The 57,671-nt window shown below is 59.4% G+C and carries 48 protein-coding genes and 1 pseudogene (2 of these 49 running past the window's edge); 32 read left to right on the top strand and 17 right to left on the bottom strand.

From position 1 onward, the window contains the following. Positions 1-381, top strand: partial view of a pseudouridine synthase gene (locus REH59_RS25500; protein ID WP_014861638.1) — the 3' portion only. It extends 252 nt beyond the left edge of the window; 381 of the gene's 633 nt are visible here — the last part of the coding sequence; its start codon lies beyond the left edge, outside the window; it ends in the stop codon at positions 379-381. A gap of 51 nt (positions 382-432) precedes the next feature. Here the strand turns inward: REH59_RS25500 and REH59_RS25495 are convergent, their stop codons facing one another. Together REH59_RS25495 and REH59_RS25490 are read right to left on the bottom strand one after the other, a co-directional pair. Further along, on the bottom strand, positions 433-636 hold the full coding sequence (locus REH59_RS25495; RefSeq protein WP_003249787.1) for a DUF2788 domain-containing protein: 204 nt from the start codon (positions 634-636) through the stop codon (positions 433-435). A 53-nt stretch (positions 637-689) separates the two neighbouring features. Next, positions 690-1,166, bottom strand: coding sequence for an Lrp/AsnC family transcriptional regulator (locus REH59_RS25490; protein WP_003249795.1), 477 nt, complete (start codon positions 1,164-1,166; stop codon positions 690-692). 395 nt (positions 1,167-1,561) lie between these two features. Here REH59_RS25490 and REH59_RS25485 point away from each other — a divergent pair, with 395 nt between their 5' ends. Then, complete coding sequence (locus REH59_RS25485; RefSeq protein ID WP_004576861.1) at positions 1,562-2,398, top strand: DUF6515 family protein; 837 nt, start codon at positions 1,562-1,564, stop codon at positions 2,396-2,398. 27 nt (positions 2,399-2,425) lie between these two features. Here the strand turns inward: REH59_RS25485 and REH59_RS25480 are convergent, their stop codons facing one another. Both REH59_RS25480 and REH59_RS25475 read right to left on the bottom strand, forming a co-directional pair. After that, positions 2,426-3,298: a cation diffusion facilitator family transporter gene (locus REH59_RS25480; RefSeq protein ID WP_003249799.1), complete on the bottom strand. Its 873-nt coding sequence runs from the start codon at positions 3,296-3,298 to the stop codon at positions 2,426-2,428. Between the two features lie 22 nt (positions 3,299-3,320). Further along, on the bottom strand, positions 3,321-3,740 hold the full coding sequence (locus REH59_RS25475) for a hypothetical protein (protein ID WP_003249801.1): 420 nt from the start codon (positions 3,738-3,740) through the stop codon (positions 3,321-3,323). Positions 3,741-3,855: 115 nt separating this feature from the next. Between REH59_RS25475 and hrpB the strand changes: the two genes are divergently transcribed. Further along, positions 3,856-6,384, top strand: a complete 2,529-nt coding sequence (gene hrpB / locus REH59_RS25470) for an ATP-dependent helicase HrpB (protein ID WP_014861637.1) — start codon at positions 3,856-3,858, stop codon at positions 6,382-6,384. A 69-nt stretch (positions 6,385-6,453) separates the two neighbouring features. Here hrpB and REH59_RS25465 read toward each other — a convergent pair whose 3' ends face one another. Both REH59_RS25465 and REH59_RS25460 read right to left on the bottom strand, forming a co-directional pair. Then, positions 6,454-6,972: a hypothetical protein gene (locus REH59_RS25465; protein WP_003249804.1), complete on the bottom strand. Its 519-nt coding sequence runs from the start codon at positions 6,970-6,972 to the stop codon at positions 6,454-6,456. An 86-nt stretch (positions 6,973-7,058) separates the two neighbouring features. Further along, positions 7,059-7,715 carry a YciC family protein gene (locus REH59_RS25460; protein WP_003249806.1) on the bottom strand — a complete coding sequence of 219 codons (657 nt, stop codon included), beginning with the start codon at positions 7,713-7,715 and terminating at the stop codon, positions 7,059-7,061. Between the two features lie 167 nt (positions 7,716-7,882). Here REH59_RS25460 and REH59_RS25455 point away from each other — a divergent pair, with 167 nt between their 5' ends. The 5 genes from REH59_RS25455 to REH59_RS25435 all read left to right on the top strand — a co-directional run bounded on the left by REH59_RS25455 (position 7,883) and on the right by REH59_RS25435 (position 12,350). Next, the gene (locus REH59_RS25455) at positions 7,883-8,641 is read left to right on the top strand and encodes a DUF2076 domain-containing protein (RefSeq protein WP_014861636.1); all 759 of its coding nucleotides are present in this window, start codon (positions 7,883-7,885) and stop codon (positions 8,639-8,641) included. Between the two features lie 161 nt (positions 8,642-8,802). Continuing rightward, positions 8,803-9,282 carry an NYN domain-containing protein gene (locus REH59_RS25450; RefSeq protein ID WP_003249810.1) on the top strand — a complete coding sequence of 160 codons (480 nt, stop codon included), beginning with the start codon at positions 8,803-8,805 and terminating at the stop codon, positions 9,280-9,282. A 9-nt stretch (positions 9,283-9,291) separates the two neighbouring features. Next, positions 9,292-9,903 carry a PolC-type DNA polymerase III gene (locus REH59_RS25445; RefSeq protein ID WP_014861635.1) on the top strand — a complete coding sequence of 204 codons (612 nt, stop codon included), beginning with the start codon at positions 9,292-9,294 and terminating at the stop codon, positions 9,901-9,903. Between the two features lie 139 nt (positions 9,904-10,042). Continuing rightward, positions 10,043-10,963, top strand: a complete 921-nt coding sequence (gene yedA, locus REH59_RS25440) for a drug/metabolite exporter YedA (protein WP_004576856.1) — start codon at positions 10,043-10,045, stop codon at positions 10,961-10,963. Between the two features lie 55 nt (positions 10,964-11,018). After that, positions 11,019-12,350: a DEAD/DEAH box helicase gene (locus REH59_RS25435; protein ID WP_014592486.1), complete on the top strand. Its 1,332-nt coding sequence runs from the start codon at positions 11,019-11,021 to the stop codon at positions 12,348-12,350. Positions 12,351-12,502: 152 nt separating this feature from the next. Here REH59_RS25435 and REH59_RS25430 read toward each other — a convergent pair whose 3' ends face one another. Then, on the bottom strand, positions 12,503-13,741 hold the full coding sequence (locus tag REH59_RS25430) for a TIGR03862 family flavoprotein (protein WP_019752571.1): 1,239 nt from the start codon (positions 13,739-13,741) through the stop codon (positions 12,503-12,505). Positions 13,742-13,889: 148 nt separating this feature from the next. Further along, a complete protein-coding gene (locus REH59_RS25425) occupies positions 13,890-14,804 on the bottom strand; it encodes a histone deacetylase (RefSeq protein WP_026031969.1) in 915 nt (304 codons plus the stop codon). 225 nt (positions 14,805-15,029) lie between these two features. On the opposite strand from REH59_RS25425, the gene REH59_RS25420 reads away from it, so the two are divergent. After that, complete coding sequence (locus REH59_RS25420) at positions 15,030-15,158, top strand: hypothetical protein (protein WP_014754328.1); 129 nt, start codon at positions 15,030-15,032, stop codon at positions 15,156-15,158. A 183-nt stretch (positions 15,159-15,341) separates the two neighbouring features. Here REH59_RS25420 and REH59_RS25415 read toward each other — a convergent pair whose 3' ends face one another. Next, positions 15,342-16,028: a histidine phosphatase family protein gene (locus REH59_RS25415; RefSeq protein ID WP_014859385.1), complete on the bottom strand. Its 687-nt coding sequence runs from the start codon at positions 16,026-16,028 to the stop codon at positions 15,342-15,344. Positions 16,029-16,207: 179 nt separating this feature from the next. On the opposite strand from REH59_RS25415, the gene REH59_RS25410 reads away from it, so the two are divergent. The 4 genes from REH59_RS25410 to REH59_RS25395 all read left to right on the top strand — a co-directional run bounded on the left by REH59_RS25410 (position 16,208) and on the right by REH59_RS25395 (position 19,558). Next, entirely contained in the window at positions 16,208-16,777 is a 570-nt protein-coding gene (locus REH59_RS25410) for a GNAT family N-acetyltransferase (RefSeq protein ID WP_003249850.1), read from the top strand. Between the two features lie 149 nt (positions 16,778-16,926). Then, on the top strand, positions 16,927-17,796 hold the full coding sequence (gene tesB, locus REH59_RS25405; RefSeq protein ID WP_014859384.1) for an acyl-CoA thioesterase II: 870 nt from the start codon (positions 16,927-16,929) through the stop codon (positions 17,794-17,796). Next, positions 17,793-18,383: an HAD family hydrolase gene (locus REH59_RS25400; protein ID WP_003249853.1), complete on the top strand. Its 591-nt coding sequence runs from the start codon at positions 17,793-17,795 to the stop codon at positions 18,381-18,383. Before tesB ends, REH59_RS25400 begins: the two co-directional genes overlap by 4 nt. Positions 18,384-18,547: 164 nt before the next feature. Continuing rightward, positions 18,548-19,558 (top strand): zinc-dependent alcohol dehydrogenase family protein, encoded by a 1,011-nt coding sequence (locus REH59_RS25395; protein ID WP_014859383.1) that lies wholly within the window; start codon positions 18,548-18,550, stop codon positions 19,556-19,558. 88 nt (positions 19,559-19,646) lie between these two features. Here REH59_RS25395 and REH59_RS25390 read toward each other — a convergent pair whose 3' ends face one another. After that, positions 19,647-20,348 (bottom strand): FadR/GntR family transcriptional regulator, encoded by a 702-nt coding sequence (locus REH59_RS25390; RefSeq protein ID WP_003249857.1) that lies wholly within the window; start codon positions 20,346-20,348, stop codon positions 19,647-19,649. A 259-nt stretch (positions 20,349-20,607) separates the two neighbouring features. On the opposite strand from REH59_RS25390, the gene REH59_RS25385 reads away from it, so the two are divergent. From REH59_RS25385 to REH59_RS25350, 8 genes are all read left to right on the top strand, one after another. Continuing rightward, positions 20,608-21,960: an MFS transporter gene (locus REH59_RS25385; RefSeq protein ID WP_014859381.1), complete on the top strand. Its 1,353-nt coding sequence runs from the start codon at positions 20,608-20,610 to the stop codon at positions 21,958-21,960. Positions 21,961-21,979: 19 nt separating this feature from the next. Then, positions 21,980-23,335, top strand: coding sequence for a glucarate dehydratase (gudD, locus tag REH59_RS25380; protein WP_128573569.1), 1,356 nt, complete (start codon positions 21,980-21,982; stop codon positions 23,333-23,335). A 221-nt stretch (positions 23,336-23,556) separates the two neighbouring features. Further along, positions 23,557-24,926, top strand: a protein-coding gene (locus tag REH59_RS25375) for an IS3 family transposase (protein ID WP_128573916.1) whose coding sequence is annotated in 2 segments (ribosomal slippage) — positions 23,557-24,036 and positions 24,039-24,926 — 1,368 coding nt in all. Because the reading frame shifts where the segments join, the coding sequence is not laid out codon by codon here. A 598-nt stretch (positions 24,927-25,524) separates the two neighbouring features. Next, positions 25,525-26,916, top strand: a complete 1,392-nt coding sequence (locus REH59_RS25370; protein WP_003249863.1) for an amino acid permease — start codon at positions 25,525-25,527, stop codon at positions 26,914-26,916. 361 nt (positions 26,917-27,277) lie between these two features. Beyond that, positions 27,278-27,730 (top strand): hypothetical protein, encoded by a 453-nt coding sequence (locus tag REH59_RS25365; protein ID WP_003249866.1) that lies wholly within the window; start codon positions 27,278-27,280, stop codon positions 27,728-27,730. Between the two features lie 478 nt (positions 27,731-28,208). Then, positions 28,209-28,961, top strand: a complete 753-nt coding sequence (locus tag REH59_RS25360) for a hypothetical protein (protein ID WP_014859379.1) — start codon at positions 28,209-28,211, stop codon at positions 28,959-28,961. 488 nt (positions 28,962-29,449) lie between these two features. After that, the gene (locus REH59_RS25355; protein WP_014859378.1) at positions 29,450-31,843 is read left to right on the top strand and encodes a TonB-dependent siderophore receptor; all 2,394 of its coding nucleotides are present in this window, start codon (positions 29,450-29,452) and stop codon (positions 31,841-31,843) included. Between the two features lie 161 nt (positions 31,844-32,004). Next, positions 32,005-32,742 carry a hypothetical protein gene (locus REH59_RS25350; RefSeq protein ID WP_003249871.1) on the top strand — a complete coding sequence of 246 codons (738 nt, stop codon included), beginning with the start codon at positions 32,005-32,007 and terminating at the stop codon, positions 32,740-32,742. Between the two features lie 101 nt (positions 32,743-32,843). Here the strand turns inward: REH59_RS25350 and REH59_RS25345 are convergent, their stop codons facing one another. Further along, the gene (locus tag REH59_RS25345; protein ID WP_014859377.1) at positions 32,844-33,719 is read right to left on the bottom strand and encodes a WYL domain-containing protein; all 876 of its coding nucleotides are present in this window, start codon (positions 33,717-33,719) and stop codon (positions 32,844-32,846) included. Between the two features lie 119 nt (positions 33,720-33,838). Here REH59_RS25345 and REH59_RS25340 point away from each other — a divergent pair, with 119 nt between their 5' ends. From REH59_RS25340 to REH59_RS25330, 3 genes and pseudogenes are all read left to right on the top strand, one after another. After that, the gene (locus REH59_RS25340) at positions 33,839-34,099 is read left to right on the top strand and encodes a hypothetical protein (RefSeq protein WP_014859376.1); all 261 of its coding nucleotides are present in this window, start codon (positions 33,839-33,841) and stop codon (positions 34,097-34,099) included. 304 nt (positions 34,100-34,403) lie between these two features. Beyond that, a complete protein-coding gene (locus tag REH59_RS25335) occupies positions 34,404-35,084 on the top strand; it encodes an EcsC family protein (RefSeq protein WP_003249877.1) in 681 nt (226 codons plus the stop codon). Between the two features lie 264 nt (positions 35,085-35,348). Next, a pseudogene (locus tag REH59_RS25330) lies at positions 35,349-35,687 on the top strand (Mu transposase domain-containing protein); the annotation flags it as partial. Positions 35,688-35,712: 25 nt separating this feature from the next. Here REH59_RS25330 and REH59_RS25325 read toward each other — a convergent pair. The 3 genes from REH59_RS25325 to REH59_RS25315 form a co-directional block, all read right to left on the bottom strand. Next, positions 35,713-37,416, bottom strand: coding sequence for a LeoA/HP0731 family dynamin-like GTPase (locus REH59_RS25325; RefSeq protein WP_060546508.1), 1,704 nt, complete (start codon positions 37,414-37,416; stop codon positions 35,713-35,715). Beyond that, positions 37,416-40,661 (bottom strand): DUF726 domain-containing protein, encoded by a 3,246-nt coding sequence (locus REH59_RS25320; RefSeq protein ID WP_034100798.1) that lies wholly within the window; start codon positions 40,659-40,661, stop codon positions 37,416-37,418. Before REH59_RS25320 ends, REH59_RS25325 begins: the two co-directional genes overlap by 1 nt. 1,725 nt (positions 40,662-42,386) lie before the next feature. Further along, complete coding sequence (locus REH59_RS25315; RefSeq protein WP_124084221.1) at positions 42,387-43,067, bottom strand: hypothetical protein; 681 nt, start codon at positions 43,065-43,067, stop codon at positions 42,387-42,389. Positions 43,068-43,728: 661 nt separating this feature from the next. Between REH59_RS25315 and REH59_RS25310 the strand changes: the two genes are divergently transcribed. The 3 genes from REH59_RS25310 (at position 43,729) to REH59_RS25300 (ending at position 46,005) form a co-directional block, all read left to right on the top strand. Beyond that, complete coding sequence (locus REH59_RS25310) at positions 43,729-44,589, top strand: hypothetical protein (RefSeq protein WP_124084220.1); 861 nt, start codon at positions 43,729-43,731, stop codon at positions 44,587-44,589. A gap of 78 nt (positions 44,590-44,667) precedes the next feature. After that, a complete protein-coding gene (locus REH59_RS25305; protein ID WP_082431519.1) occupies positions 44,668-44,847 on the top strand; it encodes a helix-turn-helix transcriptional regulator in 180 nt (59 codons plus the stop codon). A gap of 489 nt (positions 44,848-45,336) precedes the next feature. Then, entirely contained in the window at positions 45,337-46,005 is a 669-nt protein-coding gene (locus REH59_RS25300) for an inovirus Gp2 family protein (protein WP_060546511.1), read from the top strand. A 239-nt stretch (positions 46,006-46,244) separates the two neighbouring features. On the opposite strand, the gene REH59_RS25295 is transcribed toward REH59_RS25300, so the two are convergent. Continuing rightward, positions 46,245-46,892: a HEPN domain-containing protein gene (locus tag REH59_RS25295; protein ID WP_033968774.1), complete on the bottom strand. Its 648-nt coding sequence runs from the start codon at positions 46,890-46,892 to the stop codon at positions 46,245-46,247. A 45-nt stretch (positions 46,893-46,937) separates the two neighbouring features. Between REH59_RS25295 and REH59_RS25290 the strand changes: the two genes are divergently transcribed. The 3 genes from REH59_RS25290 to REH59_RS25280 all read left to right on the top strand — a co-directional run bounded on the left by REH59_RS25290 (position 46,938) and on the right by REH59_RS25280 (position 52,510). Beyond that, complete coding sequence (locus REH59_RS25290) at positions 46,938-48,593, top strand: hypothetical protein (RefSeq protein WP_227493133.1); 1,656 nt, start codon at positions 46,938-46,940, stop codon at positions 48,591-48,593. 65 nt (positions 48,594-48,658) lie between these two features. Beyond that, positions 48,659-52,069, top strand: a complete 3,411-nt coding sequence (locus tag REH59_RS25285) for a TM0106 family RecB-like putative nuclease (protein ID WP_060546514.1) — start codon at positions 48,659-48,661, stop codon at positions 52,067-52,069. Positions 52,070-52,297: 228 nt separating this feature from the next. Next, positions 52,298-52,510 carry a hypothetical protein gene (locus REH59_RS25280; RefSeq protein ID WP_034100785.1) on the top strand — a complete coding sequence of 71 codons (213 nt, stop codon included), beginning with the start codon at positions 52,298-52,300 and terminating at the stop codon, positions 52,508-52,510. A 195-nt stretch (positions 52,511-52,705) separates the two neighbouring features. Here the strand turns inward: REH59_RS25280 and REH59_RS25275 are convergent, their stop codons facing one another. Further along, positions 52,706-53,581 (bottom strand): WYL domain-containing protein, encoded by an 876-nt coding sequence (locus REH59_RS25275; RefSeq protein ID WP_024947249.1) that lies wholly within the window; start codon positions 53,579-53,581, stop codon positions 52,706-52,708. A gap of 119 nt (positions 53,582-53,700) precedes the next feature. Here REH59_RS25275 and REH59_RS25270 point away from each other — a divergent pair, with 119 nt between their 5' ends. Both REH59_RS25270 and REH59_RS25265 read left to right on the top strand, forming a co-directional pair. Then, positions 53,701-53,958, top strand: a complete 258-nt coding sequence (locus tag REH59_RS25270; RefSeq protein WP_024947250.1) for a hypothetical protein — start codon at positions 53,701-53,703, stop codon at positions 53,956-53,958. Positions 53,959-53,967: 9 nt separating this feature from the next. Then, the gene (locus REH59_RS25265; RefSeq protein ID WP_060546516.1) at positions 53,968-55,020 is read left to right on the top strand and encodes an ADP-ribosylglycohydrolase family protein; all 1,053 of its coding nucleotides are present in this window, start codon (positions 53,968-53,970) and stop codon (positions 55,018-55,020) included. A 332-nt stretch (positions 55,021-55,352) separates the two neighbouring features. On the opposite strand, the gene REH59_RS25255 is transcribed toward REH59_RS25265, so the two are convergent. Next, positions 55,353-57,671, bottom strand: the 3' portion of a protein-coding gene (locus REH59_RS25255; protein ID WP_060546517.1) for a dynamin family protein. Its footprint extends 27 nt past the window's final position; only the last 2,319 of its 2,346 coding nucleotides appear in the window; its start codon lies beyond the right edge, outside the window — the gene reads right to left on this strand; the stop codon is at positions 55,353-55,355.

Here is a 57,671-nt window from a genome sequence, read left to right as displayed (position 1 = left end):
GGGTTGCAGGCGCGGATTGCCGACCCGAAGCACAAGCTGGCCAAGACCTACTGGGTCCAGGTAGAAGGCGAACCGAGTGACGAGCAGTTGCAGCGTTTGCGCGATGGTGTGGCGCTGAATGATGGGCCGACCTTGCCGGCTGAGGCGCGGCGCCTGGAAGAACCCGAACTGTGGCCGCGCAACCCGCCGGTACGCTTTCGCAAGAGCGTGCCAACCAGCTGGCTGGAGCTGGTGATTCGCGAAGGGCGTAACCGCCAGGTGCGGCGCATGACGGCGGCGGTGGGGCTGCCGACCTTGCGCCTGGTGCGCGTGCGCATTGGTGACTGGGCGCTGGATGGGCTGGAGCAGGGTTGCTGGCGGGAGGTCCCTGCCAAGCTTTAGTTCAGGTCAGGGCCTGTTCGCGGGCACGCCCGCGAATGGCCCTGAAATGTTTTATACGCCTTCCAGAAACCCCACCACCACGCTTTTGATGATGAAGGCCAGCACCCCCAGGCCCAGCACGAAGAACAGGATCAGCGTCCCGAACTTACCCGCCTTGGACTTTTTTGCCAGGTCCCAGACGATGAAGCCCATGAAACCGATCAACACGGTGACCAGAATGATCATCATCCATTCTTCGAATACGGCGGGATCCATCGGTGTTCTCCAGGCGGGTTGAGCGTCCGATTATACGTCGGCTGGGTAAGCAATTAACGCAGGTGGGTCAATGGCAGCTCGGTGCTGGCCAACACCTGGTTGAGCACGAAGCTCGAACGCACGCTGGTGACGCCTTCGATACGCGTCAGGCTGCCTAGAAGCAGTTTCTGGTAGTGGTCCATGTCCGGCACCACCACTTTCAACTGATAGTCCGCATCCATGCCGGTGACCAGGCTGCATTCGAGCACCTGTGGCAGGTTGCGGATGGCGGCCTCGAATGTTTCAAAGCGTTCCGGGGTGTGGCGGTCCATGCCTATCAATACATAGGCGGTCAGGCTCAGGCCCAGCTTCTTGCGGTCGAGCAGGGCCACCTGGCGCGAAATGTAGCCGTCGTCCTCCAGTTGCTTGACCCGACGCGAGCATGGCGATGGCGACAGGCCGATGCGTTCGGCCAATTCCTGGTTGGAAATGCGCGCATCGCGCTGCAATTCGGCGAGGATGCTCAGGTCGTAGCGGTCAAGTTTGCTCATGGCATTTGCCTTTTCTGTTCGGATTGCTGCGAATTATCAATCCAGGGTGAAAAATTGCGCAAGTGCTATTTATCTGAGCAATCTTCGCAATCCTCTGTCGCAACCCGTCCGGTATCTTTATCACCAGAATCACTGCCCGGACATCAGTCCACGGCGACGCGCCCTAGGCGGGCGGTTGCGGCCAGCCATCCAACAGGATCTGCAGGCCCCCGGGCTACACACCTTCCAGAAGACGGTGTGAGGTGAGCCGGCGCCACAAGTGCCGAGCACGGACGACAATTCCTGAAGGGAGGCCCTGTGGCCTCCCTTTTTTCATGTCGGGAATTTTAATTGGCCTGTGTGGTGGGCGCGGTAGACTGGCGTTGGTTGCAGTTTTTTCTACCGAGAGGAACACCATGACGTCGCGCATCTGGCAGTTGGCAGGTGTTGGTTTGCTGGGTTTGAGCATCAGCCTTGGGGCCTTGGCTGAAGGGCCCGGCGAAGGGCCCGGTGAACGTGGCCAGCAGGTGCAAGGTGAGGGTGGGCCGGGGCGCTCGCTCAACTCGCGCGACGAAGTGCGCCAGACCCAACCGCCGCGCCAGGGGTATTACCAGGACATTCCCCGCCGCCACGGTGATGATCACCACTGGCAAGCCGGTGGCCCGGGGCAACGGCCCGGTGGCGACTGGCACGGGCGCCCGGATGGCCACGGCAATGGCTGGGGGCCTGGGCCGCAGTATCGCCCGGGGCACACGGTGGACCATTTTTCTGACCGCTACTGGAAAGTACCCTACCGGGGCGCTGATTATTTCTACTCGGGGGGGTACTGGTACCGCCCGCACGGGGGCAGTTACATCGTGGTGACCCCGCCGTACGGCGTGCGGGTCAATTACCTGCCGCCTTATGCGCGGGAAGTGTGGTTGGGTGGTGCGCTGTTCTTTCTGGTGGCCGATACCTATTACCAGTACCTGGCAGACAGCCAGGAATATGTGGTGGTCAATCCGCCGGTCGGCGTGCCGTCGCCCGTGCCGGTGGCCCCGGCAAATGGTGGGTATGACGTGGTGGCCTATCCGATGTATGGCCAGGGTCAGGAACAGCAGGAGCAGGACCGCTACCAGTGCCATCGCTGGGCGGTGAGCCAGTCAGGCTTCGACCCGGCGACGGCGACGTACGCACCGGCGGCCACTGTGCTCAGCCACTACCAGCGGGCGCTGGGGGCCTGTTTCAGTGGTCGGGGTTACAGCATCAACTGAACCCTGCAGGGGTAGGGATTAATTACCTCATACCGGGTCGGCGTGCACCATCACGTCCGCCTGTGGGTAACGCTGGCGGATCACCCGCGAGGCCTCCACGCACAAGCTGTGCGCCTCATGCAGCGGCAGTTGCCCCGGCAGCTCCAGGTGCAGTTGCACAAACCACTGGTTGCCCGACACGCGCGTGCGCAGGTCATGCACGCCTTTCACGCCTGCAACGGCCAGCACCAGCGCGGCCATGTCCTCGCCAACGTCGCCGGGTAACGCCTTGTCCATCAGGATCGCCGTACTTTCGCGGGCAATTTGCAGCGCGCTCCAAAGGATGTAAAAGGCGATGCCAAGGCCGAACAGCGCATCCAGCTGCGGCCAGCCAAAACGCGCCAGCAACAGGGCCAGCAGAATGCTGCCGTTGAGCAACAAGTCAGAACGGTAGTGCAGGGAATCTGCCCGTACCGCAGTAGAGCCGGTGAGCCGGATGACCTTGTACTGCAGTGCCAGCAGGGCGACCGTCAGCACCAGCGACAGCAGCATCACCGCGATTCCGATTGAGGTATCACCCAGCGGTTGCGGGGTGGACAGGCGCTCGACCGCCTGCACCCCGATCAGCACCGCACTGCCACCGATGAACAGCGCCTGCGCCATACCGGCCAAGGCCTCGGCCTTGCCATGGCCGAACCGGTGATCGTCGTCTGCCGGGCGCAGGGCGTAGTGCACCGCCAGCAGGTTGAGGAACGAGGCCACGGCGTCCAGTGCCGAGTCAGTCAGCCCGGCCAGCAGGCTCACCGAACCACTCAGCCACCAGGCCAGCGCCTTGCTCAGCACCAAGATGCTGGCCACCGCCAATGACGCGCGCGTGGCCAGGCGGAGCAGGCGCTGGTGTTCAGCCGGAGTAGTGATCATCCGTGGTCAGTGTCCGTGTGGCTCAGGCTGCCGGAACCAGGCCCATACTGGCCAGTTGTTCGATGCTGCCGCGGTGCTGGATCAGCCGTGGGTCGTTCAGCGGCAGGCGCTGGCCCAGTTCGCTTTCCAGAATGGCTTGCAGCTTCAGGTTGTCGACCTTGCCATCCGGGCTGACGGCTTCTTGCAGTTTGGCCGGGTCAACCTGGGCAGTGCGGCCACCTGGGTAGTAGATGGCGCCGGTGGCAAAGTCGATACCGAAGGCAATCAGCCCCGGGATTACATAGAACAGGATGCCAATGGCATCCATGGCGGCAACCACAGGGTCGATCTTGCCGCCGATTTGGCCGCGCCGGTCCGGGTAGAAAATGGTGCCGCAGGCCGTCAGTTGGGTCAGCAGGGTGGCGATGAGGGCGCCACCGATGACGCGGGTCGAGATACGCATGTAAATCTCCGAAAAGTGTTCAGCAGGGCAAGCGAAGCGCCTGCGCCTGATGCTAAGACCATGATAGAGCAGGCTGGGTTCGCCGTTATACTCGCGAGACTGTTCGAGGACCACCATGATTTCATTACCCATTGATGCTGCCTTGCCCGCCCTGCGCCAGGCTCTGGAAAACCGTGACGAAGTGGTGCTTGAAGCGCCGCCTGGCGCTGGCAAGACCACCCGCGTGCCACTGGCGCTGCTGCACGAACCGTGGCTGGCCGGGCAGAGCATCCTCATGCTCGAGCCACGGCGCCTGGCTGCGCGGGCAGCGGCCGAACGGCTGGCCAGTGAGCTGGGCGAGCAGGTTGGGGAAACGGTGGGTTACCGCATCCGTCTGGACAGCAAGGTCGGCCCGAAAACCCGTATTGAAGTGGTGACCGAAGGCATCCTCACACGCCGCCTGCAAGCCGACCCGGCGCTGGAAGGGGTGGGCCTGCTGATTTTCGACGAATATCACGAACGCAGCCTGGATGCCGATCTCGCACTTGCGCTGAGCCTTAACGGCCGCGAGTTGCTGCGTGACGACCCGCCCCTGAAGATTCTGCTGATGTCGGCGACGCTGGAAGGTGAGCGCCTGTCGCGGCTGTTGGACGACGCCCCGGTGGTCAGCAGCGAAGGGCGCATGCATCCGGTGGATATCCGCTGGGGGCGGCCGTTCCAGCCAGGCGAATTCATCGAGCCACGGGTGGTGGACAGCGTGCTGCATGCGCTGGCTGACCAGGCCGGCAGCGTGCTGGTGTTCCTGCCTGGGCAAGCCGAGATCCGCCGGGTTCACCAAAGCCTTCAGGAGGCGCTGGGGGCGCGCCCCGAGATTCTGCTGTGCCCGCTGCATGGCGAGCTCGACCTCAATGCCCAGCGCGCCGCTATCGACCCGCCGGCCAAGGGCCTGCGCAAGGTGGTGCTGGCCACCAACATCGCTGAGACCAGCCTGACCATCGATGGCGTGCGCGTGGTGATCGACGCAGGCCTGGCCCGGGTGCCGCGCTTCGACCCCGGCAGCGGCATGACCCGCCTGGACACCCAGCGCATTTCCCGCGCCAGTGCCACCCAGCGCGCTGGGCGTGCCGGCCGCCTGGAGCCCGGCGTGTGCTACCGCCTTTGGTCCGAGGCCCAGCATGACCAGTTGGCCGCCCATGGGAGTGCCGAGATTCTTCAGGCCGACCTGGCCGGGCTGGCCCTGCAGCTGGCGCGCTGGGGTGTAACCCCCGAGCAGTTGCGCTGGCTCGACCAGCCACCGGCTGCAGCGTTCGCCCAGGCCCAGGACCTGTTGGCGCGACTCAGCGCCTTCCGGCCGGGCAGCCGCGACACCCTCAGCGAACATGGCCAGGCCATGGCCGAACTGCCGGCTCACCCACGCATCGCGCACTTGTTGCTGCGGGGTCAGGACCTGGGCCTGGCACAGATGGCCTGCGATGTGGCTGCACTGCTGGGGGAGCGGGACATCCAGCGTGGCGGTGGTGCCGACTTGCACAGCCGGCTTGCGCTGGTCAGCGGTGAGAGCAAGGCTGCGCGTGGCGGCCAGGGGGGTGTGCAGCGTGCTCGTCAGCTGGCACGGCAATACCGTGGCCTGTTGCGTGGCAAGGTCGGTGCACCGGTTGCCGACCCGGACCACCCGCGCTGGCTGGGCGCCCTGTTGGCGCTGGCCTACCCTGACCGGGTCGCCCAGCAGCGCCGGGCGGGCGGGGCGGAGTATCGGCTCGCCAACGGCCGTGCGGCCCAGTTTGGCGAAGTCGATGCATTGATGAAGTGCCCATGGCTGGTGATCGCCGACCTGGGTAGCCGCCAGGGGCAGCGTGAGGAGCGGATCTATCTGGCCGCCGAATTCGATCCGGCGTTGCTCGAGGGTGTGCTGGCCGAACAGGTCGAGCGGGTCGATATCCTTGATTGGGACGAGCGCGAGCAGGTGTTGCGCGCCGAGCGCCAGGTGAAGGTTGGCGAACTGGTCCTCAGCCGCGAGCCGCTGCCCGGGCTGGATGATGAAGCCAGGGCCCGAGCGCTGCTTGGCCTGGTCCGGCGCAAAGGTTTGAACCTGCTGACCTGGACGCCGGAACTGCGGCAATGGCAGGCACGTGTGGCGCTGTTGCGTCAGCTCGACCTGCAGAAGGATGGCCACAGCGAATGGCCTGACCTGGGGGACGAAGCCCTGCTGGCCAGCCTGGAAGACTGGTTGCAGCCTTACCTGAGCAAAGTATCGCGCCTCAGCCACTTTGCCGCGCTGGACTTGCCGTCGATGCTGCGCAACCTGCTGCCCTGGCCGCTGCCGCAACGCCTGGAAGAACAGGCCCCGGCGCATCTGGCCGTGCCGTCCGGCTCGAACATCCGCCTGGATTACAGCGAAACCCCGCCGATTCTCGCCGTGCGTCTGCAAGAACTGTTCGGCCTTGCCGATACCCCGCGCATCGCCAACGGCCGGCAGCAGGTCAAGCTGCACCTGCTGTCACCGGCACGTCGGCCGGTGCAGGTGACCCAGGACCTGGCCAGCTTCTGGCGCACGACCTATGCCGAGGTGAAGAAAGACCTGAAAGGGCGCTATCCGAAGCATTACTGGCCGGACGACCCTCTGGTGGCCGAGGCTACGGCGCGGGCCAAGCCGAGAGGGCGCTGATGCACAGCACCGAGTGCGGCAGGCCGAAAAAATCATGTGCTGGGCACGACGTGTCAGTGGTCGTGCCATTCATCGTATTGCACCCGCCAGAGAAGCTTGATCTGCTTGCCTCAATAGGAAAGTGATCACTTCGCCTTCCTCGACGTTGAGCAAGGCTACCCACTCCCCACTCCTGTGCGGCGTATCCGTGAGGGCGCCGACCCTGTAGCCCCGCTGGTCGCGCAGATGGCAGACAAGGCCTTCATCTGTCAGCGCCAGCGGCTCGATTTTCCAGTATTCGCTAACGTCTGCATGCCAGTAAAAGCCCAGATAACCATTGCGGCTGACCCCTAGTTTCTTGGTCTCCGGGCGCCCAGGCATGCTGATGCGGTAGTGCAGGCGATCGTTGGTCCGCGAGTGGTAATGAAAGTCCATCACCGGCGAGTCCTGCCTTCCCCCCGCCTGCAACCAGTCATCCTCTGGGGTAATGCCCCAGCTGAACTTGTCTGAACTGCGGCTGAGGCGTAGTGGGATGTCCCGGTCGACGGCGCGCATGTACAGCTTGCCGCGAAAAGACCTGGCGTACCTGGCCTGAATGGTTTCGTTCATGGTGCACTCCTAGAACAGCATTGAGGATGTGCACTCTGGCGCCAAGGCTGGGCAGCGCGGCAGGCCGAAAACATTCCCCGGTGGCCTCAGGTGCTGGCTTCGCCTTCCAGCAACATGAACAGGCGATACAGCACCACGGTGCTGAACAGTTGCAGGAAGCCGCTGAGGCTGTCCATGGCCAGTTCCATCCCGGGTGATGGCTCGGGGAAGGCCATCAGCAGCAGCCCGTCGATCAGCCAGATCGGCGCCAGCACGCCTACCACGCAGACCATGATGCGCATGAAATGCCCGGTGGTCATGCTTGCGCTGTCGCGCATCGCCTGTACCACCGGCCGGCCGCGCAGCACCAGCAGGTACTCGGCGAACACCAGGTTGATCATGATCCACACCCCCGGGAAGATGAACAGCGCAAGGCCGGCCATGATCAGTAGCGAGCTGATCAGGATCAGCAGGGCCAGTTGCGGCCACAGCTGCAGGGCGCGGGCGAACAGGTCGCGCTTGGCGATTTCCTGGCCGTTGCTGCGCGTGTCCAGGTACAGGATCAGGGCTGCGCTGTACAGCGGGTAGAACAACAGGCTGACCAGCATGCCGTAGGCCGGTGATGCCTGGTCGCCCAGCTGCCGGTACAGCAATTGGGTGACCAGGGCTTCCACCACCACCAGCGGCAGGCACAGCTGCAGGATGTTTGGCAGGTGACGGCGGAAGAAGTACAAGGAGTCGCGCAAAACGCTCAGCGGATTCATCAGTCAACATCGCATGGCAGTAAAAACAGGGGCCTAACTTTAGCCCAAAGCAGGCCTGGGGCTGTCACTTGCTGAAAAAAGTTTCACCGCAGCAGTGATTGAATCCCGCGCCTGTACGCCCCATCTTTGACGCTGTCCGATGTCCCGCTACCCCACGAGGTCGCCCCATGAACACTGAAGAACAAACCCTGATTGACGGCCTGTTCGGCCGCCTCAAGCAAGCCGAAGACCCGAGCCAGCCGCGTGACGCGCAAGCCCAGGCGTGCATCGAGCAGCACGTGCGTCAGCAACCGGCGGCGCCTTACTACATGGCCCAGGCGATTTTGGTGCAGGAGGCCGCAATCAAGCGCCTCGACGAACAGAACAAGCAACTGGAAGCCGAGCTGCAGCAGGCCCGTGCCCAGGCTCAGGCGGCACAAGCCGCCAGCAGTGCGCCGAGCAATGGCGGGGGTGGTTTCTTGTCCAGCATCTTTGGTTCGGGTGGGCGCAACGCAGCGCCGGCGGTGCAGCCACAGCGCCCTTCGGCGCCCCCTGTAGTGTCCGGTGGTGGCTGGCGCGAGCCGTCGGCCCCTGGTTTTGGCCAACCTCAGGCGCCGCAGCCTGGCTATGGCGCCGCGCCTGCGCGCAGCGGGGCCAGCAGCTTCCTTGGCGGGGCCATGCAGACCGCCGCCGGTGTGGCCGGTGGTGTGCTGCTGGCGCAGGGTATCAGCAGCCTGTTCAACCACAACTCGCAACCGGAAGAAGTGGTCGAGGTCATCAAGGAAGAGCCGGCGCCAGCCAGCGACAGTGGTGGCTGGAACGACCAGGGCGGGCAGCAGCAAGTGGCTGACAACGGTGGCTGGGGCAGTGACCAGGGCGGATACGCCGACGGTGGTTTTGGCAGCGATGACGGTGGGTTCTTCTCGGACGACGATTCTTACGTCTGACAGGTCTGGCATACTGCTGGCATTTCCGGGGGCGCTTTGCGCCCCTTCGCGGGCACGCCCGCTCCCACAGGTGTACGCGCGATACCTGTGGGGGCGGGCGTGTCCGCGAAGGTCTGCGCAGCAGCCCCCCCAGCACTCCAGGCCAAAAATGAGGTTCCCAGGTGAAAAAGATCGCGCTGTTCGCCGATGTGCAGAACCTCTACTACACCGTGCGCCAGGCCCACGGCTGCCATTTCAACTACACCGCCCTGTGGGCCGATGTCAGCCGCGAAGGCCAGATCGTCGAGGCGGTGGCCTATGCCATCGACCGTGGCGACAGCAAACAACAGCAGTTCCAGCAGATCTTGCGCAACCTCGGTTTCGAGGTGCGCCTCAAACCGTTCATCCAGCGCAGCGATGGCTCGGCCAAAGGTGACTGGGATGTGGGCATTACTCTGGATGTGATCGACGCGGCCAGCCGGGTCGACCAGGTGGTGCTGGCCTCCGGTGACGGTGACTTCGACCTGCTGCTGGAGCGGGTAATCCAGCGCCATGGCGCCGAAGCGGTGGTGTATGGCGTGCCGGGGCTGACGGCGTTGTCACTGATCCGTGCTGCCACCCGCTACGTGCCCATCGAAGGCGCGCTGTTGCTCAAACACTAAGGTCTTTTCATGGAACGTATCGCTGTCATCGACTTTGAAACCACCGGCATTTCCCCCGGTACCGGCTGCCGTGCCACCGAGGTGGCGGTGGTAATGCTCGAGGGTGGGCGCATTGTCGAGCGCTACCAGAGTCTGATGAATGCAGGCGTGCCGGTGCCGGCTTTCGTCGCAGGGCTGACCGGCATCACCACCGCCATGCTGCGCAGTGCGCCGCCGGTGGACAAGGTGATGAACGAGGTGGCCGAGTTCGTCGGCGGCACCCCATTGTTGGCGCACAACGCTGCTTTCGACCAGAAGTTCTGGGATTACGAGCTGGGCCGTATTGGCCGCAGCCGCAGCCAGCCCTTCGCGTGTTCCCTGTTGCTGTCACGGCGGCTGCTGCCCGCCGCGCCGAACCACAAGCTGGGCACTTTGACACGCTGGGCTGGGTTGCCAGACACGGGGACCGCGCACCGGGCCATGGCCGATGCCGAAATGGCCGCCAACCTGCTGCAGCATCTGGCGGGTGTGTTGCGCCAGGACCACGGGGTTCAGCAACTGTCGCACGAGCTGCTTTGCCGGCTGCAGAAAACCCCGGCTGCGAAGCTGCGCGAAGCGCTGGCCAAGTACTGCAGGGATTAGCCAGTGAACGTCTGGGGGAGTGTCGCCTACGTCGAATGCACCAGAATTGTGCCGCTCATTTGAACCCGTTCTGTAACGTCCCTTCACCCAGGCAGGCCGTTAAACTGAGGCACCCGTAAACGGATTTCGAGTTTTCCCCATGCCTGCCTCCCGTCGTTTCCCGCTGCTGCTGATTGGCGCCTTCCTGGCCCTGTATCTGGTCTGGGGTTCCACTTACCTGTTCATTCGCATCGGCGTCGAGAGCTGGCCTCCGATGCTCATGGCCGGTGTGCGCTTCCTGATCGCCGGTGGCCTGCTGTACGGCTTCCTGCGTTGGCGCGGCGTGCCGGCACCTACCTGGCCACAATGGCGGGCGGCAGGGGCGATCGGTTTCTTGTTGCTCAGCTGTGGCAACGGCGGGGTAACCGTGGCTGAGCATGCCGGCGTGGCTTCGGGGGTGGCGGCTTTGGCGGTGGCGACGGTGCCGCTGTTCACCTTGCTGTTCGGCCTGTTGTTCGGGCACCGCAATTCGAAGCTGGAATGGGCGGGGATAGCCCTTGGGCTGGTGGGCATCGGCCTGCTGAACCTGGGCTCCAACCTGCAGGCAAGCCCGATAGGTGCGGCGCTGATCATCTTCGCGGCAGCGTCCTGGGCGTTCGGCTCGGTGTGGAGCAAGACCTTGCCGCTGCCTCAGGGGCCGATGGCCAGCGCAGCGGAAATGCTGGTCGGGGGTGCGGTGCTGTTGCTGGGCAGTGTGCTATCGGGCGAACGCATGACACAGCTGCCGACCGCCGCTGGCTGGGGGGCGCTGGCCTACCTGGTGTTCTTCGGTTCGATCCTGGCGTTCAGTGCCTACATGTACCTGCTCAAGCACGTGCGCCCGGCAGCGGCCACCAGCTACGCCTACGTCAACCCGGCGGTGGCGGTGCTGCTGGGGATCGTCTTTGCCGGTGAGCAGATTGGCGCTGAAGAGTGTGTGGCGATGGCAGTGATCATCGGTGCGGTGGTGCTGATCGGCCTGCCGCAGTGGCGCAAGGCGCCTGAACCTGTGCAACCGTTGAAAGGTGAAATCTGCAAGTAGGCAGGGGCGATGCGGTAAACTTGCCGCCTTCGCTGAACCCCCTGACGGTATTGCCATGAATTTCGCCAAACTCGGCCTGATCGAACCGCTGCTGCGCACGCTGCAGCAACTGGACTACACCACCCCGACCCCGGTGCAGGCCAAAGCCATCCCCGCCGTGCTGGCCGGCCGCGACCTGATGGCCGCAGCCCAGACCGGTACCGGCAAGACCGCAGGCTTTGCCCTGCCTGTGCTGCAGCGCCTGGCGCTGGAGGGCGAGAAGGTGGCCAGCAACTCGATCCGCGCCTTGGTGCTGGTACCCACTCGCGAGCTGGCCGAGCAGGTGCACAACAACGTGCGCGAATACGCCGAGAACCTGCCGCTGAGTACTTACGCGGTGTATGGCGGGGTCAGTATCAACCCACAGATGATGCGCCTGCGCCGGGGTGTCGACCTGCTGGTGGCTACCCCTGGCCGCTTGCTCGACCTGTTCCGGCAGAACGCCGTGAAGTTCAACCAGGTGCAGACCCTGGTGCTGGATGAAGCCGACCGCATGCTTGACCTGGGCTTTGCCGAAGAGCTGCAGTCGGTGTATGCGGCACTGCCGCGCAAGCGCCAGACGCTGCTGTTTTCCGCCACCTTTTCCGATCAGATTCGCATGCTGGCGGGGCTGGCGCTGAATGACCCGCTCAGTATCGAAGTGAGCCCGCGCAACGCCACGGCCGCCAGCGTCAAGCAGTGGCTGGTGCCTGTGGACAAGAAGCGCAAGGCCGACCTGTTCTGCCACCTGCTGCGCAAGCAGCGCTGGAAGCAGGTGCTGGTGTTCGCCAAGACCCGCAATGGCGTCGATCAGCTGGTGGAGCGCTTGCTGGCCGAAGGCGTGAATGCCGACGGCATCCACGGTGATCGCCCACAGGCTACTCGCCAGCGTGCGCTGGACAGCTTCAAGGCCCGTGAGGTGCAAGTTCTGGTGGCGACCGATGTGGCGGCCCGTGGCCTGGATATCGATGACTTGCCGCTGGTCGTCAACCTCGACCTGCCGATCGTTGCCGAAGACTACGTGCACCGCATTGGGCGTACCGGGCGGGCGGGCAACAAGGGCGAGGCGATTTCGCTGGTGTGTGCGGATGAAGTGCAACTGCTGGCGGCTATCGAGGTGCTGACCCGGCAGACCCTGCCGCGTCATGAAGAGCCGGATTTCATCCCCGAGCACCGGGTGCCGATGACCGATGCCAGTGGGCAGGTTATCAAGAAACCGAAGAAACCCAAGAAGCCGAAAGAAAACAGCGCCAAGCGCGGGCTGGGGCGCTGGATGGACAGCAGTGAAGCTGGCAGTGCGGAACCGGCGGTGAAGGCTGTACGCAAGGTGCCGAGCTTCAATGGTGGGCCGCGCAAGCGCAAGCCTTGAGGCTTTGGGGCCGCTTTGCGGCCCATTCGCGACGCAAGGCCGCTCCCACACGGATCGCGCCAGCTTTCAGAAATTGAGCAAGACAGTTGCTCCCACATGGGCTGCGCAATCTGGATTGACGCAGTACTTGTGGAAGCCGCCCCGGCAAGCTGTCAGGAAGCCCGCACCCAGTCCGCCGCTGCCCGCCCGGCGCGCAAGCCGCTGGCAAAGCACGCCGTGAGCAGATAACCCCCGGTCGGCGCCTCCCAGTCCAGCATCTCGCCGGCACAGAACACCCCCGGCACGGCCTTGACCATCAACCCCTCATCCAGCCCCTCGAAGCGGACCCCGCCGGCACTGCTGATCGCTTCATCCAGCGGCCGCGTGCGTACCAGGGTGATAGGCAATGCCTTGATGGCCCGGGCCAAAGCATCAACGTCGGCAAAGGTCGCCTGATCGGTCAGTTCGCGCAGCAGTGCGGCCTTGACCCCATCAATCCCCAGCTGGCTGTGCAGGTGCTTGGCCATGGAGCGTGAACCGCGTGGTTTGGCCAATGCCTGGGCAATCTTGTCCACAGGCTTGTCCGGCAGCAGGTCGAGCAACAATACCCCGCGGCCTTCACGGTGGATGGCCTCGCGTACCGGTGCCGACCAGGCGTACACCAGGCTGCCTTCCACGCCTTGAGCGGTGAGGATGAACTCGCCCTTGCGCGGTGCGCTGCCCGGGACGCTGAGGGCGATGTTCTTCAGCGGTGCGCCCGCGAACTTGTCCTTGAGCAGCGCGCTCCAGCCCTCTACTTCAAAACCGCAGTTGCTCGGCTGCAAAGGCGAGATATCCACAGCCCGTTCTGCCAGCAGCGGTTGCCAGCTGCCGTCAGAACCCAGGCGCGCCCAGCTGGCGCCACCCAGCGCCAGCACCACGACCGAGGCTTTCACCTGACGTTCGCCCTGTGGATAAGCAATTCGCAAGCTGCCATCGGTGTTCCAGCCCAACCAGCGATGGCGGGTGTGGATAACTACCCCGTTGTCGCGCAGGCGCTTGAGCCAGGCACGCAGCAACGGTGCGGCTTTCATGTCGGTGGGGAACACCCGGCCCGAGGTGCCGACGAAGGTTTCGATGCCCAAACCATGAATCCACTGGCGCAACGCGTCAGCATCGAAGTCGCGTAGCAGGGCCTCGATTTCGCCTTGGCGTTCGGCATAGCGTGCCACGAACGCCGGGTAGGGCTCGGAATGGGTGATGTTCATGCCGCCGACGCCCGCCAGCAGGAACTTGCGGCCCACTGAAGGCATGGCATCGAACACCTCGACCGCCAGGCCTGCCTTGGCCAGTGCTTCGGCAGCCATCAGGCCGGCGGGGCCGCCACCGATGACGACAGCGGGGGGAGGGGATGCGGGGGTCAGATCGGGCATGGTGGGCAGCAGGCTGTGGAAAAGAGGCGCATTCTACCGCAGCGCTGCCCATGGAAGCACTGATCAAAAAATAGCCAGTGTTATGCAGGCCTTGCCAGTAAAGGGCTACAGCGCCTTTCGCGCAGGTTATCCACAAGCGGTTCCACAGTCATTGTGAACAACCTATGACACGTGCCGCGCTGTGGTGAAGGATGCCGTGGCGTCTGGCCAAGGCTGTGCGGTCCTTGCTGTAGCCTCCGCCGATCACGCCCATCACCGGGATATCGCGGCCCAGGCAGTGGCGCAGCACGGCTTCGTCACGGGCGGCAACGCCTGCGTCGGTCAGCTGCAGGTAGCCCAGGGCGTCGTCCTTGTGCACGTCGACACCGGCGTCATACAGCACCAGGTCGGGTTGATAAAGCGGCAGCAGGTAGTTGAGAGCGTCGTCCACCACCTTCAGGTAGGCCGCGTCGCCCATGCCTCGGGGCAGGGGGATGTCCCAGTCGCTTTGTGCCTTGCGGGCGGGGAAGTTCTGCTCGCAGTGCAGCGACACGGTGATGGCCTCGGGCGTGTCGTGCAGGATGCGCGCGGTGCCATCACCCTGGTGCACGTCGCAGTCGAAGATCAGCACCCGGTGTACCCGGCCTGCTTCCAGCAGGTAGCGGCTGATGACCGCCAGGTCGTTGAAAATGCAGAAGCCGGCGGGGTGGTCGTAATGGGCGTGGTGGGTGCCACCGGCGAGGTGGCAGGCGATGCCGTGCTGCAGCGCCATCTCGGCAGTCAGCAGTGAGCCGCCGACGGCGCGCACGGTACGCCGGGCCAGGGCCTCGCTCCAGGGCAGGCCGAGGCGGCGCTGGTCCTCGCGCGACAACTCGCCGTTCATGTAGCGCGCGATGTAGCTGCGGTCGTGGGCCAGGGCGAGGATGTCGTTGGGGCAGATGTCCGGGCGCAGCAGGGCCTGGTCGGTGGTCAACCCGCTGCCGACCAGGTGGTCGTGCAGCAGGCGGAACTTGTCCATCGGGAAGCGGTGTTCAGCGGGGAACTCCGGGCTGTAATCTTCGTGGTAGATCAGCGGCAACGGCATGGATGGGGTCGCAATCAGGGCCAGTGCTGATCTTGCCATGACGGATGACTGCAATGGGAGTACCTGTTTCTTGCGCCGGTACCGGCCCTTTGTGGGAGCGGCCTTGTGTCGCGATTGGGCTGCGCAGCAGCCCCAGCAATGTGTGCATCTGCGCTGAAATTTTGGGGCTGCTGCGCAGCCCAATCGCGACACAAGGCCACACAAGGACTGCGCCAGGCTTTAGATGTGTACGGCGACTTTCAGGGCTTCCAGCGCCGGCTCGACCTTGATGCCCAGCGCTGCACCCAGCTCCATTACCCAGGGTTGATGGGCGGGTTTGCGGTGATGATGTTTCTCGACACTGCGCTGGGCTGAGGCTGAACACCGGCCTGTGGGAGCGGCCTTGTGTCGCGAAAGGGCCGCGAAGCGGCCCCGGCATTATTTGCATCGACGCTGAAACCCCGGGGCTGCTGTGCAGCCCTTTCGCGACGCAAGGCCGCTCCCACACGGATCGCGCCAGCTTTCAGAAATTGAGCAAGACAGTTGCTCCCACAAAGGCTATTTTCCTGTGCTGGCCAATACGCGTTGCCAGTCCGGTTCGTTCAAGCGCCCCAGGATACGTGCCTTGCCATTGCCATCCACCGATACGAACAGGGCGCTGGCATAGTTGCTTTGACGTTCGCCGCCAGCAACGTGCTGCTGGCGGGCAAAGTGGTCGATGCAGCCGTTGTGAGTCACCAGCACCAGGTTGTGGCCCGCGCGTTTGTGTGCAAGCGCTTCGTTGGCGAACTGGCTGTCGCAGCTTTCGAGCCAGTCCTCGCTGGCCACCGCCTGACCCAGTATGAAGTGTGCGGTTTGCCGGGTGCGCAGTTTCGGGCTGCTGAGCAGGTCGGCTTTGTTCAGGCCCAGCTGGTGCAGCCCTTGGCCAACGCGGGCAGCGGCCTGGCTGCCGCTCAGGGTGATCCCCGTGGGGTCGTCCAGGCAGGGGCCGGGGGCGCTGTCGCAGCGTTCGGCGTGGCGGATCATCACGATCACCGCACCGTCGGCCCAGTCCTGCAGCAGGCCACTGTCAGTCAGTTGTTGCTCGTTGCCAAGGTCCACGATATGCGTCCTCGTCGCCAGCCAGGTGGTCAACGCCGCCACGACCATGCACAGGCCCAGGGCGGCTCCGACGGCTTTGCGAGTCAGGCGTCGCTTGCGCCGGGCATGAATGGCGGGGTGCCCCAGGGTGTTGCTCGATAGCATGCGTTGCTCCGTTGGCAGTGCCGCGGCTGGCGCGGCGGTGGATGGCGGCATCCTGCCAAGCGGCCTGTCGGGGGCCGGTGAAGGGCGTGTGAAAATTGCATTTGGCGGCTGCCGGCTGGGTGAAACCCGCGCCCGCGCCTACGCTGTAAACTGCAAGGCGGTAAACCGGAGCAGGCCCGATGACCCCCATCCTCGAACTGGAAAGCGCACGGCTGGTGCTGCGCCAATGGCATGACGATGACTTGCGCGAGTTCGCCGCACTGTGCGCCGACCCACAGGTGATGCGCTACTTTCCGGCGCCGCTGACGCGCGTTGAGGCGGCTGCGTTGATCGGCCGCGTGCGTGGGCATTTCAATGAGTACGGTTTTGGTTTGTGGGCCCTGGAGCGCAAGGACAGTGGCGCGTTCATCGGCATGACCGGGTTGCTCAATGTCAACTTCGACGCGCCTTTTGCCCCGGCGGTGGAGATCGGCTGGCGCTTGGCACGTCGCCACTGGGGCCTGGGCTTTGCCAGCGAGGCGGCGTGGACCTGCCTGCGTTGTGCTTTTGCCCAATTGCGCCTGGAGGAGGTCGTGTCGTTCACCAGCGAATGCAACCTGCCGTCGCAAAAGGTGATGCAAGCCATCGGCATGCAGCAGGACCTGCACGGCAGCTTCGAACACCCCCGCCTGCCCATCGGCCACCCGCTGCGCCCGCATGTGCTGTACCGGATCGATCGCGCGCACTGGGAGCGCACCCTGCGCGCCTGAATGCACTGCCATGCCCGGCGCGAATGACAAACGCTGTATCATTTGCCTACTTGGAAGGCGCTTGCCCGTAACACGTTCAGCGCCTGTGAAATCGAGCGCCGCTCGGGCGGCGCATCGCGAGCTAGGCTCGCTCCTACGGAGAACCGCCGATGAGTCATGTGTTGGACGACCTGGTCGACCTGTTGAGCCTCGAATCCATCGAGGAGAACCTGTTCCGTGGACGTAGCCAGGACCTGGGCTTCCGCCAGCTTTACGGTGGCCAAGTGCTGGGCCAGTCGTTGTCGGCTGCCAGCCAGACAGTCGAGGACGCGCGCCATGTGCATTCGTTGCACGGCTACTTCCTGCGCCCGGGCGATGCCAGCCTTCCAGTGGTGTACTCGGTAGACCGCGTACGCGATGGCGGCAGCTTCAGTACACGGCGGGTGACGGCGATCCAGAAGGGCCAGACCATCTTCACCTGCAGCGCGTCGTTCCAGTACGACGAGGAAGGCTTCGAGCACCAGGCGCAGATGCCTGACGTGGTCGGCCCGGAAAACCTGCCTACCGAAGTCGAACTGGCCCGTGCCATGGCCGACCAGTTGCCCGAGCGCATTCGCGACAAGGTGCTGTGTGCCAAGCCGATCGAGATCCGCCCGGTCACCGAGCGCGACCCGTTCAACCCCAAGCCGGGCGACCCGGTGAAATACGCCTGGTTCCGCGCCGACGGCAACCTGCCGGACGTGCCTGCCCTGCACAAGTACATGCTGGCCTACGCCTCGGACTTCGGCCTGCTGACCACGGCGTTGCTGCCCCATGGCAAATCGGTGTGGCAGCGCGACATGCAGATCGCCAGCCTCGACCATTCGCTGTGGTTTCACGGCAACCTGCGCGCCGACCAGTGGCTCCTGTACGCCACCGATAGCCCCTGGGCCGGCAATTCCCGTGGCTTCTGCCGCGGCAGCATTTTCAACCAGGCCGGGCAACTGGTGGCATCGTCGAGCCAGGAAGGCCTGATTCGCCATCGCAAGGACTGGGCATGAGCCTGGGCGAGGTGCGCAACTGGGTGTTCGACATGGACGGCACCCTGACCGTGGCCGTGCACGACTTCGCCGCCATTCGGGTGGCGCTGGACATCCCGGCCGAACACGACATCCTCACCCACCTGGCGGCCTTGCCGGCAGAGGAAGCGGCGGCCAAGCATGCCTGGTTGCTGGAGCACGAAAGGGACCTGGCAACGGCCTCCACGGCGGCCACCGGGGCGGTGGAGCTGGTGCGCGAGTTGGCCGGGCGCGGGTGCCGGCTGGGTATTCTGACCCGCAATGCGCGTGAGCTGGCGCATGTAACGCTGGAGGCCATCGGCCTGGCGGACTGCTTCCCGGTGGAACACATTCTTGGGCGTGACGAGGCTGCGCCGAAGCCGAGCCCGGATGGGCTGCTGAAGATTGCCAGCGCCTGGGGCGTGACGCCGAGCGAACTGGTGATGGTGGGGGATTACCGCTTTGACCTGGACTGTGGGCGGGCGGCGGGGGCGCGCACGGTGCTGGTGAACCTGCCGGACAACCCCTGGCCGGAACTGGTGGATTGGCATGCGGCGGATTGCCGAGCGTTGAAGGTGATGCTGGGCTGATGCGTGTGTTGGCCATGCGGGCCTCTTCGCGGGCATGCCCGCTCCCACAGGTATTGCGCACGTCTCGGGGCCTGTGGTGCCTCTGTGGGGGTGGGCGTGCCCGCGAAAGGGCCGGATCTGTCTATGCTGAACCCCATTCTTTGCTCTGATACGGAGACCCACCCATGAGCAGCAAGGCCATCTACGTACAACCCGGCGGCGGTTACGACAAGGTCGAGGTCGGCACCTGCGAGGCCCAGGCCCCCCAGGCCGGCGAGATTACCGTGCGCCTGCACGCCAGTTCCCTCAACTACCACGACTTCGCCGTGGTCAGCGGCATGTGGGGCCCAAGCGAGCGACGCATCCCCATGGCCGATGGCGCCGGCGAGGTGGTTGCGGTGGGGGCTGGCGTCTCTGAGTTCCAGGTCGGCGACAATGTGGTCAGCACGTTCTTCCCCGACTGGCTCGATGGCCAGGCCAATGTCGAGGGCTTTGCCCGGGTGCCCGGCGACGGCATCGATGGCTACGCCCGTGAACAGGTGACTGCCCGCGCCACCGCCTTCACCCTGGCACCCCAGGGTTTCAGCCATGCCGAGGCTGCCACCCTGACCACCGCCGGCCTTACCGCCTGGCGCGCGCTGATGAGCGATGATCACCTCAAGCCCGGCGACACGGTGCTGGTGCAGGGTACCGGCGGTGTGTCGATTTTCGCCCTGCAGTTCGCCAAGCTGGCGGGCGCGACCGTGATCGCCACCTCGTCCAGCGATGCCAAGCTGGAGCGCCTGAAGGCCCTGGGTGCCGACCACCTGATCAACTACAAGAGCACCCCGGCCTGGGGTGAGAAGGTGCGCGAGCTGACTGGCAACCGTGGTGTCGATCATGTGATTGAAGTGGGCGGCCCGGCGACGCTGGAGCAGTCGATGATAGCTGCGCGCATTGGCGGGCATGTTTCGCTGATCGGCATCCTTACCGGGGTGGCCGGGCAGTTGCCGCTGGTGCAGGCGCTGGTGCGGCAGATTCGGCTGCAAGGGGTGCTGGTTGGCAGCCGAGCGCAGCAGCAGGCGATGGTGCGGGCGATCGATGCCAACGGCCTGCGGCCGGTGGTGGACAAGCATTTCGAACTGGAACAGATCGTCGAGGCGTTCCGTTACCAGGAGAGCAACCGGCATTTCGGCAAGATCTGCCTGACCTGGTGAAGTGAGGGCAGGGTAGCTGGCTGTAACGGCCTCCCTGCACGCCACTCTGTTCGTAGCATCAAGCCCGAGGCCTTGCACTGCCTGACAGTCAGTCCGGCAATAGCCGGTCGCGGCTGTTGGACAGGTGCAGGCATACCGCCGCCCGTGCCGCATCCGGGTCTTGTCGGCGGATGGCGTTGAGGATCGCCTCATGCTCCAGGTTGGCCAGGTACGCTTGCCGCGCCAGCTTCGCCCCCGCGCGCTCGGCCAGGGCCATGCGGTTGCGCGGTATCAGGCCGTTACCCAGTTGCAGCAGCATCTCGGTGAAATACAGATTGCCGGTGGCCTCGGCAATCAGCAGGTGAAAGCGCCGGTCGGCTTCAATACAGCTGTCGCCGGCAGCGGCCAGGTCCTGATAGTCATCCAGCGCCTGGCGCATGCGCGCCAGTTGCCCCTCATCACGACGCAGTGCGGCCAGCGCGGCAGCCTGGCCCTCAAGGCCAATACGCAGCTCCAGCAGATCGCGCACATTCGCCGCGCTCTCCGCCGCAACGCGCAGGCCGGCCTGGGCCTGGCGCTCCATCACGAACGTACCGATCCCGTGGCGCGGCTCCACCAGCCCAGAGGCCTGCAGCTTCGACAAGGCTTCGCGAACCACTGTGCGGCTGACCCCGTGCTCGCGCACCAAGGTGTTTTCCGAAGGCAGTTTGTCGCCTGGTTTGAAGGTGCCCAGCAGAATCTGCTGGGTCAGGCTGGAAACCAGGTCATGGGCGCGGCTATGGCCGCGTTTGCGAGCGTGTTCCGGTTCCATGTGTGATCCGCTTCTTGATTAGCTTGTACGACAAGTTAATCGATAGAAATATTTTTTGCCGATTTTTCGCGCATCCAATTCAGCATGTAGTTGATGTGTTTTTGCATGTTCGGATCAAATTGGCATTGTGACAGCTTGTATTTTGCTGTTTTGCCGACGTTTGTGATCTTGTCGTACAACCTCGCTGCGCATAAGCTCCTCCCCACTGCCATGTCAGACAACCCGACCCGCACAAAAACAATTAGTGGGAGATCCGCAAGTGAACGACACCCTCGCTCCGTCTGCCCGGCATGAAGGCGACGCGTTGGCCAGCGCCGTGGCCAAGGTCAAGCGCCACGTCCTGCCGCTGTTCGTCATCATGTTCATCGTTAACTACCTCGACCGCGTCAACATCGGCTTCGTCCGTCCGCACCTGGAAAGCGACCTGGGCATCAGCGCTGCGGCCTTTGGCTTTGGTGCCGGGCTGTTCTTCATCGGTTACGCGCTGTTCGAAGTCCCTTCGAACATGCTGCTGCAAAAGGTCGGTGCCCGGCTGTGGCTGACCCGTATCATGTTCACCTGGGGGCTGGTGGCCACGGCCATGGCCTTCGTGCAGAACGAAACCCAGTTCTACGTGTTGCGTTTTCTGCTCGGGGTGGCCGAAGCAGGCTTCTTTCCTGGCGTGATCTACTACTTCACCCGCTGGCTGCCGGCGGCAGAGCGCGGCAAGGCGATTGCCATCTTCCTCAGTGGCTCGGCGCTGGCTTCGTTGATTTCCGGGCCGCTGGCCGGGGCGTTGATGCAGATCCAGGGCCTGGGCCTGCATGGTTGGCAGTGGATGCTGTTCATTGAAGGCATGGCCTCGGTGGTGCTGTGCTTCTTCGTGTTCTTCTGGCTCGACTCCAAGCCGCAGGACGCCAAGTGGCTGAGCAAGGCCGAGCAGGACGCGCTGGTCGCCACCATCGACCGCGAGCAGCAAGCGCGTGAGGCCATCGGCGCGGTCAGGCCGTCGGCCTGGAGCCTGCTCAAGGACCGCCAGATCGTGCTGTTCTGCCTGATCTACTTCTGCATCCAGCTGACCATCTATGCCGCCACCTTCTGGCTGCCCAGCATCATCAAGCGCATGGGCGACCTCAGTGACATGCAGGTCGGTTTCTTCAACTCGATCCCTTGGCTGATCTCGATCCTGGCCATGTACGCCTTCGCTGCCGGTTCCGCTCGCTGGAAGTTCCAGCAGGCCTGGGTGGCCGGCGCCCTGCTGGTCGCTGCCACGGGCATGTTCATGTCCACCACGGGTGGGCCGGTGTTTGCCTTCGTCGCCGTGTGCTTCGCCGCGATCGGCTTCAAGTCAGCGTCGTCACTGTTCTGGCCAATCCCCCAAGGCTACCTGGACGCCCGCATCGCTGCGGCGGTGATTGCCCTGATCAACTCGGTCGGCAACCTCGGCGGCTTCGTTGCCCCCACCACCTTCGGCTTGCTGGAGCAGCAGACTGGCTCGATCCAGGGCGGGCTGTACGGCCTGGCGGTGACCTCGGTGCTGGCGGCGATTGCCATCTTCTTCGTACGCACTCGCCCCAAGGGCGTCCCTTCCGATGACCTCAAGGCCCCTTCGGCCCTGGGCCAGACCCACTGATGACTGCGAGACAACAACCATGAATATGCAGACCAATCCCGCCGTACATGCCAGCACCCCGGTGGTCACCGACCTGCGCGTGGTCCCCGTGGCCGGCCATGACAGCATGCTGCTCAACCTCAGTGGCGCTCATGGCCCGTACTTCACCCGCAACGTGGTGGTGCTGCGCGACAGCGCCGGCAATACCGGCCTGGGTGAAGTGCCCGGTGGCGAGAAGATTCGCCAGACCCTGGAGGACGCCCGCAGCCTGGTGGTCGGCCAGCCGATCGGCCATTACCAGCGTGTGCTCAATGCCATGCGCCAGACCTTCGCCAACCGCGACTCGGCGGGCCGCGGCCTGCAGACCTTCGACCTGCGCATCACCGTGCATGCGGTGACGGCCATCGAGTCGGCGTTGCTCGACCTGCTCGGCCAGCACCTGAATGTGCCGATGGCAGCATTGCTGGGCGAGGGGCAGCAACGTGATGCGGTGAAGATGCTCGGCTATCTGTTCTACATCGGCGACCGCCAGCAGACCGACCTGGCCTACCGCAACGAAGCCGACAGCGATGACGACTGGTTCCGCCTGCGCCACGAAAAGGCCCTGACCCCGGAAGCAGTGGTGCGGCTGGCCGAGGCCGCCAAGGCGCGCTATGGCTTCAGCGACTTCAAGCTCAAGGGCGGCGTGCTGCGTGGTGAAGAAGAGATGGAGGCCGTGACAGCGCTGGCCGAACGCTTCCCCGAAGCGCGCATCACGCTCGACCCCAATGGCGCGTGGTCGCTGAAGGAGGCCATCGCCCTGTGCCGCGACAAGCACAATGTGCTGGCCTACGCCGAAGACCCCTGCGGCGCCGAGAATGGTTACTCGGGCCGCGAGGTGATGGCCGAGTTCCGCCGCGCCACCGGGCTGCCCACCGCGACCAACATGATCGCTACCGACTGGCGACAGATGGGCCATGCCATTCAGTTGCAGTCGGTGGACATTCCGCTGGCCGACCCGCACTTCTGGACCTTGCAGGGTTCGGTACGGGTGGCGCAGATGTGCAACGACTGGGGGCTGACCTGGGGTTCTCATTCCAATAACCACTTCGACATTTCGCTGGCGATGTTCACCCAGGTGGCGGCTGCGGCGCCGGGTGAAATCACGGCGATCGACACCCACTGGATCTGGCAGGATGGCCAGCGCCTGACCCGTGCGCCGCTGCGCATTGTCGACGGGCATGTGCGAGTGCCGGCGCGGCCGGGTTTGGGCGTGGAATTGGATGAAGACCAGCTGGCCAAGGCCCATGAGTGCTACCGCAACATGGGGCTGGGTGCGCGGGATGACAGCGTGGCGATGCAGTTCCTGATTCCGGGTTGGAGCTTCGATAACAAACGGCCTTGCCTGGTGCGTTGAGGCTGCGGGCCTCTTCGCGGGCAAGCCCGCTCCTACATCAACCGGTGGTGTCGCCCCGCACCGTCGTAGGAGCGGGTTCACCCGCGAATAGGCCGACCCTGCCGCCCAATACCCCCAGTCATTCACCGCCGCACCCGCCACCGCATCCACCAATCGGTACCGTCGCCCCGTACTGAGCTGCGCCCCAGATGTTGGACATCTGTCCATCATCTGGGGTTTTTATGAGCAAGTACTCAACACAATTCAAGCAGTCAGCCATCCAGGCTTTCCTCAAGCGTGGCCGAGGCTTTCGCCACATCGCGGCGCTGTTTCAAATCGATCCGACTTTGCTGCGCCGTTGGGTCATGTCCTATCAGTTACATGGTGAGGCCAGCTTCGAGAAGCCTGGCGGTCATTACAGCAGTGAGTTCAAGCTTTCTGTGCTCTACCGTATGTGGCGCGAGAAGCTGTCGCTCCGGGCCACCGCAGCGTTGTTCAACCTGGGTAACTCATCTCAGGTGCGGCGCTGGGAGGAACAGTATTACAGTGGCGGCTTCCAGGCCCTGTCCTCAAGCAAAAAGATATTGGTCACCCCTATGCCTAAAGCCCCGCGCAAGCCCGAAGAGACCGCTCCCAAACCTATCGAGGAGCTTACCCATGCGGAGCTGCTCAAGAGACTTCGCCAGCTTGAAGCGGAGAACGCCTACCTAAAAAAGCTCGAGGAGCTCGACGAGGAGAAGGCGAGGCTGAAGAAAGCCAGGAAAAAACCCGGCTAGTAAGGGCTTTGCGCGAACACTACCCGTTTGCCGATCTGCTCAAGGCTGCCGGCCTGCCACGCAGTACTTACTATTACCAGCTAGGGCTGCTTGAGGCCGGGGATAAGTGTGCCTCTCTCAAAATCTCGATCCAGGAGATCTGCGACCGACATCGCGGTCGTTATGGTTATCGGCGGGTTACCTCTGCGCTGCGCAGTTCTGGGCAGTTGGTTAACAGTAAAAAGGTGCGCCGGCTGATGGCTGCTCTAGACCTCAAGTGCACGGTCCGCCCGAAGAAGTACAAGGCGTATCGGGGCCTGATGGGAGAAGCCGCGCCTAACATTCTCAAGCGTAATTTCCAGGCTGATCAGCCTAACCAGAAGTGGGTTACCGATGTCACTGAGTTCAAAGTGGCGGGTGAAAAGCTGTACCTCTCGCCTGTAATGGATCTGTACAACGGCGAAATCGTGACGTATCGCACCGACACCAGACCGCGCTTCACCTTGGTCGGCGAAATGCTGGAGCGCGCGATTCAACTGCTTCCGGCGGGCAACAAACCACTGCTGCACTCGGACCAAGGATGGCACTACCGATACCCTGATTACTGTGCACGTGTGAAGGAAGCAGGGCTTGAGCAAAGCATGTCACGCAAAGGTAACTGCCTGGACAACGCCGCGATGGAGAGTTTTTTCGGCACGCTGAAGTCGGAATACTTCTACCGTGAGCGCTTCAAAAGCGTCGCAGAGCTACAGGCGGGACTGGATGAGTACATCCACTACTACAACCATGACCGCATTAAAATGAAACTCAACGGCCTGAGTCCTGTGGCTTACAGAACTCAAGCTGAGGTAGCCTAGCACCGACCGTCCAACATCTGGGGCGCAGCTCATACCGTTGTAGGAGCGGGTTCACCCGCGAATAGGCCAATACCCCCAGTCATTCACCGCCGCAGCCGCCACCGCATTCCTCAATCGGTACCGTCGCCACGTACCATTGTAGGAGCGGGTTCACCCGCGAATAGGCCGGACCTGCCGCCCAGTACCCCAGTCATTCACCGCCGCACCCGCCACCGCATTCCTCAATCGGTACCATCGCCAGGTTCCGTCGTAGGAGCGGGTTCACCCGCGAAAGGGATGGCACAGGCAACACACATTCAAATGAAAAACAAAAGCTCCATTTGGGCCTGTGGCGCGATCGGATATGTCATTCGCGACATCCGGCGTTGATGGAAATGCCCTGTCGTGATCGAACAGTTCCGTGGCGTTCTCGTGTAATTCCCCACAGCCATGCGGGGATTAAATGAACCCCGAACCGCACTGACACCTTGCTCTGTGATGCGTGCCAAATATCAACAACAGCGCGCGAACAACGTGTCGACTTATTGATTTCAAAGGAGATATTTTTCGCCTACGCCTGCCCGTCCTTCCTTGTGTCAGCAAAAAGAGAACAACATCAATGAACACCGTGGGATCTGATGGCAACCTTGCACAAGGTTTCAAGCCACGTCACGTAACGATGCTGTCCATCGCCGGCATCATCGGCGCCGGACTTTTCGTAGGCTCTGGCCACGCCATCGCGGCAGCCGGGCCAGCAACCATAATTTCCTATTTCGTGGCCGGGACCTTGGTGGTACTGGTCATGCGCATGCTCGGCGAAATGGCCGTGGCGCACCCCGACACCGGATCGTTTTCCACCTATGCCGACCAGGCCATTGGCCGCTGGGCCGGCTATACCATCGGCTGGTTGTACTGGTGGTTCTGGGTACTGGTGATTCCTATCGAAGCATTGGCCGCCGGGCATGTGCTGAACGCCTGGTTCCCGCAGGTGGACAGCTGGATCTTCGCCCTGGCTTCGGTGTTGCTGCTGGCCGGTACCAACCTGTTCAGCGTGGCCAAGTACGGCGAGTTCGAGTTCTGGTTCGCCATCCTCAAGGTCACCGCCATCCTGGGCTTCATCGGCCTGGGCTTCGCCGCGCTGATGGGCTGGCTGCCCAACCGCGAGGTCAGTGGGCTGAGCGGGCTGATGGCCGAATACGGCGGCTTTGCACCGAAGGGCTGGTCGGCGGTGGTCGGCGCGTTCATCACTGTGATGTTCAGCTTCATCGGCACCGAGGCAGTGACCATCGCCGCGTCCGAGTCCAGCGACCCGTCGCGCAACATCGCCAAGGCCACCCGCTCGGTGATCTGGCGTATCAGCACCTTCTACATCCTGTCGATCTTCGTGATCATTTCGGTGGTGCCGTGGAACGACCCGCAGCTGGCGGTGGTGGGTTCGTACCAGCGTGCGCTGGAAATCATGAACATCCCCAACGCCGCGTTCATGGTCGACCTGGTGGTGCTGGTAGCCGTTACCAGCTGCATGAACTCGTCCATCTACATCGCTTCGCGGATGATGTTTTCGCTGGCCAAGCGCGGTGACGCCCCGGCCTTCCTCAACAAGACCTCCAAGGTCGGTGTACCGCGTGCTGCAGTGTTCGGCAGCACCCTGATCGGTGCGGCCATCGCGGTCCTCAACTACTTCGCACCGAAGGGCGTGTTCGAGTTCCTGCTGGCCAGCTCCGGCGCCATCGCCCTGTTGGTGTACATGGTTATCGCCATCTCGCAGCTGCGCATGCGCCGCCGACTGGAGCGCGAGAACACCGAACTGAAGTTCCGCATGTGGCTGTTCCCGTACCTGACCTGGGCGGTGATCATTTTCATTGCCGGGGCGCTGGCGGTGATGATGTACACGCCTGAGCATCGGGCGGAAGTGAGCTCGACATTGGGCCTGGCGATCGTGATTTCCTTCCTGGGGATCGTGACGTCGAGGGGCCATGCGCAACCGGTGGCAGCGCGATCGATGGGGTGATTCAGTTCACCTGGCTGTAAGGCAAAGGGCACCCGAGGATGGGTGCCCTTTGTTTTTCTGGGCCAGACGAAGGTTCAGCAGCAAGACATGGGGCGGTTCTTCTGGTGTGCTCCAGCAGACTTTTCAAGTAAGGAAACTGGCATGACCACGTGTAAACTCATCCTGCCCGTGCTGGCCGCCGTGGAGAGTTGTGATGCCGTACTTACCCACCGTTCGGCTGTCGACAGAGGCGCGCGCCCGACCAATATTGCGCCTGGTGACTTTATGCAGTATGTGGTGCGCTTCACCGTTTCGTCACTCTCGTGCAGGGATGCTTTGCACGGATACAAGAGCGCTTTGCGCTAAGAGAAAGGAGCTTTTTATGCACGACGAAGGCAGTTCAACTATAGCGAATGGCGCAGCCGTCGAGTTGCCGCCTGGTGTGTTTCCACCGATGGCGGGCTACACCATCGGAGATCTTCTGGCGGTAGCCAATGCCCCTTTCGAGGCATTGCTGAATAATCACGATACCGACCCTGGGCTGATTCGTGAAACGGTTACTGCGCTGGCCCAGCACTTGTACGCGGCATTCGAAAGAGAGGACGCCCAGTACCAGATTGCCACGTGGTATCAAAAGCCGTACGACCAGCCTGGGAAGCGCCAGCGCAGTATTGAGACCATCGCAGAGCAGTTCGGCGTCATCACGCTGAAGGCAACGGCTGAATCATTGAAGGGGTCACCGTTGCTCGGCCTGGGCAAGGCGTTCTATATGAGCCTTGTCGATGCCGCCGGGCAGGCCATAAAGACGCATATTCTGAAGTTGAATCAGGGCTGATGATCTGCCGATGTTCACCCTCGTAGTGGCCGTCACTACCACGCCCGCCCCTGACCTCACCGTTGCGCTCGCTGCCCTGGTCGAAACCGATACGCTGCGACCACACCTGCCAGCGCACCATGCGTGATGAGGCGATGACGGGCGGTGTTATGCACCTGCATGCGTAGCTTGGGGGCGGCGGCGATGACCTGGCGTAAACAAGCAGGGATACCCAGGGCGTCCTTGACCGTTTTCAGAAAACTGCAGCCAGTGTCCTGAAGCTCATGGCGTGACGCCTTTCAGCGCATACAGGTTTGCGTGGCGTTACTGCGTGGCACTCGGCTGGGCAATTTTGCCTTGCCTCAGGCCGAGGCCCAGCAAGCAGCTGGGAGCGAGGTAAAGATCATGCGTTGAACCCGGTCGACAGTATCGGGTTTGGCATTGACCAGAATCTAGCGGCGCATTTTTTAGGGACGCGTCGAACCAGGGAGATGGCGAAATGGACAATAACTGGGGTACGGGTAGAGCGGGCGGCGGCCTGGATGGTGGATATACCGGGTCGCTCGATCATGCAATCTCCAACCTGCATGTCGGGCGCAGTCAGGGGCGCCAGCAAGGTCGTAAAGAGGGCTTCGACGAGGGGCGCTCTCAAGGCTATGCGCAAGGCTGGGACGCAGGGGTGGCATGTGCCAACCAGAAACTGGAGCCGCTCAGGGGGTACGTGAGGCAGTACTTCGAGGAGGCGGTGCAGCTTCGGGCTGTTGTGCAGCGCCAGAAAACCATCATCGACCTGATGTACCAGCAATTGTCCCAGGTCGCCGGCGCGGCCAAGCGCGCTGAGGCTAAACCGACGGCTAGCGAGTCCGAAGCATTTGCAGCCTTGCAGAGCAGTAATGAGTTGCTCAAGGCAAGGCTCGAGGTGATGGACATGCATTATGCAGCTGCGCTCGAGCAGTCCAGGCTGAGGCAGCTGCAATACAAGCGCAGCCTGGTGTTCATGCGGGCGGTGCAAGGGCTACTGGAAGAACTGGTTCACGGCGATAACCCCGAAGCGCGGGACATCCGGCAACGCTTTGTGAAGCGTTACCAGGACCAGGTTGCAAGGGATTTGCGTGCAGGCGAAATCCAGGTCGCCCCTGAACTGGATGAGGTGTTCGGCAAGCAGCTGCCGGAAACGCAGCGGTTCATCATGGACATGCTGCAGTCGGCTGCTCCCGAACAGGATGGTGACGAATCTGCCCCGGCGCCATGAATGACATGCGCGACACAAGGCCGCTACAGGGATTGCGCCAGATGTAATTGATCAGCCCTCAGGGGCCAGGGTGCTGGCTGTTTCGCTGGCGGGGCTGTCGGAGGCAGTTGGGGGACTCGTGGCGCCAGCAGCCAGGGCCTCGACAGGCATACAGACCCAGGCCGCGCACACCTGGGCGGGGTATTGCTGCCTCTCGTAGCGCTGGGCGTTGCGGGACGACTTGGCGAAATGGCCAAGAACGCCATGCGCCCTGAGGTCAAGCGGGTCGATCGGGGTAAGCTCGCTTCGCAGCCCGTGTGCCGTCCATTCCCTGCAACGATTGGGTCAACGCAAGGCCATCCACCGCGCGGTTTCGTATCGGGGTAGGCGGGTGGTTCGCGCAAGATGCCCAGTGTAAAAATAAATGAGGTGTTTTCTCATTCTCGTTCGGCATGTAGAGAAGGCCGGATTACAGGCCAGCCCGCCGACCCCCGACACGGAGCGAGAGAATGAGTTTTACCCCGGTTCCACAGCGCCACCCCTTGAGTCGTGCCCTGCATGCTGCACTGTTGGGCCTGGCAGTCAGCACCTACGCACTGCCGTCGCTTGCACAGCCTTTGAGCGCTGATCACAACAGCCCGCTCAAGCAATGGAGCATTCCCGCGGGCCCGCTGGCGCCGGCACTGGACCGCTTTGCGCGCGAGGCGGGTATCAGCCTTTCGTTCGATGCGCAGAACGTGGCCAACCGCAATACCAACGGGGTGCAGGGCGCGCTGGATACAAGGACGGCACTGTCGTCGCTGCTGCGCGGAACCGAGTTGCAGATTGAGCCGCAGGGCCCGAATGCGTATCTGGTAATACCGCAACCAAAGCCTGCCGGCCCGCTGGAACTGGGCGCGACCGAGGACTACCGCCTGGCACCTGTCATCATCAATGCCAAGGTCAAGGCCAGCGCCGACGATGACGCCAACTCGGTGGTTGCCAAGGAGCTGTGGGTTGGCGGCAAGGTAGCGACCAGCATCCTCAACACGCCCGCGTCCGTGTCGGTGGTGACCAACAAGGAAATGCAGCAGCGCAGCGTCAGCACCACCGAAGAGGCGCTGCAGTACACCCCCGGCGTGGTCAGCGACTACTACGGTTCGGACGACCGCAACGACTACTTCCTGATCCGCGGCTTCCAGGCCACCACCTACCGAGACGGCCTGACCCTCAGCTCGATGCGCGGTGTGCGCGAAGACCCTTACGCCTACGAGCGTATCGAAATTCTGCGGGGTGCCAACTCCACCCTGTTCGGCCCGGCAGACCCGGGTGGCTCGGTCAACTTCGTGACCAAGCAACCGCGCTTCGAGAAGTTTGGCCAAGGCTACGTGACCTACGGCTCCTATGACCATGCCGAAACCGGGATTGATGTAGGCGATGCACTGAACGACGAACAAACCCTGGCCGGCCGCTTCACGGCCAAGATGCAGAACAGCGACCGCGAGTACGACCATTCGCAGGACGATAACCGCTTCGTCATGGGCGGCCTGACCTGGGCGCCGACCGACTTCACCTCGGCCACGGTGGTGCTGGATTACCTGAAGACCAACAGCTCGCCGAACAGCGGTGGCTACCCGCTGGACAAGGAATACGACCGCAGCGACTTCTACGGCGAGCCCGGCTACAACTTCCACGATGTCGAGCGCACCAGCCTGAGCGGCAACATTACCCACGACTTCGACAACGGCTTCACCCTGCGCAGCAACCTGCGCTACAGCGAGCTGACCGATGACTTCGGCTATGTCTACCTGAGCGACAGCGCCTCGCGTGTTGGTACCACCATTCCACGCTACGTCTTCGGCACCGACAGCGATGCCGACCAGCTCAATGGCAACTTGATGCTGCAGTACGATGCGCAGTTCGAGCACATCGACAGCAGCACGCTGGTGGGCGTCGAGTACCTCGACTCGACGACCAAACAGAGCTCGGTCTACGGCCTGGCGCCCTCCATCGACATCGCCAACCCGGTATTCACCGGCGTGCCCGGCGGCATCACGCCCTATACCCGCAAAAAGAATGACGCCACCACCAAGGCGGTTTTCCTGCAGCAGAACCTGTCGTTCTTTGACCGCGTCATCGCCACCGCAGGCGTGCGTAACGACTCGATGGACCTGTCGAGCAAGGAATACATCGGTGGCGAGCAGACGGAAAAGGACAACTTCTCCGAAACCTCCTACCGCGCGGCACTGACCTATATCGTCAACGATGAAGTGTCGACCTACGTGAGCATGGTGGAGTCCGTTTCGCCCCCGCAAGTGGGCGTTACCCCGCAGACCGGCAAGCAATACGAAGTGGGCATCAAGTATTCGCCCATGGGCATGGACGCACTCTTCTCCGCCGCTGTTTATGACCTGACCCAAGAGAACGTCACCATTGCCGTGGTGTTGCCAAGCGGCATCATCGAGCAGCAGACGGTGGGCGAGTCACGCGTGCGTGGCCTTGACCTGGAAGCCAAGGCACAAGTCACGCAAGACATCAGCGTGATTGGTGCTTACTCCTACATGGAGTCCGAGGTGCTGCGCGGGTCGCTGTATGACGGCTCTTCCTTGAAGGGCAATGAGTTCACCACGGCGCCCAAACACACCGCATCGCTGTGGAGCTACTACGACATACCGGGCACTGACGTGAGCGTCGGCCTGGGCGCGCGGTATGTGGGGGCGTACTACATGGATGCTGCCAATACCAAGAAGAGCGATGGGACCACGTTGTTTGATGCGGCGCTGAACTACAAGATCGCCAAAGGGACCGACCTGGCGCTGAATGTGAGCAACCTGTTTGACGAGCAGCATGTGGTGGGGTCGGGGACGGCGAATTACTACAACCCGGGGCGGGAGGTGACGGCGAAGGTGAGTTATAGCTGGTAGGGGAAATGTGTACCGGGTGGACGCTGGGCATTCGGCCAGCCTCCACCGTATTCTGATCAGCTAAATAAGGTAGGATAAAGGCTATTTGCCATTATCTGCCTGGCGTGTCCTGGGCATTGATAACGCGGCGCAAGCCATCAACAACTCCCAGGAAGGAATAAATGCGCACACAGGTAATTATTGAGGATCATGTCCTGCCGCAGTTGCTTACTTCGGCGATCGAGGCGTACGAGGTGTCGCACAGGGCGCACGCGCGGGGACGAAGCAACAAGAAGCTCGAAACATTCGGCTTGCTGTGGGGGTATGCCTTACCCGTGCGCAACAACCTTCCTGCCCGCCTGGTTGCGGTGGTCGCCACGGTCGAAACCTCGGCACTCAGGCACTCGGAATGGGTAAAGCCTGATTTCGAATCCATCGCGATGAAGCGCGACTTCTTCGCAGAGTACTGGCCGCAGTTGGAGCTCATCGGCACGTTCCATTCGCACCCCTACGAAGACCTGAGCGAGGTCAACGATGCGAAAGGTTGGCGCGCTTCTGACGCCGATATGGAGTTTTGGCCAGCGTTTCATGAGTTCGTCTGCCCAGACATGGATGAACTGGCGCATCTGGTCATTGCCATTACCGCCCTTGGCCGTAAAGGCTCTGCGGAGCCCCAGCGCCTGCTGGGTAGTGAGTATTCTTCCGGCTATGTGGTCAGTGCAGAAAAGCGCAAGCTTTGGATCAAGGGCTACACCTCGTCGCTCTACGAGGAAATCGATGATGATGCCCCATTCGATGAAGATTTCATGGCCGGAAACATTGAGATGGAACGCTCCTACGATGTGTGGGAAGACGAAGATGTGTTGCTTGAAATCCCCTCGCTGGAAGCACGTTTCAGGCACGAACTGCTGCGCAAATGAGCCCTGATAACCCCAGCAAGCGCTGGAGCAGGTGGTCGTAGCTGAGCGCGTGTGCCGGGCTGAGACTTGCGGCAGCAATTCCCGGCCCCGGCATTCAGCTATTAGTCATTCATCAACCACTGTTTCAATTCCTTGAGGTTGCTCACCACCAGTTGCTGGGCCTCGGGCAGTATCGCCATGTTGCGGTGGTCGATCTGATACCGCTGCAACACATACTTCACCAACGCCCTGCGGCTGGGTACCACCAATTGCCCATCCGTCATGCCGAAGTCGGTTTCGATGATTGCCTTCTGCGCCGCGTTCAACCGCCCATCAGGTTCGAAGATGACGGGCACTTCCACATTCCAGTCTTCATCCTGCTCACGCGTGTTCGGCGATGCGTCGAGCAAGTCCGGCTGCCCGCGTAAGCGGCTCAGCACGAAGTCGCGGTACTGGCCGTTCTTTTCGCAATAAGCCCGCACGTGCCAGCGCATGCCGGTGTACACCAGCGTGTGCGGGGCGATCAGGCGTACCTCGACGTTGGGGGTGTTGAAGGACACGTATTCGGTTTCCAGGCGCAGGCCTTCACGGCAGGCCTTGAGCAAGGGGCGCAGCACCTCTGGCCGAATAGGGCGATCGGGTACTTCCAGCACCCGGGTGTGTGCATAGGCCAGTGCCAGCCCGTCTATGTGAGGGGCACGCTCATTGTTCTGGTACAGCAGGTGCAGATAGGCGCTGGCGCTGTTGTCGATGAACCGTGGCTCGAACTGCTCGCTCGGTACATAGCCCTTGATCTGCTTGTCATACGTCAAGTTTTCGGGCGCATGCTCGGTGATGTAGGTATTGATGTCCTTCGACGCCTGCTGGCGGCTGATGCCAAAGCTCTGCATCAGGTGCCCCGTGGTCAGCCGGCCTTCCCACCAGGCAACGGTCTCGATCAAACGATAGCGAAGTGCCAGGTCCCAGCGTACCTGCTCGATGGATTGCTTGCGTTTCATACCCTCTCCATGTGCGCGATTACTTTACCTGTATAAGTCTACATTCTAGACGTGTAGTTTTTCATTACATACCTTTGGCTCGCCTTCGGAATGCATCGGAGGCATCAAAGGACATGAACATGACGATGCCGGAAGTGATTGCGACGGGGGCCTTGGTGGCAATGGGGATCATCCTGCTGGTGCTGATCCAGCAAGGGTTGAAGCTGGGGGAGCTTGGCAAGAAGGTGGAGCACTGCCAGCGGGATTTGCGTTGGTTGCAAATTTGGGAGATGGAGAACCGCGAGCTACGGTCAGCGTTGCGGGCGGAGCGAGAGCATGTTGCGCAGTTGCAGCGCAAGGTGGTCATTTTGCAGGACATGGCTGTGACACAAGTCCGTTAAGGGAGGCTTTTGAATAGGCCGCTGCTTGGGCAGGTGCAGTGCTGAACGCCTACGGAACGGTTCAAAACCGATTTCACATGGCCCGGTGGAGACTTACAATCAAATGATGGCATTATGCCTCATCAGCCATGCGGCTTCTTGAGCGCTAAGGGCTGCTGCAACCCTGCGCGGGGCACGGACCTTTAGCGGCGCAGCCAGTATCGGATCGTGTGAGACCCTGCGCCAGACGCCATGTTGACCGCCTTGATACCCATGCTTCGCTTTTGCGGGCAGTTGGCAAACCATTTTACGAACGGAATCCGGCATGACCACTGAAGTAGTAGAAAGCAGCTCGTCGTTGATGAAGATGGTGGAAGCCATCGCCATTAGTCCCCAAGATGCGCGGGAGCTGGTCGCCCAATACCAGGCGCAGGCGCGCAAGGCCTCGCCGTCTGCCTCGGAGCAGAAAATCGAGGACACGGTGGTCGACAAGATTATCAGCCGCTACTCAAAATTGGCCGCCACCTCTGGTGCTGCCACTGCACTGCCGGGTGTTATCCCGGGTATCGGAACTGCGGTGAGTGCTGTGGGCGGCGGGCTGGCGGACATTTCGGTGTGCATGAAGCTTCAGATTGATATGACGATGTGCCTGGCGGTGGCGATCAACGGGAAGATGTCCAATGAGGACGCCAAGCACATGTCGTACATCATCGCCCTCTATGGTTCGCTGGAGCAGATGGGGACTACGGGAACGACCCGAATCGCCAGCAAAGCCGGGGTGCGGATGGTCAAGAAGTACCTCACGGGTCCGGTTTTGCAAGTGATCAAGGATTTGTTCAAGAAGATCGGGATTACGTTCACCCAGAAGGCTGCCGCTAAAGTGATTCCTTTTGGGATTGGGGTTGTAGTGGGCGGCACGGCGAATTATGCGCTGACGAAGTATGTGGGGAAGACTGCTCGGGATACGTTTCGGCTGAGCCTTAAAGAAGAGGGCGTTATGGAGTGAGGGTTGGGGTTTGGGTGAACGGTTAGAGGCGGGGTTGTCGGAGGGTGCTGGTTAAAGGCTGGGGTGTCGGCTTGTGTTGAATTTTTTTTTGGTGTCTAGCGCCGGGGTAATCTGAACAGATTGTTTAATATATTGATTTTAATAAATAATATCGGTTGATTTTTTTCGTTGGAATGCCATTTGGAATGCCGATAGGATTTGCTTGGCGCCTTGGGCGTCCTGATGTGGTGCTATTAGTCGCTGCTGATCGAAAACTGATCCAGGTGGTACGAGCTGATCCACCCGCAGTACAGCGGCCTTACCGTCGTCGAAGTCTTGGAACTGGAGCGCGTCGGAATGATGCCGATGCCAACGCCTTTCGACAGCTATGTAGAGGGCACGGTTCGTGTTTCCAGCACATCCCTGATCAACTTGGCTCGCAATCGCTATTCAGTACCCTGCGATTGTGCTGGAAAGTGGGTCAGCAGTTGGCTCTATCCCCCTCGGATCGTCGTTATTGCCGATGATGGTGTGATTGTCAGCCATGAGCGACTGTTTGATCGAGATCAGGTCAGCTACGACTGGTCTCCGAGCGGGTCGCTCAGTCGTCAGGCGCCCGCTGCGTTTTGCAGCAGGCGCTTGAAGCCAGTCAGTTCAATCTCTTGAATTCTGCGTCGATGGCTTCGGCCTCAACGCGCCAGGCTTGGAAGCGCTGTTGACGTAAACGGCTTTCATCCACATTGGTCTGCAGCTCTTGTCGACGTGTGTTGAGCAGCAAGTAGTCGGGGAAGAACTGCTCTTTGAAGCGTTCGGAGTTGACCAGGTCAAGGAAGTCCTGACGCTGCTTCTCGAAATTACTGACTATTTCAACGACAGTCTTCTTGAACGCTTCTTCGCGTTTGTATTGTTCCCAGCTATCCCAGGCTTCAAGCGCTACCCCGATAAAGGCCAGTGCTCCGTTTGCTCCTTTGGCAAACTTCACGGCGCCCCATGGCTTGAACTTCAGGTACTTGCCGATATCCATGCCCACCGTCTTGGCAATCGTCGTCAGGCCATCGCGCGCGGCCAGTACCGTGGTGTTGTTTATCAAGTTGCCTTTGAGCACATGGTTGATGCCTTGTTTGCCCAGCGCCTTGACGGTGGTATTGAAGTGGTTGACCTCACTGTCGAAGCCAACCTGCATTTTCTCGACCTCAAGCGTGATCGACTGGGTTTGACGGCTGAACTCGTTCTGCAGGCGAGTGGACACGATAATGCCTTCTGCGCCAATTTCTCGCTCGAAAAAGTCACCGAAGGTTTCCAGGCTGGAACCCTTGGCTTGAAGGATCAGGTCAGAGAAGTAGCGTGTGGCAAAGTTGCGTAGGTTGATGCGTGCATCTTCGATTTGCTGCCCAGTCACTGCCAGCTGTTTGACCAGACGCGTGTTGAGCTCGTCAAGCCGGCCAACCTCCTGTGCAACCTTCTCATCGTTCTCGATGGCAACAGGCAGTTGGTTGTTGAGCACGTCACGGATCACGCTGGCGCGCATTTCGTTGGCCAGCGCGACGCTGCCTCCGTTCTGCTGGATCTTGCCTGTGGTAGCCGTCTGCAAGGTTTCGATATGCGACAACTCTTTGAATTGCTCGAGGTTGGCCAGCCAGTGTTCGACACCCAGGTCGAAGGGGTTGGCGGCGACGGCGACGATGGACAGCTCGGTCGCCTCCTTGTCAGTCAGTCCGATCTGTTCACGAAGTCGACCTACCACGTTGTCGCGTTTGACCTGCAGGTTGGACTGGTAGTCCTGCTCGTCCTCTACATCGGCCACCTCATCGAAGCGGCTGAGGACGAACACTGTGCGGGGCAGTAGGCCCAGAGTGCGGAACAACCAGGTCAGGTCATCCTTGTGGCTTTCCTTGATAGGGTTGGTCGAGTTCATCACGTAAAGCACCAGGTGCGATTCGCTCACGTACTTCTTGGTAATGTCCTTGTACTTTTCGAGGCTGTGCGTTTCGGCATTTTCCTGCTCCTTGAAGCCGAACAACCCAGGGGTGTCGATCAGCACGAAGTCTTCGCCGACCTCGTAGACTTTCACCTCATTGGAGGACTCCTGATGGCTAATCTTCATGCTGGTCTTATCCAGCTTCTCCATCCAGGCCGCCGCGATAGAGGTCTTGCCTTCGGAAAAGCCTCCAATCAGAGCGACCTTGAGTTTTTCACCAGACATACCACTGATGACATTCTGCAGCTTGCCGATCAACGCAGGATCAATCGGTATTCCGGCCTGTGCGCCTTGCCCGAGAAACTCTTGCAGCCTGTCGAGCAATGTCAGTGCGCTCGCCTGTTGGGCCTTGAACGTCTTGAGGGTGTTTTCCATTACAGGTTTCCTGCGATTTCGATTTGGCGGGAGAGGATTTTCAGGCGGTTGGTCGAGCGAGTCAGCGTGTTCACCTGGTTTGCAGCCTGTTTGGCAGGTGCTTCCAGTGCGTGGTCGAGTTGCTCGATCGTTTCCTGCATATCGTTTAGGGCAGCGTCCAGGCTTGCGTGTAGTGTTTCGCGCAGTTGCTCGGTAGCGCTGCGCAGATTCTTATCAAGGGCCAGACGTTGTTGGGACTTTTTGTAGTCCGAGCTGAGCGCGCTAAAAATGGCTTTACCGACCGAGACGAGTGCGGCAACTACCGAGGCGCCGACGAACCAGAGACTGGCCCCGCCAGTAAATGGTGCCGCAGCGATCCCCGCAAGACTGGCCAGTAGCCCGATCACGTTGATGCCGTTATCGATTTTTATGTTGAGGTTGAAATGCTCGTTGAAGCGCATGCTGCCCAGCTTTGCATAGCTTGCAGTCAGTTCCTGAGCATGTTTTTCGAAGCGTTTGAGAATATCTTCGGCCGCCTTCTGGAATTTGCCGACTTCTGCGTTCACAGCCACCGGTAGCTGCTTGCCCAGCAGTTTTTGCTGGGTTTCAAGCTCCTCGGCCAAGGTGCTTTTGAACGCGTCGTTGCTGATATCTGCTTCGATTTGTTTGTAGACACTGTTGCGCACGGTGCTGGCGAAGTCATCGATCAAAGTCTCGCCGCAGGCTTCCAGCCGTTTTTTCAGCGCTTGGTAGCTACTGCTCAGCTGACTTTTGGCACTTTGCTCTTCTTGAGAGAGCTTTCTCGACAGGGCGCTCAGGGTTTGTTGCACGCCTGAAAGTGTCGTGGTGGTCTGGTTGAGCGCATCATTGGCCTTGTTGAAGTTGGCCCGGACGATCTTGGCTTTGCCGTTGAGGATCAACCGGTCACCCAGCAACTGCAGGAAGGCACGCAGGCGGGACTTTTCCAGCAACTCGTCGGCGCCGAAGTCCTCAAGCGCTTTGATGCGACGTTTGGCATTCTGCGAGCCTGGCGCAAGATGGTCGGTGGAGGCGAGGAATGCCGGCAGCGCGCTTAGTGGAAACACCTCCTGATAGTGTTTGCCAAGCTGCTCGCCCATCTTCTCGTTCAGCCCAGCAAGGCTGATGCTTTCGTCATCGGAAACCAGCGGTCTGTTGCCCAAAGAATGCCTGGGGCTGGTGATCTTCTTGTTGAAAATGGCCCAGACTTCGGTTTGCGCCCCCAGGTGCTGCTTGATCTTCTCCAGTGTGCCTTGGTGTTGCCCATCGCCCGTTTGAGGCGGTGCTGGCTGGTTAGTGACATAGAACACTGCATGAGCCGTCTGCACTGCACGTTCTATCTGCTCGAGTACCAGGCCTTCCTTGCCCTCGATACCTGGTACATCCAGCAGTGCGAATGGCTGGCCGTCTAGCTCGAACTCGTAGCGCTGTGTCTCTCGGGTATAGTCGGCACGGCCGTCACCGATGATTTCACCATCGGCATGCAGCTGTAGCTGTCCAACCAGGTCTGCCAGCTGGCTCTCACTTTCCAGGCGCTGCTGAACGAGCGTCTGTTGCTGTTGGGCTGCCTGTGCCTGTTGGGCGGCAAGTGCCGCACTGGCGTCGTCGCGCGCCACAGTTACCGAATCCAGTTGCCACTCTAGCGCAAGGCGTTCTTGGCGGGTCTTCTGTTGTTCGGCGTTTAGGATAGCTGCGGCGTTGTCGCGTGCCTGAGTGGTCTCGGCCAGTGAGGCGGTGACCTTGTTCAGCTCGATTTCTTCGGGCATCTTCCTGAACAGACTCAAGAGCTTCTGCCAGAGAGAGGCGGTGCTTTTGCGTGTGGCGAGAAGCGCATGCAGCCTGGTAACGGCCGCGAGGGCATCCTTATGCGCCTGCTCGTGTTGTTCGAACTCCGTCCCAAGTTGTTGATGCAATTCGCTGGATCGGGCATCAGCTTGGTCGAGTGCGCTCTGGGCTTCACTGAAGGGTTGTTCGAACTGCCGCATTGTGGCACTCAGTTGCTGCGTCAGTTCGTCAAGTTGCGCTTCGGTTTGCTTGATGTCCTGTTGCAGCTGGTGCAGTTTTTCTTCGGTCATCCCATACTGCTCGCGCAACTTGCGGAATGCTTGCTGGCTGGCCCGCTTGCCGGGCTCTTGTAGCAGAATGCGCAAGGTTTCGATCAGGGTCGACTTGCCCGCGCCGGTCTCTCCGTAGAATGCAATGGTGAATGTGTTCCACTCGGCGTTCTTCTCAAGTTCGGCGAGCCGCTCGTAAAGGGCTGTGCGATGTTCGTTGAGGCGCTGGAGCGCCTCTTCTCGGGCCTGGTTCAAGGCCTCGTCTTCCGAAGGGTGTCGCAGTTCAGCAATGATCAGTGCCAGTTCATCATTGATTTGCTGGTAAACGTCACGTGGGCTGTTCAGTTCGAGTTTCATCGTGTTTGCTTTGGCGGGTTGTTTGGGCGCGCGGGTTGGCTTTTTTTCTGGAGCGGATGATTGAGTGGGCTCTGGGGAGGGCGGTAAGCACGCTTTGAAGCGTGATTTGGTCAGTACTTCGGGCAGCCGCTCCCAGTAATCGGTGTGGCCGAAGTCATTCATCTCGATGCTCTCGAAGTGCTCGGCTTCGTTACGCCCTAGGCAAGATTCACCCACGTTCAGCAGCAGGGTCTTGTCTGCCTTCGAATAGGCATTGATCAATCGGCCCTGAAGTGCGCCGCGCATTTTGCGTGCCTCGATAGCGGTGACCTCGACGGCTGCCGCCATCAGCAGTACATCGTTGATGATCAACTGTTGCCTGCTCGAAAAACTTTTCAGACTGCTGATGACCAGTCGGCCGCCGAGCGAGTGGCCGATCAGGTTGATGGTCTTGATCTGTGGATGGTGGCTGTTCAGGTAGTCCTGAAGTTGGTCGAGTAATACCGTACCCATGCTTTCCGCGCGTGCGCGAGCCTGAGTGAAGTTACCCAACCGGTCTCGGGCGAGAGTGCCCACAAGTCCTAGAGAACCCATGGGCGCGCCGATGAACGTGGCTCCGGCACCTAGACCAGCTGAACCAATTTTCCAGAGCGAAGATTTGTCGAACCGGAAGATATGATTCGAAGGCCAGAACGCGAAAATGTTGGTGTAGTGCTTTAGCTGCTCGGGGATCTTGTCGAGAAGAAGCTGCTTGTCCTCATCGCTATGCCCGGCGCTGTAGCCGTGGATGAAGATGTTAGCTTCTGTGGCGCTGGAGCCGGCGGGCAGTGCACTCTGGAAACGGAATGGTTGAGGCATGAAGGCTTCCTATCTACGGCCATGCTGCTTTTCGAGCAGCATTTGTGGAGAGCGGTAGTACGGGATGGCTGGAGTCAGGTGCGGCAGGGGCAGGTGCTTGGGAGGGGGTTCCCTAGGGATGAGCATCGCTACTTCCTTGTTGTCTTGAGCCGGGCGGTGGTTGTTGACCTTATTTCTGTGGCGAATTTACCTTGTTTTAATGGCTGTTTGCCATGGTTACCGGACTTGCCCGGAAGGAGAGAAATGTTGGGGAAGGGAGCCTTAGCGAGGTTGTTGCATGCACTTCGGGCTGAAGGGGGGACGACTGGGTAGGGTAAGTCGAGCGCCGGGGTTAATCTGAACAGATAGAGTAAGCTAGTGATTTTACAAGTACTGAATAGGTAGTTTTTGGGGATGCCATTTGGAATACCGATAGGATTTGCTTGGTACCCTGGGGCGTCTTGATGTGGTGCTTTTGCTATATCGTTCCTTTACCACTTACCTGGAGATCGGCCTGGCTGATGCGCGCAGTGAGCGGGGTTTGATCTGGATCCTGTCGAATGACGTCTTCCGGCGGTCGAGTTGCTACGTGAGCTGCCCACCTGTATGTAGGGCGTCGGCTGCTATTTCCTAACTATCGCAAGCCGAACGAGTGCATGACAGCAACGACATTGAGTCGAACACCCGAAGGCATTGAATGGTAAGGACCACATCGGCTTTTCAGCCCATGGCATTCGCGTCAGCGCCTGGACCATGCTCAACTAGATGGGATCTCGCTCGGACGTGATCGAGGGTGAATTGGCGCATGCCGAGAGAAGCAAAAAATCCGGACAAGTTATAATCAGGCTGGATATCTCGCCGAGTTTCGTCAGGTGATGCAGTCTTAGGCTTACATGGCCGACGCTATGGTCATGAATGATAAAGCGTGATTGATGTCTTCGTTTTTGGTTGTATAAGGATGTCCTTGGTGGTTGATCACTCATTTTCTAGCAGGAAATTGGCTTTCGCTCGACTGTAATGAGCTAGTCATGCGATTAGTATGACCTTTCTTGACGCTTACGAATATATGCGATGGGTCAGTCGTCACCCTGAAGGCACCCACCTTGCGAGGCATAAAGAATTTGTATTTTCTATTAGCTGCTACCTCGGAATGTTTCTGTCGGTCCGAACGCTCAGGTGTTGGGGGTATCTTGACTGAAATGGCCAATCAATGAAGAGCAGGCTCGGAAAACTTTGATCGAGGTTTAGCTTTTAAGTGTTTTCTTGTCGTCTATATGAAGATAGACCTTGAGGGTTTTGAAATTACTAAAAAAATGGATCTGACTAGTGCTGCTAAACTGGCGGAGCTTCCTTCAAGACTACCTAAAGTGATAGCGCAGCATCTCCCGTAATAGACTTGACGGAATACTTCTGAGAACTTGGTTATGGCAGGGGTGCTTTCCCAGTATGGGTGTGATTTGGTACCAGTGGTCAGGCTAGGGAAGTCCGTAAGAAGGTGGTGGATGATATGCTAAAGATTGGTCTTGGTGCTTCTCCAAGTCGTATCTTCAGAAGTAGGAAGCATCGGGCTGGCAAGTGAATTTTATTGAAAATTACCGGTGTAATTACAGTGCTGTGCCGAAATAAAAAACGATCACAGGATAACTATAAAACGGATATAAAATGCTGAGCGCAGGGCGCGCCTATCGTCCTGGTTATTGATGATCTTTCGGTTGCAAAACTGGTCGGGTGATTTCTATGATCTCTTCATTGCTCCTGCTCCTGCTCAAGGTAATGGGTTATTGGTTGTATCTGTCTTTCGTGTGTTCGTATGGCGTCTCTTTTGATGATTGTATTTGATTTCAAGAGTGTTGATTTTTTCTTTCTGAAAAGTTTTTCGATCTGGTCCTTTTGTGGGGTTGGGAGACTTTCTGGGGAAGGGGTTAGTGTTTCAATTTGAAGCGTTAATTTGCAGCTTTCGGTTAGGGCTTCGCTTAGTTTTTCAGTGAGAGTGACAGCTGCTACTTGATAACTGTCGAGTTGTTTGCGGTGGGACTTGTTTAATTCGTTGAGTTGGTCGCGGTATTGGCTTTTTACTTCAAGTCCATTTTTAATTAACCATTCCAGTGTTTCAGTTATGTTGCTGCGTCTTGATTTGGCTAAATTTTCCAGGCATTTTTTTGCTGAAGTCGAAAGTATGAAGTTGCTGGGCTTTTTCCCATTTAGGCTTTCTCTCAGTTTCTTTTGGCGCCAGGCGCCTTTCATTTTTCTTAAAAGCTCTCGTATTTCACTGCTTTCAGGCCATTTCTCAGATTCCCTTATAAGCCCGTCGTAGGTGGTTTGCTCGGGAATATTTGCTCTGTGGTTGTTTAGGTATCGGATGGCCCACTTCAGCATGTTTGGGTTGTCTTTTTCTATCCATCCAAGTCTGTTTTGTGCTTTTTTCAATGAATCCCTCGCTAATGCGTTTATTAGAACTAAAGGTTATATAGAATGATTTTTAATGTTGCGTTACGGAGTGACGTTACGTAGTAGCGTAGTCTATTTTTTATGCTCTTGAAACAGGGTGTTATTCTGCGATTTAATAGCTGCCTTCCTGAAAAGGTGAGGGTGGGTGATGCACTGCGTTCTGTTGGGGATGGAATTGGCTGGGATCAGCCCTGAGACGAAGCTTGTCCTTGTAAGGTTCGTGCAGCTGTACGGGCTGTGGGAGTCGATCACAATCGGGGTTAAGGAGTTAGCCAAGGCCTCAGGTGCTACGGATCGTGTGGTAACTAGCGCTCTGTCTGAATTGGTGGCCGAAGATCTTTTGATACGCACACCTATCGTCTGCGGGCGGGGACGCCCCAAGAGTGGGTATCGGGCGTCAAGTAAGTTGTCTAGGTTGTTAGAAGACGAAAACAAAAAGCTCCATGTGATAAATAGACCGAGAATTGACCACGTACTGAACCCTTCTGCGGAAAATTGTAAGGGTGGCTTGAGTGTTTGTAATCGGTTGCTACTGTCCACTCTGCTTCTATACGCCGATCAATTTGGGATTGTACGGGGAATCGGAGTATCCAGGCTGTCCCAGGCTACTGGTCTGAATCGAGATCGAATAAAGGCCCAGGTGCACAAGCTGATCGCTCTGAGGGTCATGAGAGGGGTGATTCCGGGTGTTGCAACATCTGTTGTATTGGGCGTTTCAAAGTCAGTTTACTTTATTAATTTTCATCATGGGTTTTTTCAAAAAGGTAGTTCGGGAGCGATCGTGCTAACTTTCGTCTCGAAATCCAGTGGGGATTCGGGGGAGATGAGTGAGGTTGCAGCCATCATTGGCTCTGCGGGGCTTGGCAAAGGGCTGGAATTCGAGAGGCATAAAAAGTTTTCTGGAATACTGCCTGATAGCGATAGATTTAATGCGCTGGCGGGGTTGTTTTCTTCTTTAGCCAAGGATAGAAGCTCGTCGAGGGCGCTTCAGGTTAGATTGGAGGAGTACGCGTCAGGGCTACTGTCCAAGCATTGGAAAGCCTTGGAACTAGGTCAGTTTAATTCTGATGATGAATTGCAACTGCGAATCAAGAAAGATTTCAGTAAAGGAACGGGCACAGGGCGAGATTTCAAGGATGATGTCCTTCGAAGCGAGCTGTTTTTTGAGTTCGTTTATGTAGTCGCTGTTTTGATGGCTCGGCGTGTGCAGAGTTTGGTTTTAAGTGCTAAGGGTTTTGCGTACGAAATTGCCGGGTTGCAGATCCTGCCGAGTTTTGAGCCCGGTACATACTTTGGGCGGTTTGCTGTTGGCCGGTCTCTGTTGATTGTTCCTGGTAATAGTTTTCGAGCAGGAGAGTGCTATGTCATGAATGAGAGCAATCTTGGCGAGCCTACGTGTGAGAGGTTTTCAAGTGAGGAGGAGATGCCTGAGATTGACCGTTATCGTTTTGGCCTTCTTTTTCAGGTTCATACTCCCACGCGCTATCGGTATCGGGGGTAAATCGCTCTGTATGCCAGTAATGGTCAGTAACTCTTTACCGGCCTCCTAGATCCTGTGTACGGATTTGAGGAGTTGGTCATGCGCATACTTCGAATGAAAACAGTTATTGAAATTACTGGTCTGGCCCGATCTACGGTGTATAAGTACGTTGCTGAAGGGATATTTCCGAAGCCTATTTCGTTAGGCGGGCGCTCTGTTGGCTGGTTGGAGTCAGAGGTTCATTCCTGGATTCGGTCTAGGCTAGTTGAGCGAAATTAGTAGGTCTTGATGGGCTTGTTCTTGGCAGCTGGTCTGCTTCTTGTTTGCTTTATTTTCTTTCAATGAAAACATCATGTCCGGTTGACTCCCGGACATGATGTTTTTTTGCCGGACCTTTTGGTGGCGTTGTTTTTCTGGCTCTGAACAGGAATGCTTTAACTTTCTCTAGGGTTTATGCTTTTGGAGCTTTCGGTGCGGGTAGTATGCTTTAGTGTTCTAAGCGCTACTGTTTAATAACTCCTGCCTATCACTCATGCAGGGCCTGATATTGAATCATTAGGTTAAGGTCATAGATGTCCCTCTAACGGGTATCTATCATGAATGTCTACTTTATACCTTGCGGTTGGCAGTATGGTTTAGATGATCGATATTGAACTTTGGTATCTGCGTGATGAGCTCGTTGAGGTCTAGCTCAATGGGTTGCGGTGAGCGTGTAAATAACTACCAAGCCGACTGAAGATATGAACTTCAGTAGAGTAGGTAGTAACCATGCGTCGTTTTTCAGAGAACCGTAATCTTCGTTTGTACTCAGCAGATACTTTTCAGGGCCTGCCGATAATGGGTGAAAAAGGCCCTTTTATACTTGGATACCTTGAAGCCCTGAGTCGCACCATCAACCTTGCACTTGATCAGTATCCTAGGGTGATTGCGTTCAGGGTGGACCTGCGTCTTCCGCGTTTTGGGGGTATTCCGGATGATGCGTTGTCAAACCGTGTGATTAGTAGGTTCGTCGAGTCGTTCAAAGCAAAAATTGAGCACAATCGTGAGAAAGCACGTGAGCAGAACAAGTACGCCCATGACTGCAGGGTGCGTTACGTCTGGGCGAGAGAGAGGAGCGAGGCAGGGCGACAGCATTACCACCTGCTGATCCTGCTCAACAGGGACGCCTACTACACAATCGGGCGGTTGCAGCCACAGAGGCCGAACATGATCAGCCGCATGCAGGAGGCTTGGGCCAGTGCGTTGAAGTGCGAGGTTGAGCAAGTGAGGGGCTTGGTACATATCCCGTCTAATGCGGAATACCGAGTAGACCGGGAGGTCCGGCCAGGGAATGTGGATTACTTACCTGATCTGTTTCATCGTGCCAGCTACCTTTGTAAAGCTGCGACGAAGCGTTATGGGGAGGGCGCTCATGGCTTCGGATTCAGCCGAGGATAGAGGGTAAGTAGCTTGTTCCCAGTCCAGCCCTCAGGTCAGTTTGCCTTCCTGAGGGCTTGGAGGGCTTTGTCACTGAGGACAAATTCGAGCCCCTAATTCAAATTCTTGTTGCGTTGACTTCCTACAGGCAAAGCATTCGCGCATATTCAAACGCGTGTGAACGCCTTCCACTCAGTGTAAGCAGCAAGCGGAATCACTTGGTTTGTCACCGGTCATCGTGGGATTGGAATGTGGTCTGCCTAAGCAACAACCGGATAACAAGCATCACCCCATAGCGTTTCCGGGTTATCCAACATCAGCAAAATAATCACAGGCACCAGCTTGCCGAGGAGGTTCGAGCAGTCGCGCAGTTGATCCCGGTTCACACTGCTGTTCCAGGTTGCGCCCCCATGCATTACCTGGTTACGCAATGTATAGATTCGATTGAACAGAACACCGAGTACTGCTGGGGTATTGCGGTTGGCTAACGCTTGCTGCGCTGCTCGTCGACCGCTGGCAAACCGCTCGGTCCACTGTTGCTCGCTGATCTTGCCGTTCTGGTTGTCCCAGAAACTCTGAAATACGTAGGGGTTGTCCAGCAATGCGCGGATACTGCCTGAGAACTCGGACCAGACCAGGTTCTCGATCAGGTTGGCCGTGTCTAGCGCACAGAGTTTGTCCAGGAACGCCTTGAACGTGGACTGCTCGGAAAGTCGGAACTGCTCATCAATGTCCGTGGCATAGGCAGAGTTGAAGGCGATCCACAGAAAGATAAAGCGCCCATCAAGATCATCCGCCTGCTCGGCGCGATTCAGCCAGCTTAATGCGCGATGAACGCGCAAGGTGAGGTTGGGATGGTGGCCTTCACGTTCCTGGCGGTGACGGGCTTTGAGTGCTTGATGGTCCATGAAGTGCCGATCCTTGAAGTCGTGGGCGGTCGGTAAAGAGGTAGCGTGTGCCTGAAAACTTTACAGGTGGCCGGGCCAATCGCCGCTGGCGTTGAAAAGCGTCTATTCAGGGCATTAGAACCTGCTCAATTTGTTTACCTGTATAAACAGACAACGTGGACGTGGCCTGCCATTTTGCTTAGGGTATGGCCATTCGACATTGCCCGCAAGGCGGCCTGCATGAAGCGTGAACAGTTCCTGGCACAACCCGAAGTGGAATCTTTCGTTGCATGGCTGGCAGCCAACTTGCCGGCGCTCACGTTCAAGCTGCGCTTCAAGTCCAGCAAGTTTGTACCTGGCGGTTTGACGGTTGAAGTCCAGGGGATTGAGCGGGTACTTGAGCACTATCGCTGGAAGGCAAGCTGGCACGACTCCAACCAGAGTGTGGTTGAGTCTGAAACCTGGGCTGAAACCCAACGCTCTTTGGGGCAACTGCGTGAGTGGCTGACGAGTGCGGTCAACGCTGGTGATGAGCAACAAGCGCTTCAGGCGTGTTTGCAGATTCTTCGTTGGGGCGGCGTGCGGGGCGCCATTCCGTTCTTGCACCGGTTGGAGGCCAAAGACGAGTTGTCGGGCTACCTGAAAAAGATGGCCGGACTCATGACGCTCGACGGTGACAATGACCTGGATGACCTCGATGCTAGCAGTGTCGAGCGTTTCGATTCTGGCCTGACCAAGATTCACGCCTTGCTCGATTTGTCTGGTTCTCCAATCTATGACAGCCGTGTGGGCGCTGCGATTGCCATGTTGTATTCGCTGTTTCGCCAGCAGTGGGCGGGGCGTGGTAAACCCTTGCTGATGTTCCCGTCCGGCGGCGCGCGAGGCAGCCAGATCCGCAACCCGGGAGCGTTCTTGAACAGCGTGGCGGCGCCGCAGTTTTCGACGATCGACTATGCCGAGTGGGCGCGTTGGCAAGTGCGCTTGGGCTGGATTATTCGAGCGCTGCTCGAGCGTACCAATTGGTTTGCTGGGCAAGGGACTCTCCCCGCGCGTTGCCATGCCTTCGAGGCCAGCCTGTTCATGCTTGGCTATGACCTTCGCTGCTTTGGTCTGGCGCTGGCGTCTAATTCCATAGCGGGTAAGCCAGAAGTCGAGGCGCAGGACTGCGAGCGTGGAGGCAATAATTGGGTGCCCACGGGGCATCCTTTCAGCCAGGTTCTCAAGGATTATCTGGCCTTCCGCTACAGCGGTGCTCTCGATAACAAAGCCTCGTTTGTTGAATGGTTGGTGGCCCAGTCGCGTGACGAGAAGCCGCTCACGCGTACCACTGCACAGGGCTACTGTTTCCCGTTTTCCATTGAAGAGTTCGACTTGTTCGGCCGACCGCTTGCACAGCTTGAGCGCATCGTCGCCGGTGGTGAGGACGGATTGCGTGCGGCCCTGGCTACCGAGGCCCTCGAGCCGTTCACAGTCGGTGATGAGCGCGTCAGTGTCTGCTTGGTGGATGTGTTGATCACGGGCAACGCGTATGCGCGAGCGACGACCGACAAGGATCGTGTCGACTACATCGTGAGTGCCGGCTATGCCGGTACCGAGAACTCTGCAAGGACACTCATGGCCCTGGGGCGTAACGTGGGCAAGCACTTCGGCCTGCTTGATGCGCAGCACTCGCCAACGAGTCTGTTCGAGCAGTTTTACCAGGACTGCTCGCTCGACGCCTGAGCAACACACGCAACATTTGCGCAGCACCATGTGCCCCTTGGCCTTTCACAGGGTGGAATACAACCATGCAAACCCGGAACGGCGTTCAGTTGTATTCCGCCTCAGACATCTGTGGTTTTCTGGAGTGCCAGCACCTAACGGCACTGGACCTTCAGCATCTTGTTGCCCCTATGGAAAAAGCGCCGGCAAGCGAGCAGAACCGCCTGATCCAGGGCAAGGGGCTCGCTCATGAAGCGACGTTTCTTGAACGACTCAAACGCGAAAATGCTCACGTAGTCGACATTGCCGAGGGCAATCCGAGTTTCGCGCGGCGGGTGGAACTGACCATTGAGGCCATGAAGGCTGGTGCGGACATCATCTTCCAGGCTTCGCTCCAGGAAGGTGCCTTTATTGGGCATGCCGACTTCCTGCGTAAGGTGCCGCGGGCGTCGACGCTGGGCGATCATAGCTATGAGGTGATCGACACCAAGCTGGCCAAGTCTGCAAAGGCCAAGTTCCTTGTGCAGGTTGCGCTTTACTCGCGAATGCTGATTGCAATCCAGGGCATACAGCCGCAGTTCATGTATGTCGTACTGGGTGATTCTGCGCGTACGGAGCAGGCGTTTCGGGTCGCTGACTACGCCGATTATCTGGAGCAAGTGCTGCAGCGTTTCACGGCGTTCGTGAATGGTGACGGACAACCTGTGACGTACCCGGAGCCATGCGGGCATTGCGGGTTTTGTGTGTGGCGCGATCGCTGTGACGAACAACGGCTGCAAGACGATCACCTCTCGGCAGTCGCTGGCATCAGCCGCTCGCAAATCAAGAAATTGCAGGCTGGTGGTGTCACCACATTGCAGCAGTTGGCGAACAGTACCGATGACTTGCGCATCCCCAAGTTGCAAGTGGAGTCGCTGGGCAAGTTGCGCCATCAGGCGCGTTTGCAGTTCCAGGGGCGCTCCAGTGATGGCCCGTTGTTCGAGTTTCTGCCGGTCGTGGGGAAAAGGCGTGGTTTTAACCGAATGCCCACGGCGGTTGAGGGCGATCTGTTCTTCGATATGGAGGGCAATCCGCTGGAGGAGGGCGGCCTGGAATATCTCTTCGGTCTGTATATCGACGAAGGTGGCCAACAATCCTTCAAACCCTTCTGGGCACATAGCCGAGAGGCAGAAAAGATCGCGTTCGAGCAGTTCATCGACTGGGTCATCGCTCACCTCAAGCGTTACCCCAGCGCACATGTCTACCACTATGCCAGCTATGAAGAGACGGCCATCAAGCGCCTGATGAGCCAGCACGGTACACGCGAGGCACAAGTGGACTGGTTGCTGCGCAACGGCAAGCTGATCGACCTCTACAAGGTTGTGCGCGAAGCGATCCGGGTGTCTGAGCCCAGCTACTCGATCAAGAACATCGAGCATTTTTACATGGGGCAGCGAGACGGCGACGTTACCAATGCCGGTGCGAGCATCGTGTTTTATGAGCGTTGGAAAGAGACTGGCGAGTCGGCGTTGCTCGAGCAGATCGAGCGGTACAACGAAGACGACGTGCTATCCACCTATCTTCTGCGCAACTGGCTTTTGAGCATTAAACCGTCGGATGCGAGCACTCTCTCCGAGCCTGAAACAGAAAGCGAGAAAGCTGTAGCGGAACAAAAGGAGATTGAGGTTCGTCTGGAAAGCTATCGCGATCGTTTGCTCGCTGGCTTGCCCGCCGCCGAATGTGCCCTGAGCGAAGCGGATCAAGTCAGGTTGCTCACCTTCCAGCTGCTTGACTTCCACCGTCGGGCAGACAAGCCGATATGGTGGCAGTTGTTCAGCCGTCAGGACATGACCACTGAGGAGCTGCTGGAGGATATCGAGAGCCTGGCCGGTTTGCGGCGTACAAAAACGCCGCCCGAACCGATCAAGAAATCATTTCTGTTTGAATACAGTTTCGAACCTCAAGAAAGCAAGATGCGCACGGGTTCCCAAGGCGTCATCACAGAGTCCCTGTCCAATGTGCAGTTGGTTAACCTGGACAGTAACGCGTGTCTGGCGATGTTCAAAGCCACCGCGCACAACGCGCCACCGGATGATTTCGACATGATTCCCGGCAGGCCGATTCCATCGACTTCGCTGCGCGAGGCACTGTTTCGCTATGCCGACAGCGTCTTGGCCGGTGAGCAGCGCTTCCAGGCGGTGTCGGACTTTCTCCATCGACGCGCTCCGCGGGTGAAAGACGTCCAGCCGGGTGCGCCACTACTGGATCCACGCCTGACGACGACGGATGCCATCAAGCAGGTGGTACGCAATCTTGAGAACAGCGTGCTGTTTATTCAAGGGCCGCCGGGTGCCGGCAAGACCTACACGGGCTCGCACGTCATTGTTGACCTGCTCAAAGCAGGCAAGCGCATCGGTGTGACCTCCAATTCGCACCATGCCATCAACAACCTGTTGTCTGCTGTTGAGTCTCGCGCACAAGCAGAGGGCGTTGCATTCAAGGGGTTGAAAAAGTCATCGGAGGGAGAGGGCACTGAGTTCACTGGTTGCTGCATTCGCTCCATCGAAGACAAAAAGGATTTCCTTGATGCCTGGGGGCCGGGAATTGACCTGACTGCGGGTACTGCCTGGCTATTTGCCGACGAGACCTTCACCGAGGCGTTGGATTACCTCTTCATCGACGAGGCCGGTCAAGTGAGCGTGGCGAACCTGGTTACCATGGGCATTGCGGCACGCAACATCGTCTTGATGGGCGACCAGATGCAATTGTCGCAACCAGTGCAAGGCGTGCACCCTGGCCGTTCCGGTGACTCTATCCTCGATTATCTGCTGGATGGCACGCCCACCATTGCGCCTGATCGTGGGGTGTTTCTGGCGCAAACCTGGCGGATGCATCCGCACGTTTGCTCATTCATTTCTCATGCGGTGTACGAAGGTCAACTGTCGTCGGCACCAAGAGCCGAGCGGCAGGTGTTGCGACTGGATGGCCAGCGCCCGGACGTACCGGGCAGCGGACTGATGTTTTGCCCTGTGGAGCACGACGGCAACGGCCAGAGTTCCGATGAAGAAGCCGCATACGTCAAAGCGCTGTACACGTACTTTCTGCAGCAGCGCTATGTGGATAACACCGGCGAGGAGCACGCTGTGTCTCTCGAAAACATCCTGGTCGTGGCGCCCTATAATTTGCAGGTACAGCTGTTGAAGCAGGTGCTGCCGGCGGGTGCGCGCGTCGGCACTGTGGATAAGTTTCAGGGGCAAGAGGCAGAGATTGTCATCGTCTCGATGGCGACGTCGAATGAAGACTACCTGCCCAGGGACATCGGCTTCCTGTACTCGAAAAACCGTTTGAATGTAGCGGTCAGCCGGGCGAAGTCGCTGGCTTGTATTGTCGCCAGTCCTGATCTGACGGCCATTCGTTGCCAGACGCCGCAAGACATGAACTTGGTCAACGGCTTGTGCATGGCGGTCAGGTACGGAACGGTCGACGAAACCCGTCAATCCCAAGAGGTTTTGCTATGAAAAATCTGTTCGCAATTATCGGTGTCATCGTCGTTGCCGAGAAGGGCTACCAGTTTGTCCGTGAATACATGGAGATGAAACAGGAGCTGGACCGACGTGCTTCTGATTCGGCCTGACAAACGCCGATAACGTCGACAACTCCGTCTTTTTCTGCTTCCAACGGGTGTCTGCTTCGGCCAAGTTGGCGCGACCGTTCAGCTAAGGTCCCATTTCAATGCGAGGTTCGTGATGTGTAACGACCAAGAGGATGGTCGCTCGGATGACCCAGGTCCCGCGCAAGTTAGAACCGAGGATGAGGTCGAATACAGCGAGGAATTCGCCGCCATGATTCTGGAGCAGGAGGCGAAGGGCTGCTTTCAGGAAATTGATGTCGATGACATGCTCGCTCTGCTCGACCGCATGATCATCGAGGCCCAAGGCGTGGGGCGGAAACTACAGTGACTGGGGACAAACCTGACTGTTGATACAGATGTCGTCAGCCGGTTTGGCTGAAATCCTCGACGGCTGGATCTCTTCTTGGCTGGCCGCGGGTGAGTCGTCCTCCGAATCGGGTTGAGCAGATACACCCGCGGCTGAACGAGCATGAGCCGGCCATCGACGAGGGGCGTCATGCCCCTCGTATCAGAGATTTGAGCGTCAGTCATTCATCAGCCACGGCCTCAATTCCTTGAGGTTGCTCACTACAACTTGCTGGGCCTCAGGGCTCGTCGCCAGGTTGCGCGGGTCGATCTGATAACGCTGCAACACATACTTCACCAAGGCCCTGCGGCTGGGCACCACTAATTGTCCTTGCGTCATCCCGAAGTCGGTTTCGATGATTGCCTTCTGCGCCTCGTTCAATCGCCCATCGGGCTCGAAGATAACCGGAATCTCGACATTCCAGTCTTCATCCAGCTCCCGTGTGTTCGGCGATTCGTCGAGCAGGTCCGGCTGCCCGCGCAGGCGGCTGAGCACGAAGTCGCGGTACTGGCCATTCTTTTCGCAGTAGGCCCGCACATGCCAGCGCATGCCGGTGTACACCAGCGTGTGAGGGGCGATGAGGCGAACCTCTACGTTCGGGGTATTGAACGACACGTACTCGGTTTCCAGGCGCAGGCCTTCGCGGCAGGCCTTGAGCAAGGGGCGCAGAATCTCCGGTCGAATGGGGCGATCCGGCACTTCCAATACCTTGGTGTGCGCATAGGCCAGTGCCAGTCCATCAATGTGCGGGGCACGCTCATTGTTCTGATAGAGCAGGTGCAAATAGGCGCTGGCACTGTCGTCGATGAACAGGGGTTTGAACTGCTTGCTCGGCACATACCCCTTGAGCTGCTTGTCATATGTCAAGTTTTTGGGCGCATGCTCGGTGATGTAGGTATTGATGTCCTTGGATGCCTGCTGGCGGCTGATGCCAAAGCTCTGCATCAAGTGCCCCGTGGTCAGCCTGCCTTCCCACCAGGCAACGGTCTCGATCAAACGATAGCGAAGTGCCAGGTCCCAGCGTACCTGTTCAACGGATTGCTTGCGTTTCATACCCTCTCCATGTGCGCGAATACTTTACCTGTATAAGTCTACATTCTAGACCTGTCGTTTATAACTACATATCGTGTGTCTGTCTTCGAAATAAATTGAAGTCACGAAAGGATGTGGACATGACTATGTCTGAAGCGGTTTCGACAGGGGCTTTGGTGTTGATCGGGGTGATCCTGACGGTGCTCCTGATGCAGTACCTGAGGTTGCGAGAAATCTGGCACGTGGCGCTTGCCTGCCGCCAGGACGCACGTTGGGCGCGGATCTGGGAGATGGAAAACCGGGAGCTACGTTCGGCACTGCGTGCTGAGAAAGCGCACATCGAGCAGTTGCAAAGCAAGCTGGTGATTTTGCAGAACTTGATCTCTGCAGAGCGATAAGGGAAGTGCATGAACAGACTTGAACGGATCAAAGGCTGCCTGCTGGGTGGTGCTGTCGGAGACGCGCTTGGCGCCCCCGTGGAGTTTCTTGAGTGGCCTGCCATCGAAGCCAAGTTCGGTCCGCAGGGCATCATTGATTTTGCCCCGGCTTACGGCAACACCGGCGCCATCAGCGACGAAACGCAGATGATGCTGTTCACCGCAGAAGGTTTGCTGCGCGCTTTTGTGCTTGGCAGTTTACGGCAGGCGTGCCATGTCCCGAGCATTGTTCACCAAGCGTTGCTGCGCTGGCTGATGACCCAGGATTACCCCTCTGCGATACCGATCGTCACAGATGGCTGGCTGATCAAGCAAGTCGAACTCTGGTCTCGTCGCTCCCCAGGCACAACTTGCCTGAATGCACTAAAGGCCAGCGCGCGGTTGGGAGCGGTTGCCGAGAACAACAGCAAGGGCTGCGGCGCCTTGGTACGTGTTGCACCCTGTGCATTCTTTGCCAATGCATTTGACTACGCGGCGCAGTCTGGACGCCTGACGCACGGGCATCCGACGGGCTACCTGGCGGCAGGGCTATTCGCCGACATTCTTCAGCGTGTTGTCGAAAGACAAGACAGCCTGGAACACGCGGTAACTCAAAGCTTGGCCAAATATGGGCAAGTACCTGGTATGGAAGAAACGCGCAGCCTCATCGAGCGCGTGCTGTTTTTCTACTACGAGGGCTATACACCCACCCCGCAACGCATTGGCGACCTTGGCGGTGGGTGGGTTGCCGAGCAGGCGCTGGCGATTGGACTGTGGTGTGCGCTGACAGCACGATCACTCGAAGAAGGGGTGATCACGGCGGTGAATCACAGTGGCGATAGCAACAGCACAGGGCTTGTCGCCGGGCACTTGTTGGGTGCCCAGTATGGTGCTGCTGCCATTCCTGCCCGCTGGTTCGAACGCCTGGAACTGCGCCAGGTGATCGTGCAGGTAGCCGAGGAGCTTGAGCGTGTTCCACGTGATTACTGCGGGGTTGGTGGCGCGTTCGACGAGCAGATCGAATTGGCTTATCCGGGCAGTTGAATGCACCGATGGCAATACATCAGCGAAGAGACCAAGGAGCTTTAGAATGCCCATCAAACCCAGGCCCTTCACCTTTGAATGTGAAGGATGCGGTTGGACAAAGACAGTGGCACCGCAAAGTGATGTGCTGATGCCCGGCGAGTGGTTTGACCAGTGCCCGAGGTGCGGGAGCAAGGCACTGAAGATGCGCACCGCAGGGTGGCTTGAAGGGGCGTTGGCGGAGTTGCTGGCGCGGCGGCGATTTTGAGCGCACAGGCCAGGGTTCAGCGCCCTGGCCAGCAACGGCCTGCCAGCAGGCAGGCCTGGGTTAGTAACACGCTGTGTGCCGGCGTTTAGCGGCGTATTCGAGTGCGAAGGAAGTCATCAGGCTCGACAGAGGTTCTGGTGCGAACGAGTTCGCAAACCTCCAGGGCTTTTCGAGCGGCCAGCTTGAGCGTTCGACGAAGGCCTTCGCATTCATCAACGAGTTTTTCCAGCCCGGAAGAATCGAACATTTGCTCAGAGATGGGGAATGCTCGATCAATTCTGTCAAACAGCGCCGTTCCGCCTATTTCCAGCGCATCGAGCTTGAACGCATTGAACTCGCCCTTGCGGCCTTCCAGTTGCGCAATATCGGCCTGGATGGCCTGCTTGTAGGCATCGAATACGGTATCGAGCTTGCTGTTAACCTTGCCGACTACATCCACTTTACGGTTGATCGAGCGCAGGAACTGCTCGAACGTCAGGCCGCTGGAGGGGTAGTCTTTCTTGCGCGTGGACGAATAGGCGCACATGCCGGCGTACTCGATACCCGCGAAACTCAGGTCGTCGGCTACTTGCTCCATGATCTCGAGAATATCGTCCTGAGACTTCACATCCGCCTTGTTCAACACGATATACAGCGACTCTGCGCGGAACGGCGTGGACTCGATGAACTCGATGTCGGACTGGTCGATGGTCCCGGCCGGGTCAAGGCCGATGACCCAGACCAGCGCCGATGCCTGATTGACCAGGGAGGCTGCAGTGCTACGGTCGGAGGCCGCGGCCCCACCCGTGGTACCCGGGTTGTAGCCGGGCGTATCGATGATGCACAGGTTGCCGAACAGCTCCGGGTCCATGGGAACCTTGACGCTGATGAAGGGCAGGATGCGCCGCAGGTCGAAGCCGAAGGCCTGAACATATTCGTGGCACATCGACGCGTACAGGCTGGGCTCCAGGTCGATGGCCCCACCGTTATACGAATAACCCTTGATCCGGGTTTCTTCGGAGCACACCACGTAGCTGGGGACCACGGTCACCGGGTTGATGCCGGTCGCCAACTTCACGCTCGGGTTACGGATGAAGCTGTTGACGAACGCCGACTTTCCGCTGCTGAAACCACCCGCAATGCTCAGGATGGTTTTGCCGGCAATGCTCGGGAAGTTGTTCAGCATCTGCATCTCGGCGAGGATCGCCTGCATGTCGAGCACTGCTTGGGCTTCACCGGCCAACGACGATTCTCGGCTGGCGAACTCCATGTAGTCGTGGTTGATCAGGTCGGCGAATTTGGCCAGCTCTTCATTACCGGGCGGTTGCTGGGCCAGGACTTTGCTCACCAGGGAAAATTTCTCGGTTAGCGACAGGTGCTGCTTGTTGATGTCGGCGTAGTTGTCTTCCAGGTGCTGCTGGGAGGCCTTCAGTTGTTCGGTCAGGCTTTCCAGTAGGTCGACGTTCTGCTCCGTGGAAATCAACTGGTTCTTATGTTCCTCCAGGTACGTCTCCAGCTCGGCAATTTGTGCCAGCGCCTGTGCCTTGCGTTCCTCCAGCTCGGCCGCATTGGCTCGTTCTGCCTGCAACTGGGTTGTTAGCGCTTCATTGTCCGACTCCAGCGAGTCGATCTGTACAGCCTGCCCGGTGCACTGTTCGGCCAACTGCTGTTTGGCGTCGTTCAGTGCTTCGATCTGCTGTTGCGCGTCCGAGAGGGTGTGCCCAAGTTCAGCGATACGCTGTTCTTTTTCCACCAGCGCCTGCTTGCGATCTGCTAGCTGCTGTTGAAGGGTGGCGATCTCGGCAAGCGCCTGGTCCTTGCGTGCTTCCAGCTCTGCCGTATTGGCCTGTTCTGCCTGCAACTGGTCGCTGAGCGTCTCATTGCGCGACTCCAGCGTGCGGATCTGCTCAGTCTGCTCGGCGCACTGCTCGGTCAACCGCTGTTTGACGTTGTTCAGCGCTTCGATCTGCTGTCGAGTATCGGCCAGGGTGTGCTGGAGTTCCTGAATGCACCGCTCTTTGTCGACAAGCTCCTGCTTGTGATCGGCAAGGTGCTCTTCGAGCTCTGCGATCTGGGCCATGGCCTGAGCCTGCCGCTCTTCCAGATCCTTGGCGTACACCTTGGCCTGGGCCAGTGCGAGCATAGCCTTCTGGAGCTTGCCCTTCTCCTGCGCTAACGCTTCGGAGGTCGAGGCCAAATTGGTTGTTTCAAGCTGCAACGCATCGACTAGCGAGCCGTTGCGCGATTTTAGCTCGCCGATTTCGTCGTTCTGGCCCGCGCACAGCGCGGACAATTGCTGATTGGTGCTGAAAAACGTGTCGAGCTGGCACTGGGCATCATCCAGGTGGCCCTGAAGTTCAGCTGCCAGCTTCTTGCGTTTGAACTGCCAGAAGCGGGACAGCGACTCCAGCGTCGAGCGTGCCTG

The sequence above is a fragment of the Pseudomonas sp. BO3-4 genome, from assembly GCF_034044115.1.
GTDB lineage: Bacteria > Pseudomonadota > Gammaproteobacteria > Pseudomonadales > Pseudomonadaceae > Aquipseudomonas > Aquipseudomonas alloputida.
Note: the sequence above shows the minus strand (reverse complement) of the source record. Positions and strands in the feature narration are given on the sequence as shown.

Coding starts and splice junctions, on each gene's coding strand:
- REH59_RS25495 (WP_003249787.1), bottom strand. CDS start 636: ATGGATCCCGCCGTATTCGAAGAATGGATGATGATCATTCTGGTCACC.
- REH59_RS25490 (WP_003249795.1), bottom strand. CDS start 1,166: ATGAGCAAACTTGACCGCTACGACCTGAGCATCCTCGCCGAATTGCAG.
- REH59_RS25485 (WP_004576861.1), top strand. CDS start 1,562: ATGACGTCGCGCATCTGGCAGTTGGCAGGTGTTGGTTTGCTGGGTTTG.
- REH59_RS25480 (WP_003249799.1), bottom strand. CDS start 3,298: ATGATCACTACTCCGGCTGAACACCAGCGCCTGCTCCGCCTGGCCACG.
- REH59_RS25475 (WP_003249801.1), bottom strand. CDS start 3,740: ATGCGTATCTCGACCCGCGTCATCGGTGGCGCCCTCATCGCCACCCTG.
- hrpB (WP_014861637.1), top strand. CDS start 3,856: ATGATTTCATTACCCATTGATGCTGCCTTGCCCGCCCTGCGCCAGGCT.
- REH59_RS25465 (WP_003249804.1), bottom strand. CDS start 6,972: ATGAACGAAACCATTCAGGCCAGGTACGCCAGGTCTTTTCGCGGCAAG.
- REH59_RS25460 (WP_003249806.1), bottom strand. CDS start 7,715: ATGAATCCGCTGAGCGTTTTGCGCGACTCCTTGTACTTCTTCCGCCGT.
- REH59_RS25455 (WP_014861636.1), top strand. CDS start 7,883: ATGAACACTGAAGAACAAACCCTGATTGACGGCCTGTTCGGCCGCCTC.
- REH59_RS25445 (WP_014861635.1), top strand. CDS start 9,292: ATGGAACGTATCGCTGTCATCGACTTTGAAACCACCGGCATTTCCCCC.
- yedA (WP_004576856.1), top strand. CDS start 10,043: ATGCCTGCCTCCCGTCGTTTCCCGCTGCTGCTGATTGGCGCCTTCCTG.
- REH59_RS25435 (WP_014592486.1), top strand. CDS start 11,019: ATGAATTTCGCCAAACTCGGCCTGATCGAACCGCTGCTGCGCACGCTG.
- REH59_RS25430 (WP_019752571.1), bottom strand. CDS start 13,741: ATGCCCGATCTGACCCCCGCATCCCCTCCCCCCGCTGTCGTCATCGGT.
- REH59_RS25425 (WP_026031969.1), bottom strand. CDS start 14,804: ATGCCGTTGCCGCTGATCTACCACGAAGATTACAGCCCGGAGTTCCCC.
- REH59_RS25415 (WP_014859385.1), bottom strand. CDS start 16,028: ATGCTATCGAGCAACACCCTGGGGCACCCCGCCATTCATGCCCGGCGC.
- REH59_RS25410 (WP_003249850.1), top strand. CDS start 16,208: ATGACCCCCATCCTCGAACTGGAAAGCGCACGGCTGGTGCTGCGCCAA.
- tesB (WP_014859384.1), top strand. CDS start 16,927: ATGAGTCATGTGTTGGACGACCTGGTCGACCTGTTGAGCCTCGAATCC.
- REH59_RS25400 (WP_003249853.1), top strand. CDS start 17,793: ATGAGCCTGGGCGAGGTGCGCAACTGGGTGTTCGACATGGACGGCACC.
- REH59_RS25395 (WP_014859383.1), top strand. CDS start 18,548: ATGAGCAGCAAGGCCATCTACGTACAACCCGGCGGCGGTTACGACAAG.
- REH59_RS25390 (WP_003249857.1), bottom strand. CDS start 20,348: ATGGAACCGGAACACGCTCGCAAACGCGGCCATAGCCGCGCCCATGAC.
- gudD (WP_128573569.1), top strand. CDS start 21,980: ATGAATATGCAGACCAATCCCGCCGTACATGCCAGCACCCCGGTGGTC.
- REH59_RS25370 (WP_003249863.1), top strand. CDS start 25,525: ATGAACACCGTGGGATCTGATGGCAACCTTGCACAAGGTTTCAAGCCA.
- REH59_RS25365 (WP_003249866.1), top strand. CDS start 27,278: ATGCACGACGAAGGCAGTTCAACTATAGCGAATGGCGCAGCCGTCGAG.
- REH59_RS25360 (WP_014859379.1), top strand. CDS start 28,209: ATGGACAATAACTGGGGTACGGGTAGAGCGGGCGGCGGCCTGGATGGT.
- REH59_RS25355 (WP_014859378.1), top strand. CDS start 29,450: ATGAGTTTTACCCCGGTTCCACAGCGCCACCCCTTGAGTCGTGCCCTG.
- REH59_RS25350 (WP_003249871.1), top strand. CDS start 32,005: ATGCGCACACAGGTAATTATTGAGGATCATGTCCTGCCGCAGTTGCTT.
- REH59_RS25345 (WP_014859377.1), bottom strand. CDS start 33,719: ATGAAACGCAAGCAATCCATCGAGCAGGTACGCTGGGACCTGGCACTT.
- REH59_RS25340 (WP_014859376.1), top strand. CDS start 33,839: ATGACGATGCCGGAAGTGATTGCGACGGGGGCCTTGGTGGCAATGGGG.
- REH59_RS25335 (WP_003249877.1), top strand. CDS start 34,404: ATGACCACTGAAGTAGTAGAAAGCAGCTCGTCGTTGATGAAGATGGTG.
- REH59_RS25325 (WP_060546508.1), bottom strand. CDS start 37,416: ATGGAAAACACCCTCAAGACGTTCAAGGCCCAACAGGCGAGCGCACTG.
- REH59_RS25320 (WP_034100798.1), bottom strand. CDS start 40,661: ATGCCTCAACCATTCCGTTTCCAGAGTGCACTGCCCGCCGGCTCCAGC.
- REH59_RS25305 (WP_082431519.1), top strand. CDS start 44,668: ATGCGCATACTTCGAATGAAAACAGTTATTGAAATTACTGGTCTGGCC.
- REH59_RS25300 (WP_060546511.1), top strand. CDS start 45,337: ATGCGTCGTTTTTCAGAGAACCGTAATCTTCGTTTGTACTCAGCAGAT.
- REH59_RS25295 (WP_033968774.1), bottom strand. CDS start 46,892: ATGGACCATCAAGCACTCAAAGCCCGTCACCGCCAGGAACGTGAAGGC.
- REH59_RS25285 (WP_060546514.1), top strand. CDS start 48,659: ATGCAAACCCGGAACGGCGTTCAGTTGTATTCCGCCTCAGACATCTGT.
- REH59_RS25280 (WP_034100785.1), top strand. CDS start 52,298: ATGTGTAACGACCAAGAGGATGGTCGCTCGGATGACCCAGGTCCCGCG.
- REH59_RS25275 (WP_024947249.1), bottom strand. CDS start 53,581: ATGAAACGCAAGCAATCCGTTGAACAGGTACGCTGGGACCTGGCACTT.
- REH59_RS25270 (WP_024947250.1), top strand. CDS start 53,701: ATGACTATGTCTGAAGCGGTTTCGACAGGGGCTTTGGTGTTGATCGGG.
- REH59_RS25265 (WP_060546516.1), top strand. CDS start 53,968: ATGAACAGACTTGAACGGATCAAAGGCTGCCTGCTGGGTGGTGCTGTC.